Genomic DNA, 57,671 nt, shown 5'->3' with positions numbered 1-57,671 from the left:
TGGCTTGCCGCTCTTTGAGCAAAAAGGCAATACCGATGGCCAGCAAACCAGGCAAAAAAGCAATTAGGAATAACGGGCTAAACTCGCCGGGTCGCGCGGCCAGCCAAACCAGCGCGACGGCAGGACCGAAAACGGCCCCCAGCGTATCCATCGACCGATGAAAACCAAAGACCTTCCCTTTGTTTTCCGGCGTGGTTTCGTCAGACAAGAGAGCGTCGCGAGCCCCGGTCCGCAAGCCTTTACCCAGCCTATCAATAGTGCGGGCGAGCAGCACCCAAACTGGCGTGGCGAGGATAGCCAACATGGGTTTGGAGATGGCGCTGAGTCCGTAGCCCCACTGCACAAATGGCACCCGTCGGCCCAGTCGATCGGACCATTGCCCGAAATAGCCTTTGCTGAGGCCCGCTGTGGCTTCGGCTACGCCTTCCAACAACCCAATGAAGAATACCGAAAACCCGATTGACTGCAAGTAAAGCGGCATAATCGGGTAAAGCATCTCACTAGCCAGATCGGTGAAGAGGCTGATGAGCGAGAGCAACCAGACGGCGCGGGTGATATAAGAGAAGCGGCCCATTAACGCGTATATTTTTTGCGCCAAATGGGCCACAAAATGCCCCCCAAAGGGGCACACCGCTAGCAACCAGAGGCTGAAGCCTTAAATATAAGCCGGATTCAACCTAGCAAACTCTTGACCTACCTCATGTTCCCCAAGGATACAAATCTGGCGGCTCGTTGCCTTTCACGGGTGTTTCCAGCGGGTTTAGGGCTTGGGTTTGGTCGATGAAGAGGAAGGCGTCATAGCGCTGCGGAATAATGGAGGGCACATAGTTGCCGTAGCGCTCCATGCTCGGGTTATAAACTACGCCAATAGCGCGGTGACCAATGGAGCGCTTTAAGCGCTTATTATCGCGCAGCTCTCTGGACAGCAGCAGCTTATCGGTACCACCGTCGGAGTGCAGAATTTGCTCCCAGCTACCATCCTGAGCGGGGGGCACCTTCATCTTTTGAATAGGCGCGCCCCAGCGTGAAGCCGCGATAACGGAGCCTTCATAGGAGCCAAACCCCACGATAAACACGTTTTCTTCGCCGTACGCCTTACGCGCCAGCTGACCCACGTTTACCTCGCCGCGATGCGCCATATCGGTGTAGCGGGCGTCGCCCACGTGGGTGTTGTGCTCCCAGATGATGGCCTTGCTGCCGGAGCCGTGCAGCTGAAGCAGGCGGTCCAAGGTTTGGGCCATGTGCCGGTCGCGGATGTTCCAGGATTCGGAATTGTCGCTTACCATGGCGCGGTAGTACCGCTCGCCGTTTAGTGCCACCAGAGCGTGCTGCTGGGCCACAAAAAGCTCCTCGCTCTGAGGCACGCCCTCATTGGTGAGTTCCTGCATGTGCCGCCAGAGGCGGTTGGTTTCGGTGCGGCAGTTGTCGGAGGCGCGGGCCACGGCCAATGCATAGGCTTGGGCATCGTCGGTGTAGGGCTGGAAGCAGCGGTGGGCACGCTGGGCCGCTTTCAGCACCTCATCGTTGGTGTCCTTCAGATAAGGCATTATGTCCTCCAGCGCTTCCCACAAGCAGTACACATCTAAGCCGTAGAACCCAACTTTTTGCCCCCCAGTGGGCTGTTGGTTGTAACTATTCAGCCACGTTACTAATGAGGCTACTTCGTAGTTGCCCCACATCCATGTGGGCCAGCGGTTGTAGTGGCGCAGCAGCTGCACGGCCGCGGCGTTGTCTTGCTGGGGGCCTTTGATAAAGGTATTTACACGGTACGAGTCGGCCCATTCGCCTTCCACGGCAATAAAGTCGAACCCTTTTTCTTGAATTAAACGCTTGGAAAGGGCGGCCCGCCAGTTGTAGTACTCAGCAGTGCCGTGTGAGGCTTCGCCTAGCAAAACCACGCGCTTATCCCCTATTTCGCGCATCAATATATCCAAGTCGGCTTCGGAGCGAAGCGGGTGGTGAGGGAGTTGCATAGTAACTGGTTTTTGGGGTACGATAAGATTAGTAAGCACCGCCAGCGACCGATCGGCATCATTCGTTGTGGGTGGAGCAGATGCTTTTTTAGAGCTGGCAAGTCGATTTTCGAAGGCCAAGAGAAGCAAGCACATCAGCAACGTTGCGACCACTACCCACCTGTTTGTTTTCAGCCTTCTCATGGCGCTCTATCCTGAAGATTAAGCCAGCAAAATCAAGGGTTTTACTTTTTTATGGGTCTCTATGTTGCTGTAGCGCTTGAAGAAACCCTTCCCTTGTTCTGCTCAAGGGGGCCGGTAGCAGCTCTATTTTGGCCAAAAAAAAGCCGGACTACTTAGTAGTCCGGCTTAGGAATCAGGGAGTTTAAAGCTTAATAATTAGCCTCATTCGCTGGCAAGTCGATCAAGATGAACTGCGCATCTTTTTCGGCTCTAATCTCGACCACGTGCTCATCGGTCAGGCGGGCCTGGTCGCTGGGCCCGATTTCGGAGCCATTGACGTAAATAATGCCCTCCCGCACGTAAATGAAAGTATTTCGAATAGGGAATGTCTTGAAGGTAATCGTCTTTTCAGCTTTAAGATTAGACCAGTAGATGGTAGAATTGGAGTTCATGTATACCACATCTTCCAGCACCTTTTGCCCCGACACCAGCGGAATCAGCTCGTTTTTGGTGTCGAGGAAGTCAATATCTTTCTGCTCGTAACTGGGGCTCAACCCTTTCTGATTCGACAAAAACCACAACTGATAGATTCGCAAATCCTTATCGGTCTCGTTGCGCTCCGCGTGGGCTAAGCCCGTGCCAGCCGTCATGCGCTGCACCTCCCCTTTTTTGATGACGGCCTTATTGCCCATCGTATCCTCGTGGGTTACTTCACCATCGAGTACTAGCGTCACTATCTCCATTTCGGAGTGCGGATGCTGCGGAAAACCCGACTGGGGGGCAATTGTATCATCATTGAACACGCGCAAGGGGCCAAACTGCATGTTATCCTTGTCGTAATAATCGGCGAAGGAGAACAGGAAGTAGCTGCTCAGCCACTGTACAGGTGCGGCGTGGTGGCGTTCGGTGGCAGGAATGTATTTAAGCATAGGGAGCTATGTTGGGTTGTAGACCAATACATCGGCATACGCGAGGCAGCACAGGTAAGTTAACTCTACGGCTGTAGACTGCCGCTGGGGGGCTTTATGCTGATAAAGTCCCCCCCAGCGGCGACCTACGGCCAATAGTTCAGGAAAGACAACTAATGCTTTTATTAGGGCCATGAAAACCATAGCCGATATTGTGCTGCTGGGTGACCCGCGCCTTTATGAGCAGTGCGCGCCCGTGCTCCAGGAAGAGCTGCCGCTGGTAGCTGAGTGGGTTGCCGATCTGCACTCCGTAATGGCCGACATCAGAGCAACTTATCATTTTGGCCGCGGTATTGCTGCCCCGCAGATTGGGGTGATGAAGCGCTTGGTCTACCTGCACCTCGACGGCCAGCCCCACGTCCTACTCAACCCCGAGCTGGTAGACTTAAGTGAGGCCACTTTCGAGCTCTGGGACGACTGCATGAGCTTCCCTAATCTACTGGTGCGCGTGCGCCGCCATCAGCAGGTAACGGTGCGCTACCGCGATGAGCACTGGCAGCCCCAAACCTGGACCGTGCAGGATGGCATCTCGGAGCTGCTGCAACACGAATATGACCACTTAAACGGCATCCTGTGCACCATGCGTGCTATCGATCCGCAGTCATTTCGCTGGCGCCCCACTCCTGCTGCTTAGCTATTTTGAATCAAAAATGAGCGCGGAATTGAGTTGAGCTAATGTCTCTTAGGCATGGGAGCAACGGGAATTCTAATGCAAGAATCAAAATGCATTGGCACTGCCAATTTCATTTAATGAGCCGATCCAAATGATACATTTTGACCACTACACAATTAGGCTGCTCACGCCGGCAGATTTGGGGGCCTTTTTTCAACTGGTACGGAAGAATCGGCCGCGGCTGGAAAACTTCTTTACGGGCACTGTTTCCAGAACAAAAACCCTAGACGACACTCGAGCCTTCGTGGCAGATATCACCCAGCGTGCCGCTGCCCGGATCTACTTCCCCTATCTGATTATCGACACAGCAAACAACCAGATTGCCGGCTTCCTGGACCTCAAAAACATTGATTGGAACATCCCAAAATCGGAGCTGGGCTGCTACATCGACGCAGATTATGAGGGTCAGGGTCTTACCACCAAAGCGTTCTGTCTGTTTTGTGATCACTGCTTTCAAGTATACGGCTTCAAGAAGCTGTTTCTGCGCACTCATCTGAGCAATATGTCAGCGAGGCGAGTGGCGGAGAAGGCTGGCTTCGAATTAGAAGGAACCCTGCGCCGCGACTACAAAACAACCTCCGGCGAGCTTGTAGACCTACTTTACTACGGGAAACTAAGCTAGCGCTACTGTAGCCACGACGCCCTAAAACATTAAAAACAGAATTGCCAGAAGCAATAACCTTGTTTCAACCCGCCTAGGCTAACGCCTACCCGCAAACAGCAAGAGGCACGAACCCAATGGATTCGTGCCTTTTACTGTACTAACGACAATTGAAAGTGTCGCCTTTATGCTTTCTTCAACGTGGTCATCTGCTGCTGCAAATCCAACACAATGCTGGCCAGACGGTTGAGCGAGAGGTCGGCAATGGGGAACGTGCTGCTGATGTAGGCTTTAGCTTCCCAGATTTCGAGCACATCCTCCACGTCAATCTCGTAGGGCGAGTACACGGGGTTGTCGGAGTGCAACGTCAGCATGGCGCCTTGCTTGAGGCGGTTGAACACGCGCTTAAACACGATGCCTTCCTTGGCGCTTACTACCACGCAGGGCGTGCCGTCTTTCAACGTCAGCCAGTCGTCTACGTAGCGACCCACGATGACGGTACCCGAGGCGATAGGCAACATAGAGTCACCTTCAATCTCAAAGGCGCGGTAAGTACCACCAGAGCCCAGCATGGGCAAGCGGAACTTCGGCAATTCCTCAATGAACTCAGCATCAGCGTAGCCATTGAGATAACCGGCACTGGCCTTTAAGGGCACCAGTTCAATGTTTTCGTTCTGTTCTTTGTCAACGGTAAGCGCCAGTACGCGCAGACGATCGGCGGGGCGGGGCGGCTCAGGCGTTTGCAGAGAAGGCTCGAGTTGGCGCAGAGCGGCCTTAGCCACGCTCTTTTTGCTAAAGTCAGTGGTTACCAGCGCGTCCAGCGTGATGCCGAACAGACGAGCCATGTTCACGAGGGTCGTGAGCTTGGGTTCGGCGCGGCCTTCCTCGTAGGCACCTACCAATGAGCGTTTTATGCTTAGCTTCTCGGCCATTTGCGCCTGGGTGAGGCCCAGCTCACGGCGCCAGAATTTTAAGTTCGTGTTGATCATCGCTAAAAAGAGGCGGGAAAGGCTTCGACATCAAAACATTACCGGCTCGTGAAATTAGCAACAAGCAAGCAGCTTTACTAATTCAATTAGCTATTATTTTTTTGAAAGTTTACAGATTGTCAGTGAAGGAATGAAACCCATGTTCCCCCCATTTCTTCTCTAGATGACCCAACTCAGCACCCACAAAAAAGCCCCCCACAATTACTGCGGGGGGCTTTGTATGAATTACGCTTCCCGCAGCCGCTTTTGATAATGTACGGCCAGGCGCAGTTTGAAGTAATCATGTTTTTCGCGCAGGTGGTCGAATAAGTCACGCAGCAACGGCTCGCCGCCGAGCTGATCACGGGCGGTTTGAATTTCGGCAAACTCATCCATCGTCAGAAACTCCTCCAAGCGAATCTGATAGCCTTTGGCATACAGAGTTTCAATGTGAGCACGCACGGTGCCCGTACTCAGACTGCGGCGCTCGGCAATAGCCTCGACGCTCAGGCCTACCCGGTGCAGTTGGAAGGTAGTTTCGTGCGTGTCACCTACTTCGCGCTTGCGTGGAGCAGGCGTAGAGGGCATTTCTAGGACTTCACTCAGGTCAGCATTCGGATAAACGGCACTGCTTGCCTCGGGTGCCCCTCCGCCCCCGTACTCCAGAATTTCCTTGATAAAGGCCTCACCATAAGTCTCAAACTTCTTCATGCCCACGCCCGAAATAGCCAGCATAGCCACCCTTGAAACCGGCTTTTCGGCGGCCATTTCCTCCAGCGTAGCATCTGTGAAGACAACGTAAGGCGGCACGTTCTGCTCATCAGCAATACGCTTGCGCAACTGCCGCAGGCGCTCATACAACTTGGCCGTAGCATCGGCGGGCTTGGTAGCCGCCTGAGCAGCTTTACGACTTGCTTTAGTAGGCTTTTCTGCCTTCTCAGCGGGCTTAAATTGCTTGAGCGGCAACTGACGCTGGCCTTGCAGCACTTCTTTACCTAGCTCTGTGATTTTCAGCGCGTAGCCTTCCTCGTAGGCAATGTAGAGTAAGCCGTCGTTGAGCATTTGGTGCACGTAGCTGTACCAATCCAGGTAAGCCAAATCGGCGCCGGCACCGTAGGTTTTTATCTGGTCGTAGCCGCCAGACAGCACGGCCTGATTGCGCATACCACGCAGCACATCGATGAGCAAGCCAATACTGGCCCGCTCCCGCATCCTGACTACCGCTGACAAAGCTTTTTGAGCGATAAGCGTGCCGTCGAAAGTGGTGGGCGGATTGCGGCAGATGTCGCAGTTGCCGCAATCAGTAGCTAACACCTCACCGAAGTAGTTGAGCAGTATTTTACGGCGGCAGCTGGCAGCTTCAGCAAACTGCTGCATGCGCTCCAGCTTTGTAAGATTGAGTTGGGTAAGATTAGGGTTATCCTTGGTAAGCATCTCCCGCAAACTCATCACGTCGCTGAAGCTGTAGAAAAGCAGAGCCGTGGCATCGGTGCCGTCGCGGCCGGCGCGACCAATTTCCTGGTAGTAGCCTTCGATGTTTTTGGGCAGATTATAGTGAATCACCCAGCGCACATTGCTTTTATCGATGCCCATGCCGAAGGCGATGGTAGCAATAATCACCTGTAAGTCATCCTTCAAAAAGCCTTCCTGCACCGCTGAGCGCTGGTTGGGCGTCATGCCAGCGTGGTAGTGGCCGGCCCGGTACCCTTTAGCTATCAGCTTTTGCGAGAGTGTTTCGCACTGCTTGCGCGATAGGCAATAAATAATGCCCGGCTGGTCAGGGTGGCGGTCCAGAAACTCCAAAATGCCCCCCACGCGGTCTTGGCCGGGGCGCACGATGAGGTTGAGGTTAGGTCGGTCGAAGCTGGCCGTGAATACCTGGGGTTCACTCAGGCGTAATTGTTGCTGAATGTCGCGCTGCGTGAGGCGGTCAGCAGTAGCAGTAAGGGCGATGATGGGCACCTGCGGAAATTGCTCCCGTAGGAGGCGCAGCTGGGTGTATTCCGGCCGGAAATCGTGGCCCCAGGACGAGATACAGTGCGCCTCATCGATGGCAAACATGCTGATTTTGAGGCGCTGCAAAAACTGTAGAAAACCTGGTGAGAGCAGCTTCTCGGGGCTGACGTACAGCAGCTTGAGGTAGCCGCTCATACAAGCCGCCCCGATGTTATTCTGCTCGCTTTGCCCGATGCTGCTATTGATGCCTGCCGCCGCAATACCGTTCGCCTTTAGCGCTTCCACCTGGTCTTTCATCAAAGCAATCAGCGGTGACACGACCACGCACACGCCCTCGCACACCACGGCCGGCACCTGAAAGCAAACTGACTTACCACCCCCGGTCGGCATTAGCACCACCGTATCGCGCCCACTTAGAATAGAAGAGATAATCTCTTCCTGCATAGGGCGAAACGCGTCATAACCGTAGTATTGCTTTAGGACTTGCCGAGCAGATTCTAAGGTCGGCGAATAGGTTTGGGGGGCAAATAACATTCTGTAAAAATACGCTAGCTAAGCGGTAGTTGAAAGGTAAACAGCCGGATAAAACGCTGCCCTTAACGCGCCGTGGCGCTGGCCCTTTCGGGTTAGTAAGTAGGAAACAAGGGTAGTAACAACCACAGGCTAAGGCAAAGTGCCGCTAATCCTTACAAGAACTTCAAAAGGGGCCCGGGGGCTTTTTTACAAGCTAAGGCCAGATTGTGTCTGACTCAAACATCATCTAAAATGGCTGTCATCTTTACGCAAGAAGGACCTTAGCGCACCAGATAAGTCGTTGCTACAACGTGTTGGTACGATAAGGTCCTTTTTGCGGTACGCTAGATCAAGGATGACAGATGGCTGGAATTAACGCATAAGCTCCAGTACCATAGCGGTTTTAGCGGGCACCTGCACGGTGGCAACGCTCGCTAAAGTCTCGTTAGTGAGAACATTACGCGCTTTGGTGAAGCCGCTCATACGCTCCGAGAAGCGCGCCGTGGGCATAGCAATAGGCTTATCGGTAGAGTTCGTAGCGACCATTACCGTGCCCTTGTCGTCGTAGCGGAAGTACACGTAGAGGCCATCCTGGGGCAAGTACTGCATGAGCTTGCCGGAGTGTAGCACGGGGTGGTCGCGGCGGTAGGTGGCCAGGGTGCGGACGAATTGGAAGGCTTCGTTTTCCTTGGCCGTGCGACCGGCAGCCGTGAATTTATCCTGCTTGTCGCCCGGCCAACCGCCGGGGAAGTCTTTGCGGACTTCGGCGTCGGTTGGATTTTTAAGGTTCTTCATCAGAATCTCGGTGCCGTAGTACATCGACGGGATGCCGCGGGTAGTCAGCAGCCAGGTCAGGCCCATCTTGTACTTATCATAATCCTCACCCACTACAGACAGGAACCGGTCGTGGTCATGGTTGTCGAGGAATGTGACAAACTTGGTTGGATCCTGAAACACTGCGTCTTGCGCCAGCGCTTCGTACATACGCTGAGGGCTACCGTCGTGCTTCAAGCCATCAACCATGGCGCCTTCCAGCACGAAGTCGAGTGCGCCAGGCTGGTTCGATTTGAACTTGAAATCGATGTTGTTGCGCACGTAGTAGGCCTGATCCACTACGTTATTCACCGATGACTCCCCGAAGATGTGAATGCGCGGGTATTCGGCGAGCAGAGCCGCGTTGCAGCGGTTCATAAACGGTTGATCGTTATACATGTACGTGTCAATGCGCCACGCATCTACCCCAAAGTTCTCAACCGACCAGATAGCGTGCTGAATCAGGAAGTTAGCTACGTAGGGGTTCTCTTGGTTCAGGTCGGGCAGGAAGGGTACAAACCAGCCATCGAGCGTCACCTTGCGGTCAATCTGGGAAGAGTACGGGTCGGTGATGGGCTGCTGGCGGTAAGAGGTGTTGGTATAGCTCGGCCACTGGTGCAGCCAGCTTTTCATCGGCAGATCCTCAATAAACCAGTGCATATTGCCAATGTGGTTGTAGACAGCATCTTGCACCACCTTCATACCGGCCGCGTGGGCTTTTTCGACGAAGTCTTTGTAAGCTGAATTGCCCCCCAGGCGGCGGTCTACATTGTAATGATCGGTGAAGCCGTAGCCGTGGTAAGAAGCGCGCATAGTGCCGCCCTCATTGGTCAAAGGCTGATTGTTTTCGATGACGGGCGTAAACCACACCGCCGTGACACCTAAGTCTTTGAGATACGGCAGGCGCTGAGTAGCACCGACCAAGTCACCGCCGTGACGCAGGAAGCCGTTGCTCCTGTCATGGTTTGGGTCGCGCATGTCGGCAAACTTGTCGTTGCTCGGGTCGCCGTTGGCGAAGCGGTCGGGCATAGCCAAGTAGATAAAGTCGGCCTGCGTGACGCCTTGGCCTTTCGGCGAGTTGTCACGGGCCTTTAGTTCCCACGCTTGCGTGACGGTCTGGGGGCCTTTTTTGCCGATGATCTGCACCGTGCCGGGCTTGGCGCTACTCGCAATAGTCAGGTCCAGAAACGCGTAGTTTGGGTTCTCAACGGTGTTGGTTTTCAGAAGCTTAACGCCTGGATAATTGACACTGTAAGTCAACGTTCCGGCATTGGGGCCATACACGAGCAGTTGAAGCTTGGGCTCTTTCATGCCTACCCACCAGTTGGTGGGGTTTATGCGTTGGATAGCCGGTGTTTGCGCAGCCACCCATAGCGGCAGAAGCAGTACCAGCAAGAGCAGGTTTGAATAGAGTTTTTTCATGTTGGACGGTGGGATGGTGGGTTGGATCGAAGTGGAACGTACTGACTGACAATGTTAAGCAAAACAGCAGAACGTCAGGCAGAGTATGTGGCGCACCTAGCATACAAATGTTGTAATGCTAGTATATTCAACTAACCCGTCATGCAGAGCGGAAGCGAAGCATCTCGCGTGCTGACGAGAGAGTACTAACCTCACTAAACACGCGAGATACTTCGCTGTGCTCTGCATGACGGGCTTATGTAAGTTACTCTGGCCGCGCTGCTCGGCGTGAGCCTTGGTAGAGTTCGTACTTCAGTAGACGGCAGTCAATGGGTCCGTTGAAGAGCGGAATGCGGCGAGAGGCTTTTAAGCCTACGCGTTTGGCGGCGTCCAGATTGCCCGTGAAAATATAGGCGTCATAGCCCTGAAAGTTGGATTTGAGGGTGTCGCCGATCATCTTGTACAACTCGGCCATCTGCTCCTCTTCGCCGATGCGCTCGCCGTAGGGAGGGTTCATAATGACAAGACCAGAGTCCCCTTTGGGAGCTTTGGCCTCGCGCACGTCGCGCACCGCCAGCCGGATGTAATCTTCGAGGCCCGCGGCTTCCACATTCTGACGAGCCAGCTCCAGGAACTCGGGCGAAATATCAGAGCCACCGATATAGGCTTGGGGCTCCTCAATCTGGGCATTGCGGGCGTCGAGCTGTACCGATTCCCATAAGGCGCGGTCAAAATCGGGCCAGTTCTCGAAGCCAAATTTGCCTTGATGATATAGGCCCGGCGCGATGCGCTGGGCAATAAGCGCCGCTTCCGTCAGGATGGTACCCGAGCCACACATGGGGTCAATGAGCGTCTTCTTACCATCCCAGCCGGTGAGCAGCAAAAGGCCGGCGGCCAGCACCTCATTTAGCGGCGCGGCATTGGTCTGCTGCCTATACCCGCGCCGGTGCAGCGACTCGCCCGAGGCATCAAGCGACAAGGTCACTTCGTTGTCCAGCATGTGCAGATGTAGGCGGATGTCGGGCTTACTTACATCTACGCTGGGTCGCGAGCCGGTGCGGTCGCGAAACTGGTCCACGATGGCATCCTTGGTCAGCTGCGCCACGAAAAGGGAGTGCTCGAACGTGGATTTATTGACCACCGCCGTGATGGCAAAGGTTTGGTCGGGCTGGATGTAGCGGCTCCAGTCTACGCGGCCGACTTCGCGGTATAGGGCTTTTTCGTCGGGGGCGTAAAAGGCAGCGAAGGGCTTTAAAATGCGCATAGCCGTGCGGCACCACAAGTTCGCTTCATAGAGCAACTGCTTATTGCCCATAAACTCGATGGCTCGGCTGTGCACCTGCTCAATTTTGGCCCCCAGCTGCTCTAGTTCTTGAGTCAGCACATCTTCGAGGCCAAACTGCGTGGTAGCCGTCATGAAAAAAGGTTCGTCGCGGCGGTTGTCGGCCATGGGGGCATTTTTTAGGTTGTGAAGGGCAAAGGTCGGGAAAAGCGACGTCAGAATGATAACTCCTCATTAGTAGCCTATAGCTGGTCGCTCTGACGGCGCATTAGTATTCTAACAAGCTTCGCCCACTATTTCTATCTTTAAGGCCCACAACTTTCCCCTTCTCGCCCGCAATGGCTGCTCCTACTACTTCCTCCTCTCCCACCACTACCGACGCTGGCGCCACCAGTCGTAGCTACGTCGTGCCGATGATGGCCATGACGGCTCTGTTTTTCTTATTTGGGGCCGTCACCAATTTCAACGACGTGCTCATGCCTTACCTGAAGGACGTGTGCCAGCTCACGGACTTGCAGTCGTCGTTGGTGCAGTCGGCATTTTTTGGGGCTTATTTTCTGATGTCGCTCCCAGCCGGCTTTGTGCTGAAGCGCCTAGGATATAAGAACGGCATTGTGCTGGGGCTTTTGGTGATGGCCTGTGGCGCGCTGCTATTCGTGCCAGCAGCCAACTCGCGTACTTTCGCTTTGTTTCTCACTGCTTTAGGACTACTTGGTGCCGGCATTACGCTGCTGCAAGTGGCAGCTAACCCTTATGTATCGGTGTTGGGGCCGGCGCGCAATGCGGCGGCGCGGGTGAGCATCGTAGGAGTCGCCAACAACTTTGGCGGCGCCTTGTCGCCCCTAGTTGGCGGCTTGATCTTGTTTGGTGGCTCAGTGGCACTCAAAGCCCAGCTAGCCGCATTGCCGGTAGCACAGCGCCTGGATCAGGAGGCTCAATTAGTAAAAGGTCCTTACCTAGGTCTGGCGGCTTTTCTGATGGTTTTGGCCGGAGTGTTTTTCTTGTTGAAACTACCCGAACTCGAAAGCTTGCCCGCCGAAGAAACGGCCCCTAGTGCGGATGGCCAGGTTACTACCCGTACCAGTGCTCTCAGCTTTCCACACTTGGTGCTGGGCGTCGTGGCTATTTTCGTGTATGTGGGCGTGGAAGTTGGTTTAGGCTCGTTTTTGATTCGCTACGGCGAGTCACAGGGAATTCGGCAGCTTAGCGACTTCACCCAAAGCTTAGTGCAAGGGCTGAATGTAGCTACCAACTACGCCTTGGTTTTCTTTGGGCAAGAGCCGGCGCCCATCGACACCTCGGGGGGCTTTACCAAAGCGGTGGGTGCGGTGCTGGTGTCGTCCTACTGGTTTGGCTCCTTGGTAGGCCGGCTGGTGGGCATTCCACTATTGCTCCGTTTTAACAACCGTGGTATGCTGATAGCAGTGTGCGCGGCTGGCGTAGCACTGGTTGTTGCTTCCATTCTGACCACCGGTGAGGCAGCTCTGTGGCTGATTGTCTTGTGCGGGTTGTGCAACTCCATTATGTGGCCGGTCATTTTCCCTTTGGCTATCAAAGGCTTAGGACAATTTACTAAGCAAGGCTCCTCTTACCTCATCATGGCCATTGTGGGTGGCGCAATCATCCCGCCCCTCATGGGCTGGCTGGCCACCGACGGCGGCGGACTGCGCGTAGCCTTTGTAGTACCAGCACTTTGCTACGCGTATTTGCTGTACTATGCCGTGAGTGGCTATCGGGTGCGCTAAGTAGCCTCAGTGTTTTAGGTGTTGGGGGGCTTTTTTAGCAGCCACGGCACTACTTTTACTGCCGAATCACCTTTTTGCTTTTCGTATGGCTTCGGCTCCCCTTCTCGACCACGACGTTTCTCTGCGCGCCTACAATACCTTCGGCATTGACGTTAAGGCCCGCTTGTTTGCCCGCTTCCGCAGCGTGGAGGAACTACGTGCTTTGCTGGCATTGGCCGAAGTGCAGCAGGCCGAAAAGCTGATTCTGGGCGGCGGCAGCAACCTACTTTTTACCCAAGATTTTGGGGGCGTAGTGCTCAAGAACGAGATTCAAGGCCTCGAAATCATCGCTCAGGACGAAGAATCTGATACCGCCTTGGTGCGTGCCGGCGCCGGCGAATCATGGCATGGCATGGTGCAGTATACCTTGCAGCAAAATCTAAGTGGTATCGAGAACTTGTCGCTGATTCCGGGTACGGTGGGCGCGGCGCCGTTGCAGAATATTGGCGCCTACGGGGCCGAGTTGCAGGATACCTTCGATCATCTGGAAGCACTAGAAATCACCACCGGCCGCCTGCGCACATTTACCCGCGAGGAGTGCGGCTTCGGCTACCGTGAAAGCGTGTTTAAGGGTCCGCTCAAAAACCAGTTTATTGTGACCAGCGTGGTGCTGCGCTTACAGCGTAAGCACCAGCTCAATATCAGCTACGGCGCCTTGCGCACCACCCTCGCCGATATGGGCATCGAGGCCGACCCCACGCCCCAAGACGTGAGCGAGGCCGTCATCCGCATCCGCCGCAGCAAGCTCCCCGACCCTGCTCAAATCGGCAATGCCGGCAGCTTTTTCAAAAACCCCGAGATTTCTCAGCACCGCTTTGACGAGCTAAAGGCCCAATACCCAGATATACCCGGCTATCCCGTGCCCGGTGGCGTAAAAGTGCCCGCCGCCTGGCTTATAGAACAGTGTGGTTGGAAAGGCCGCCGCTTCGGTCCCCACGGCGTGCATGAGCACCAAGCCCTAGTATTAGTAAATCATGGTGGCGCCCAAGGAGCAAATATTCGGGATCTGGCCCACGAGATTATTGCCTCAGTGCGGGAAAAGTTTGGCGTAGAACTGCACCCTGAGGTGAACATTATGTGAGATTAGTTTGAACTACAAAAAAGCCCTCCAGGGATTCCTGGGGAGCTTTTTTGTAAACTATATTTCAATAAGGCGATCATGCAGCGCAAAGCACACGACCAAGTAAGACTAGTAACCCCTCATCAGCACACGAGAGAGACTTTGCGCTACGTGATAACCTAGTGAGAGAGGCTGGCTTTATAAAGGAGCCATAACGCCGCTTATTTCAATACCGCCACCGTCGCTCCGTCGCCGCCGCGTTCGGCGTGCTCATCCGACACGCTGGCTACGGAACGCACGGAGCGCAGGTAGTCACGAGTGATTTGACGGAGTACGCCGTTACCGCGGCCGTGCACGAACTTGATTTCGGGAATGCCGAGCATCACCGCATCGTCGACGAAGGCCATTACTTTCTGCAGGGCGTCTTCGGCACGCTCACCGCGCAGGTCGAGGTTGGGGCTGAAATTGGCCATGCGGCCGGTCATGTCCATGCCTGAACTTTGGGGGGCATTTCGTTCGGCTTTTTTCTCCCGCTCCTTTATTTCGGCGCGACCCAGCTTTTCAAGCTGCGAGATCTTGACAATGGTTTTCATGCCGCCGAAGGACACCTCCGCCGTCTTGCCTTTCACGCTCATGATTTCCCCGTAGCCATCCTGCCCAATAAGTGCCACTTTATCACCCGCCTTGAGGGTAGCGGCATCGGCAGTTTCGCGGGTAGCACGGGCTTTGGGCGGCTCAATTTGCAGCTCTTTTTTTACGTAGTCGTCCAGCTTCTGGCGGGCCTGCTTGGTTTGTTCCTTATCGGCTTGGGCCGAGCGGATTTCCTGGATAGTGGCCTCAATTTGCTGGTTCGTATCCTTGAGCAGCAGCTTGGCTTTGGCCTTCGCGTCGCGCAATACGTCGAGGCGAGTGTCTTCGAGGTGACGCTTGAGGTCTTGATATTCCTGGGCAGCTTTCTTGAGGCGACGCTCCTGCTTTTCGGCTTCAGCGGTGCGCTGCTCCAAGTCAGATTTTTCCTTTTCTAGGCCTTCCAACAAGCGGTCGTAGCGGATTTTGTCCTTACCCACGAGTTGAGTAGCGCGCTCCACGAGTTGAGCGGGCAAGCCAATCTTACGGGCAATTTCAATAGCAAACGAAGAACCTGGCTTGCCGATTTCCAACCGGTACAGCGGCTGCAAACGCTCCGGGTCGTAGCGCATAGCTCCGTTCACGATGCCGGGCGAGCGCTCAGCATAGTTTTTCAAATTGGTGTAGTGGGTCGTAATCACGCCGTAGCTGCGGGCCCGGTTGAGCTCGTCGAGTACAGCCTCGGCGATGGCGCCACCCAACGAGGGCTCGGTGCCGGTACCAAATTCATCAATGAGCACTAAGCTTTTCTTGCCAGCAAAGAGCAAGAACTGCTTCATGTTCAGCAAGTGCGACGAATAGGTACTCAAGTCATTTTCCAGGCTTTGCTCATCGCCAATATCCAGGAAAATGTCTTCAAATACGCCTGCTTCGGAGCCGTCGCCAGCCGGGATGAGCAGGCCACTCTGCAACATGTACTGCACCAGCCCCACGGTCTTCATGGCCACGGATTTGCCCCCCGCATTTGGTCCCGAAATCAGCAGAATGCGCTGGTCGGGGTTCAGATCGATGCTCAACGGCACCACTTCACGGCGTGTTTCCTTGGGCTGTTCCCGAAACGTGAGGTAGAGCAACGGGTGACGCACCTTCTGCCACTTGATCAGCGGGCGGGGATGCAGCGTTGGCAAAGAAGCTTCCAAACGACTCGCCAGCAATGCCTTAGCCCGGATAAAGTCCAACAAGCCCAAGTACTGATACGCTTTGCGCAAATCCGGAATATGGGGCCGCAGCTGATCGGTGAGCTGGGTAAGAATGCGGATGAGCTCGCGCTGGTAGGCGTTTTCGAGGTCTTTGATGTCGTTGTTTAACTCAAATACCGCCTCTGGCTCGATATAAACCGTCTGACCTGAGGCCGACTCGTCGTGAATTAGGCCTTTTACGCGGCGCTTGTGCTCAGCAATAACAGGCAGCACTAACCGCCCCCCACGAATGGTGGGCTCGGCGTCGCCGGGTATCCAGCCTTCGGTTTTGGCGTGGCGCAGGATGCCAGCAATCTGCTTGCGCAGCTGGCCCTGACGGGCAATCAGCTCCTGCTTTAGCTGCATGAGCAGTGGTGAAGCGTTGTCGCGCACTTGGCCTTCGTCGTCCACCACTTTATCCAGCGCCAGCAACAAGTTGCGGTCAACCTGCACGCCAATGCCTAACAGACGCAAGGTTGGGTAGAGGGTTTCCTCGGCGTGAGTAAAGAAAGTCAGGGCTTGCCGAATGGTGCGCAAGCTCATTTTAACGGCGAAAAAAGCCGTCACCTCCAAATAGGAACCAGGGATGCTGGCGCGCACCAAGTGCGGATGCACGTCGTGGTAATGCTGGCTGGGAAAGTCGGCGCCCGACTGAAGCAGGACGCGGAACTCGTCGGTTTGGAGCAACAGCTTCTGGAGTTGGTCGTGCTTGGTCTGAAACTGCATTTTGGCCACAAAATGACGGCCTAACGCACTCAGACACAAGGAGTCCAACATTTCACGCAGCTGCGCGAATCCTATTTTATGTTCGAAATTCTGAGGTAATAGCAAAGAAAAAGCAGCAGTTGCTGTCTATAAAGTAAGAGTAGGATGCGAAGATAAACATCAGCAGACGGCAGAAAGATTCGTGCACTGCATTATAGAGATTAAAATGCGAGCTGATAATCTAGCTACTAACTGATACTGTGTACTTTAAGCAATAAGAAACGGCTCATAAAAAGCCCCCCAGCAATGCGCTGGGGGGCATTTGAAATACAACCAACAGCAGCTGTTTACTTCTTCTGCTCATTCACCGACCAATCGTAGGCCATATAAGTCAGCGGCGCGTCGGGACTGATTTTCTGGGTGGCGTAGCGGTTGATAGTCTTTTGGATGGTGTTATCATCCTTGGCGAAGTCCTTGGGATAGAAGTTGAAGATGCTCGACACCTCGGGCTTGTCGGCGGGGGTGAGCTTGTTCTTCGTGGGGTCGTTGATGAAGTTAGTGGCCTGGTCTTCCAACTGCTCGTTGAGGCGGGCGGCCACGTAGGCCTCGCTGCGCAGCTTGGGGCACGACATGGCGGCGCACACCAGGGCAAAGTGAATGCGCGGCTCGTCGAACTTCTTGCGGACGATGCGCTGCTCAATGTCATTAAGCGTGTGTTTCTCGTCGCCAAGACGAATAAAAGGTTGGTCCCAGACCGTATTCACTAGAGTTTTGTCGCCACCTAAATCTCGAATACTCTTGAGCGGATACGCCCGAATGACGCGCTGAATGGTGAAGGCGTTGTAGGCGTTTAGCCAATACGCTAGACGCTCAGGCTCACTCCACTTGTCGTTAGGCAGGTTGTCGCTGAGTGACGTTAAATATGTGTTGAGCGCGGCACTATCGGCCTGAAAGCCAGCGTAGTCTACCATACCCTGCTCATTTACGTGCTTTTTCAGAAGCGCATCCCAGGACTCGTGGCTCACGGGGCGGCTGTCTTTGGAAGTAGGATTGAGCGGAATTAAATAGCGCACGTAGGCGCAGCCGCTTTGGCAGGCCGAGGTAAACAGCAGAAGGCTAAATACTGCCAAACGAAACAAAACTCTCATAGAAATGAAGGGAGAAAGAAAGCGAGATACAAAGCTTGGCGGACCTACGAAAAACGCCCCCAAGTGGGTTGACTGCCGTAAAGTAAAGGGTTAATTTCAGGTACTTGTTAATGGGTGGGGGCCGCACAGCCGTACGTAAGACAGCTATAACTAAGCTCCTCTTTTGTTGTTTGTTTTCCGCGTAAGTCAGCAACTCTCGGAGTAGATGAGCGAGTATGCGCTACCGTTGAGTAGACGCCTGCAAGCACCTGTTTAATTTCTGTTGCAATCCGCTCGAAGCTTGGTCGCGTAGTTTGTCTCTATCCACGCCCAGTTGGGCTTTTTTCTCCCCCTTATATGCATCTTACTTCTACCCTTTATCAGCGGTTGTTACCGGGCGCGGCCCTTGTGTGCCTCGCTGCTGCACCTTCGTGGGCCCAGGATACTGCGGGCCGCGTGAGTGGTCAGATCCGCGACGCGAGCGGGCAAGCGCTGCCCGGCGCTACTGTGGTACTACAGCCTTTAGGCAAAAGCACCGCCACCGATGCTCAAGGTCAGTTTGAACTGACTGGCGTACCGGCGGGTACGTACACGCTTACGGCCTCGTTTCTGGGCTACCGCACCGCTACCCAAACCGTCAGGCTCGATGGCTCGCAGGCTGCCGTAGTAAACGCGACCCTGGCCGCCGACGCCTTAAACCTCAATGACGTCGTCGTGACGGGCACCTTCAACCCGCAGACCAAGCTGGAAAGCTCAGTGGCCGTCACTACGCTCACCAATCGGCAGATTCAAACGCGCGTGTCGCGAGGAACGGCCGACTTACTCATGGCCGTGCCAGGCTTTCGGGTCAACTCCGACGGTGGCGAGGCCGCCAACAGCGTATCGCCCCGCGGCTTACCGTCCAATGCGGAGGCCGGCTTTGGCTTTTTACAGCTTATGGAAGATGGCTTGCCTATTCTGGAAGCTGGCTCCTTGACGTTTGCCAAAACCGACATTCACTTTCGCGTCGATGAAACCATCGACCGGCTGGAAGTGGTGCGGGGTGGCTCGGCGGGCATCTTCGCTAATAACGCGCCCGGTGGCATTGTCAACTTCCGAAGCAAAACCGGCGGGGGCGAGAAGATAGGCGGTATCATGCGCCTCACCGGTGGCGACCAGGGTTTTTACTCCGACCGTAAAGGCCTGGCCCAACTCGGTGGCTTACAGCGCCTCGATGCCAACGTGGGCGGACCTATTGCTGGCACACCTATACGCTTCAATATCGGTGGTTTTTACCGCTACGATGTAGGCGTGAAGTACGCGGGCTTTCCGGCCAACGTGGGTGGCGGCGTAAAAGCCAACGTGACTTATAATTTGAAAAATGGCTACGTAAGGCTGTACGGTAAGTATTTAAATGATAAAGTAGCCTACTACACCAGCATTCCCTACCAAAACCTAAACGACCCCGAGCGCATTCCGGGCGGGCCCGACCTGCGGCGGGGCACTATGTACTCGGAGTTCCAGCGGCGCACCAGCATTCCGAATCCGTTTAGTAATGGACAAGGCAGCCTGAACCGGGATTTGGCCAACGGTCAGCATACGCGCTACAAGGCCATCAGTTCCGAAGTGTTCTTCGAATTGGGCAACGGTTTCACGCTCACTGACAATGCTCGTCTGCTCGACGCCAACCTGACTACCGATGGCGTATATGATATTCAGCCGCCCGTGCCCGGAACCGCTTTTGCGGCTCAGTACCGCGCCTTGGCTCCTTTTGGAGTCCAAGTAAATTCGCCCCGCTTTTCCTATGCCGACGACCCCACGAATGCAGCCATTGATATTGCCAATCTCAACGGTAACGGCTTAGTAAACATCGCTGGTATCTTTCCTGATGATAAGCCGGCTACCAATGCTATTAACAATTTGCGTTTGCAGAAAACAGCCGGGCAGCACCAGCTCACTGCCGGTTTTTACGCCAGCCGCTATACTATTAAGGAACGCCTGAGCTACAATCTGGTAGTGCAGGAAGTAGCCGACCGGCCCCGCTTGCTCAACTTAAGCTTTCCCACGGCCGGACCTTTGTTTGGCGGACAGCCCATTGAGGTGACCAACAACGGCTTTCTGTTCTACAGCTTTGGCGATGGTATTTTGTTTAACTCAACCAATACCACCCAAGTGCTGAGCTACTATGCTGGCGACGAGTGGAAAATCAGCGACAAACTACGCTTGGATGGTGGCATACGCCTAGAAACCACCCACGCGGAAGGCAGCTCGCCCAAAACGACTATTCTGAATAATCCGGATGCCCGCTTTACACCTTTTCTGGGTGCACCTTCGGCCGCTAACCGCTTCGCTGGCTCCAACGGCGGCCTCGACGGGCAGTACCGGACCTTCTACGACAACCGTTTCCTACAGAATACTAGCGACCTGCGCGAGTGGAGCTTTCGCTTCCACACGGTAAATTATTCGCTGGGGGGCAATTATAAGTTCTCCGACAAGGTGGCTACGTTTGCCCGCTACAGTAACTCCGGCGTAGCGCCTTCCAACGACCAGTTTGCTTACGGCGCTGACCCAAGTGATGCTACGGGCAACACCACCTTGCGCGGCGGTGTGCAGCGCGTGATTCAGGCCGAAGCAGGTGTGAAAGTAGCGGCCGACAAGGTGAGTTTGTCGGTGGTACCGTTTTACAGTGAAAACAACAACATTCCCTTCACCATTCAGCTTTCCAACCCCAACGGAGGCTTCACGCTAACGCAGGAGCGTGGCAAAGTAGACAACCTGGGGGTAGAGTTGGAAGGGACTTACTCGCCCGTAACTGGCCTCACCCTGCGCGGCATCGGTACGGTGCAGCGCCCCCGCTTCGTCAGCTTCAACTTTGTTGACAATAAAGGCACGAGTACTAACCCAACTGACGACGAGGTAATCGACTTTAAAGGCAACCGATTGGAAGATACGCCCGACTTACTGCTAGAGGGCGGCGCCGAGTACAGCTTCAAGGGCTTTGATGTATTTGCCAACTACCGCTGGTTTGGGGATCGATACGCCAACAAGCGTAACACAATTGAGTTGCCTTCTTACGGAATCGTATTTGCCGGCCTTGGCTACAACTTCGGCGGCACGCTTCAGGGCGTACAGGTACGCGTGCAGGCGTCTAACTTGTTCAACACCTTAGGCTTTGGCGATGCAGCGGCCCGCAACGGGGAGAATCTGTCCAAGGAGCTTCTGGAAACCGTAGAAGCCAACGGCCGTACCCGCGCCGAAAACAGCTACAACTTAGTTCGCCCCATCTTGCCCCGCAACATCACAGCCAGCGTCGGATATGTATTTTAATAAATAAGCGAACTCGCTCCAAACAGGCAATCACGCAAAGCACAGCTAAGCATGACAGTTTCTGAATCAAAAAAGCCCCCCAGGAATGTCTGGGGGGCTTTTTTGTGGCTATAGTTATACTATGGCTTACTTAATGATCGGGGCGCGCTTAAACTCCTTTTCCCGATCGAATAAGTACCGGAACGTGGCGTGCGTACGCCAGATTTTTCCGCCAATTTGCTCAGCAACAGCCATCATGCGAGGGTTAAAGTCGCCAATCCAGTTCATGACAAAGTCCTCGTACTGAACTTTGCTGCGGTCCTGAACCACTTTAGAAACGGCCAACACCATGGCAGCTTCCACGCCGCGGCGCTGGTGAGCGGGCGCAATACCGAAGGCAATACCAGTGAGCGTACGCACTGAGCCGCGCCAGCGGTAGTAGGCAAATTTGAGCTTACCCAGCCAATTCAAGTTGCCATTTACGTGCTTAAACAGCTCATTTAGCTCCGGCAACGCAATAAAAAAACCGACCGGCTCGCCCTCATAATACGCAAACCAGCACCCTTTCTCGTCAATCACGGGGCGCAGCTTTTTCATAATGCTGCGCGACTGCTCGGGCCGCATTGCCTTCACGCCATCGTGCTTTACCCAAGCCTGGTTGTACACAATCCGAAAGTCTTCGGCGTACTTCTCCAGGTTCTTTAAGCGCATGTGCTCAAACGTATACTTCGGGTTTTGAAACATACGCTGGGCCTTCTCCTGATACTCGGGCTCCAGCGGATCAGCCACTTTACGGAAGTAGGTGAACTGGTTGAAGTACACCTGAAAACCATAGGTTTCGAGCAACCGACGGTAGTATGGCGGGTTATAATTCTGCCCGTACAGCGGAGCGCTAAAGTTGTCGATGAGCAGGCCCCACCACTGGTCACGGTCGCCGAAGTTGATGGGGCCGTCCATGGCTTCCATGCCGCGCTCGGCCAGCCAAGTGCGGCAAGCATCCAATAGCGTGTTGGCAGCCGCTTGATCGTCGATACACTCAAAAAAACCCATGCCGCCGGTGGGCTGATCGAAGGTCTTAGCTGTGCGCTTATTAATAAAGGCCGCTACCCGCCCAATGGTTTGACCCTGACTGTCCTGCAACAACCAGCGCGTCAGCTCACCGGCCCGGAAATACTTATTTTTCTTGGTATCAAATACCTGTTCAATATCCTTGTCGAGAGGACGAATGTAGTTGGGGTCGGAGCGGTAAAGACGCACCGGAAATTCGCGAAACTCGCGGGCGTGCTCGGGCGTCGTAACTTCAAGTAGGTGGTGCTGAGCAGTCAAGTGGGACGTAAAATGAGGTGAGGGGCCAACAAAGTATCGCACGAAGGTGTCAAATTTAACTTCAATGGGCAACTTCGCTGCCGTTGAGCTTCCCTCCTACGTCAATTTCTATTTTATGGCAGTTGTGGGGGGCAATTTAGTTGGAAATGAGCTACCTGGAAGTAGTTGCCGGGTCGGGCAAAACTGCTTATTCGGGGCAAGGGAACTATCAGTAGATAGGCTATCCAAAATATTTATGGTAGAGGTAAATCCAGTTGCTACAGTTGAGGCGTAAATGCTGTCAACTTCAACATCCCCCTCTTCAATTCTTACTAAAACATGAAAAGAAAATCGTTCACCCTCGCCTTCATTGCCCTACTCGGTGCTGCTACTGTCCAATCGGCTCAGGCCCAAGCGCAGATGGCTCTTACCAGCGTAATGGTTGGTGGCAAAGCCATGCTGCCCAGCAAAGACATCGTATCCAACGCCGTAAATTCAGCTGACCACTCCACCTTGGTAGCCGCTGTAAAAGCCGCTGGCCTCGTTGAGACACTGCAAGGCAAAGGTCCCTTCACGGTATTTGCTCCAGTAAATGATGCGTTTGAGAATTTGCCCGCTGGCACAGTCGAAACGCTGCTTAAGGCTGAAAACAAGGCCCAGTTGACCAAGGTACTTACCTACCACGTGGTAGCTGGCAACATGACCGCCGAAAAAATTATGGGCGCCATCAAGGCTGGTAAGGGAACCGCTTCGCTCAAAACCGTAAGCGGCGGCACCCTAAAAGCCACCATGAACGGTCCCAAAAATGTAGTTCTGATGGATGAGTCGGGTAACACGGCCACCATCTCGACCTACGATGTGATCCAAAGCAATGGTGTCATTCACGTCATCGACAAAGTAATGCTACCCAAATAAGGATAGCGCGGACAACGTATCATAATACTTAAAAAGCCCCCCGCGTAATGCGGGGGGCTTTTTTGGCGTTTATTGCTTATCGAAATCGGCGGTCAGTTGGTGCTAGCGCTTGAAATATACCGAGAATGTAGAGCCAACGTCTACCTGACTTTCCACGGTGATTTTGCCCCCCGCATTTTCCACCATCTTCTTGACCATGTACAGCCCGATACCGCTGCCCTCTACGTGGTCGTGCAGGCGCTGAAACATGCCAAACAAGCGCGGTTCATTAACCAGGTTTATTCCCAGGCCATTATCCTGCACGGTGAGCACATCGTAGTCGTTCTCGTGGTGGCACGATACACGCACCCACGGCTCCCGCTCCGGTGACCGATACTTAAGCGCATTGCTAAGTAGGTTGTAGACGACACTACGTAGGTTTTTCTCAGCGAAGGAAACAGTTGGGCAGGGAGTCAGATCAAGCTCCAATTTGCCCCCCGACTCTTGCAGCAAAGGCTCCAGGTCCAGGCACACATCCTGCACAACGGTACCCAATTCAACCAGTGCTACGGGCTGTATCTGTTCTTTTTGCAGCTTGGTTACTTCCGTCAGATGCTCGATGGTGCGCTTGAAACGCTCTACTGAGTCTTGCATCATGGCCATCAGCGGCTGCACTTGCTCGCTATCTTGGCCGGCGGCGGGCAGTTCCAGCAACAAAGCATGCAGCAGCCCTTCGATGTTGCTAATGGGCGCTTTTAGATCGTGGGAAGCGGTATAGATAAAGTTATCCAGGTCGACGTTGGCACGCGTCAGCTGCTCGTTGTTTTCGTAGAGCTGGCGCTGAGCCTGATCGATGCGCTCCAGGGCCAGCTTGTGCTCATGAATATCAGTGCAGGTACCAATCCACTGTATAATTACCCCCTGATCATTATAGGAAGGCAAGGCGCGGCCCAGCATCCAACGATAATTGCCGGCACCATCAAGGAAGCGGTATTCTACCTCAAACGCCTCCCCAGTGCGCAGGCTGTGCTGCCAGCTTACACTGGCGGGGCCCGCATCTGCGGGATGCAGACGAGTTTGAAACTCGTCATTTAAACCAGGCGTGCTGGGTCGGCCGATATAGTCAAACCACCGACGATTGAGGTAAGTATTTTCGCCCTGTGCATTGGCAGTCCAAGCAATCTGCGGAATGCCCTCCAGCATACGATTTGCTTCGGCAGCGGCCTGCTCCACCACGAGGCGCACAGCCTCCTGACGCTTTAGCTCTTCATTTTTACGGTCGATTACCTCATTTTGCTCCGCTACCAGCGCCCGGATGGCCTTGATTTCTCGTTGAGCCGAAAGATTAGTTACAATCACGGCCAAAGCGGGCGCGTCGTTGAATTCCAGCACATTCATTGACAGCGAGAAAGGCAGCAAGACCCCAGATTTAGTTTGCAGCGGTAGCTCTCCCTTACTTTTACCAGTCCAGCCCGTTTCCAAGAGCGTTTCCCAGTATCCTCGAAAACCGGGTGGTACGAAGTCAACAAACGAATTGCCCATCAGCTCTTCCAGCGCACGGTCGAGCAGATTAGCCAGGCTGGCATTGCAATACAAAATGATAGCGTCCTGACTGAGCAGTAGTGCTCCCTCGCTCATCTGCTCAATCAGCGTTCGATAAACCTGATCGGCCCCCTGCAGGGTAAAAATGCGAGGCCCGTCGGTTCCTTGCACCGCCAGCGCATCCACCGACCCCGACCGTATAGCAGAGATCAGCTCCTCAGCTTCTTGCAGCTGATAGCGCAACTCCTCGTTTTCACGGGTTAGGTCAGTAAGAATACGCGGGGAGCTTTCAGCCATTATCACTGGAACTATCAGGTGGCTGCGGAAGCGGAAGCCCCAAAGCGGTCAGCACCCGTTCCCGATTTGAGAGGTCGCCTACAAGTCGACGCACCAATCCGGGGCGACTTTTCACCAGCGTTGGCACGCCGATCAGTTGCTCCTCCTGAGCAAGGGCCGGCTGCTGATACACATCAATAATATAGAGCTCATAGCGGCCTTGCAGGTACAACTCACAAATCTCCTTGATGTTGCGCACTGCCCGCGTAGAATTTGGCGTAGCTCCGGTAATGTAGAGATGCAGCACGTACTCGGCCTCTGCGGGCTCTTGATCCAACCTTCCTTCTGTCTCCATCCTATCGGTTAGATTTGGCTAGCGCTGGCCGAATGTCAAGGCCTACCAACACCCGCTCCTCATTCGATAGGTCGCCGATAATTTTGCGAATTGGTACCGGAACCTTACGCACCAGCGTAGGAATAGCCAGTATTTGGTCTCCTTCCGCCAGCTGCGGATTCTGAAGCAAATCAACGACTTCAAGTTTGTACCGGCCTTGAAGGTGCTGTTCGCAATACTTTTTTAAATTAGCCAAAGCCGTAACTGATTTTGGAGTTTGGCCCGCTACATACAAGCGCAATTCCCAATAATCCTTATCAGTGCCCTCGGTTTCTATTGCTGGGGTAGTCTCCATTGTAGGTCGGGGGCTTACTATTTGGTGGGCTGATCGTCTTTTTCTGATTTCTTTTGAACCGACATTTCACTATTTGTCACGGTTCGTCCTTTGGTGAATATCTGCTGACGGGTTTCCTCTTCGTTATTAATTCGCCGCAGTTCCTCTTCTACCGACTCAAACTCCGTGCGCAAGTTGGCAATGGTGGCTTCCAATACCCGGCGCCGACGCTCCAGTTCCCGGTCCTTGCGTTCCAGTTCCTGCTGTGCGGCCAAGGCCTGGGCCTGTTCTTGCAGCTGCTGGGTGAGGCGGCTGGCCCCGGTCACGATGCCTTGTGGGCCGATTACTACATCCAGTATCTGTATTCCCTTATCAGTAACAATAAACTCGCGCACTTTATTGGAATGGGACATGCCCCGCGACTTAAGAATGCTCAAGCCCCGATTACGCTCCCCCACTCCCTCCAGGTCCCGCACACTAATCCAGGTATCTACCAGCGACGATACGCCTTCCTCCGTGGCCTCCACCTGATTGCTGCGGCCGCTGATGAGGGCTGTAAACAGGGCCGTGATGTCATTTACTTTCAGAAAATCAATCAACCGCGTAAGCATACTGCTTACCTCGTTCATGTTCCCTACGTTGATCAGGTTACTGATTGGGTCAATTATGACAGCATCGGGCTTAAACTCACGAACCAGCTTATGAATAATAACCAGATGCCTTTCCAGGCCATTCAATGTAGGTCGTGAGGCCTCAATATGCAGCAAACCTTGCTCCACCCAAGGCACCAAATCAACGTTAACAGACCGCATATTGCGAATCAGCTGCTGCGGCGATTCCTCAAATGCAAAATACAGGCAGCGCTTATTCTGCTTGCACACCGCATTCGCGAATGCGGCGGCCAAGGTGGTTTTGGCTGTACCTGCTGTTCCAGTTAATAAGATGCTGCTGCCGTGGTAAAAGCCCTTTCGACCGAACATCTCATCCAGAGCCGGGATACCAGAGGATACAATTACGTTGGATACCTCGTGCTCCAGTTTCAAGGACGTAACCGGCAGCACTGAAATACCCTCTTCGCTAATTAGGTACGGATACTCGTTGGTACCATGAGTGCTACCGCGGTACTTCACTACCCGCAGTCGCCGGGTCGTAATTTGATCGATAACGCGGTTGTCCAGCAGGATTACGCAGTCCGATACGTATTCCTCCAGCCCTTGCCGGGTGAGGGTGCCATCGCCCCGCTCAGCCGTAATAACAGTAGTTACACCTTTATCCTTAAGCCAGCGGAAAAGGCGCCGGATTTCGGAGCGCAGCACTGCTTCATTTGGAAATCCGCCAAACAGCGATTCAATCGTATCCAGCACTACCCGCTTGGCGCCAATAGCGTCGATGGCATAACCAAGTCGGATAAACAATCCTTCCAGATCGTACTCGCCAGTTTCCTCAATCTCGGAGCGGTCAACGTGTACGTGGTCTACCCGCAGTAACTTTTGCTCCTGCAAGGCAGGAAGGTCGAAGCCCAGAGAAGTTACGTTGGCGGCCAGTTCTTCAGCAGTCTCTTCGAAAGCCATCAGCACTCCGGGCTCGCCGAACTCCAGCGCTCCCCGAACCAAAAACTCAATCCCCATCAGGGTTTTTCCACACCCTGCGCTACCACAAATAAGTGTAGGCCGCCCTTTGGGCAAGCCCCCTTCTGTTATCTCATCTAACCCTTCAATTCCCGTTGGGGACTTAGGTAATTTTATCAAATTGATAGAGGAAGAAGTCGTCTTGTCTTGCATGAAATTGACGTTTTATCAGAAGTAGGCAGTCCTATTTAGGGAGTAGCTCCTACCTTCTTCTGATGACTTTAATCACACTATAGCGTGTATAAGCTTCTGGTTTATTGCCAAATACAGGAAGAGACAAACCAGCAGGCCAGCATTATACCGCTGTGCTTCGCAACACTTATCCTCATACTTGATAAGCCAATAATAGTTGATTTTTGTGCCGAAATATGAGCACAGTCCTCATCAACACAGATTATTTATAGAATCAGCTAGCTCCGATTATATCATAACTCAACCCGCCGACAGGTAAACAGCTGCGAATTTCATTATGAGCGCGCAACAACTTGCTAGCAATATTCTGGGGGGCATTTTGCAGGTTTCACAAAGGCAGAACAAGTGCAACTAGGTCACTTCTAGAAGCGAGGAGTTATTTTGGTTAGGGCACTTGGCATGATTTAAACCCGGCAAACTGAGTTGTAACTGCAAAATCTGGCAGTGCATATCAACCGATGGCAGGCTGAAAATGAGTGTTAGACTTACTGCTTGTGTTTTAGCCGCGACAGTGATCTTGTCACAGTGAGCGCCTTGATCTTCGCCTCGGCGTAGACGAGGTGGAATGCTCACTCGTCTTTTATTGGGCTAAATACAGATTACTCTAGTTACTCTAGCCGATGGTAATGTCATCGATTGCTATAGGCAATACGCCCACTTACTCATGGGGTAGAGTAAAGCAGCCTTACGAATAATATGCTTTGCTTACGAGCAGAGCAGCAAGGAGATGCAGGCACTCAAGTTTAGCAATAGCACCAAAGTCATCTCCAAGGCAGAATGAAGCGTCATCTTGTGTTTGCGTTGTGTGTAGTCGTCGTATTGGTTCTTCATTCTGTGAGGGGCCGCCGTGTTAGTTGGCTAGCTCACAGTTTATCAAACACATTGCCAAGTATTAGATAAGCACAATACATAACCTTATAAATAGAACATTGAATGTATAGAAAATCAATAATTGTTAATACCGTGGATGGTTAGCGCGCTACGAGCGTGTAAGAACTTTCATTATCCAAACTTGAACTGGACCAGCACGCCTAGCCGATATTACTATTCCTGAACGATATCGTCAGTTCGTTTTTTCAACTAGTTCCTGCTTTCGCCAATCGGTCCGCTTAGCTGGATAGTCGTAGCCCCTGCTTACTAGAAATGCAACCGCCATTATCACAACCAGACCAATCAATATAAGAAGACTCAGCCGCGCTCGTGCTCCTAGCGCCTTGCGTCGGGTTGCCGGATGATTGGAGCGATTAGATGACATAGCGTGAAGATGAAGGCGTGTACAAGTCATAGCAGCATTATATAAATATATAAAACGATTTCAAAAGGGCTGATTCCGTTCGGAATGTCCGATTCTGGTGCACAGCCGACCGAAAAACTTTGCCCCCCAGAGCAAGAAGTTGGTGAAGTTCGCTGAGGAGACAGCCTGGCTTTGAACTTCGCCCTCTCTAAGCTGAAGCTCGACGTAGAGCAGATCTTCTTAGAGTTGGAGCGCTTTAATCAACTCATTACTCGCACCCTATTCAAAGCCAGGATTAAGATTGACTCAGTGTCACCCGAGTCGTGCTCGTTGTGCTCAAGAAAACAGCATGGGTTACTTAGCGCAGTGGCAGACACGTTACGCTGTGCGCTATCAAACTTCCTACCTGCAGCGCTAACTAATGAATTAGCGACTTATGTAGGAAAGTCAACCTCCACAGTAGTTGATTCCGTACAACGTTCCTGTATTAGCTATTACTTGCTGAGCACCCCACTTATTCTAATTCCCATCACTTGCCTATGACCCATACTTACGACCTTCACACTACGCGCCCTGAACTTGATGCGACTACCCCTGTCACGCTCAACGGCATAACTATCGGCACAATTACCTGCTGCAATGTATCTCGGCCATTAGAGCCGCAACACCTTAAGTACTATGGCAAAGCCGCTGTGGGCGCTGCGACCGGCGGTAGTTGGGACGAACCAACTCAGGCCTTAGCTGACGTGCTGGCCTGGCACCTGCACCGCCCTGCACTCGAGCAGCAAAGCTTTTATGGCACTCAGGCCAGCACTTAGCAGACCAGTTGAGTGTAAATTGTCATGCAGAAAGAAGGGAGAAATATGTCCCACGTAGCCAGTTCCCGGAACAACTATCTACCCATCTCTACTCTATTAGTTCTATTAAACTTTGTATGAGCCGATTATTACGTCCGCGCTTCTATTTCCCCCACCAACAGACGGCTGCAGCCCTCGAAGCTACACTGACCTATGCCAAAGAAAGCTGCTCGTAGTGAAGGTCGTCCGCAACTCACACACTTCCTCCATACAACCTATGAACAACCGGCCTAAACTCGTCTGCATATGCTCTACGTTAAGAATCAGCTTGCAATATCAGCCCGTGTTCTAGCACCTGATCTAGGCTAAAGTATAAAGATGGTTCGTACACTAGTTTCGCGGCCCGCACCATTCTGCTGAAAACGGCGTACTCGCTGTAGCGTTACTTAGCCTGTACCCTTCTCTACCTGATTTCTGCCTTACTGCCTCTATGAAACACACAACCCACAACTTTAAAACCGTTGCCACCAAAGGCGGTAAACAATACGTGGAGGTCAAAGACCGCCTCCTGTACCTAGCCCACCATTTCGAGGGAGAGTACAGCATCGAGACAGACTATCGCTACTTCGCCTCCCGCAAGATGTGGGTAGTGAAGGCTACCCTCACCCTTACCCAAGGCGAGACGTCTAATACTTATACCGGCCTCGCTCAGGAACTGGAAAGCGAGAAATACGGGGCAGTTAACAACACCAGCGCTCTAGAAAACGCCGAAACCAGCGCGGTAGGTCGGGCCTTAGCAATGGCAGGCATCGGTATTGAATCAGGTATTGCCTCCGCAGATGAAGTTCGCAAAGCTGAGAGTCGCGCTGAGAGGAATAAGCCGGGCGAGCCCGAAGTTGAAGTAATCATGCAGGTAACCCCCGAAGCCTCCACTCCGGCCGCTGCAACTGCTGAACAGAAGGCAGAAATAACGCACTTACTGACACATGAGGCTTTTACTGAAAAGCAACGGGTGGCCGCATTAGCTGCCCTGCCAAACATGTCAGAGGCGGCAGCAGGGCAAGCTATCACGACTATGAAGGGCCGCATCGCCGAACACAAAGGCTAGAAGCCGTAACCAACCCTAGTGGGTGCTGATGCGCGAAACAGGCATCACCTGTCAAGGCCAGGTGATGCCTGTTTCGTAGTGTGCCATCTTTCGCACAGTAAGGAGGTGAGCAGTCATGAGCTTCCAACGGCCAATTGACTACAGGAGTAGCCGCGCTTCCCAGAGCAAACAGGCTAAGCAAACGCCATAGACGGCGCAGATAATGACACCGCTCTTTTCTGCCTTATAGATTGTGTATGTCCACGTGAAATCTTTCATGTGCACGCTTACGGAGCTCAACCTTAAAAGAGCATTAAACTCCTGATTTTTCAATTAAGAATTATATCCCTCCTTAGAAAACACATTGGAGCAACAGACACAAGCCGAGAAAGGTACACAACAGTATCATTCGCCACGGCGGTCTTACAAATAGGAACCCCTCATCCTCAAGCTTCATGCTGAAAGGTAAAGGTTTCTTGCTCAACAGTAGCAACACCTTTACCATCTACTGTTTACAGCTCTCCATGAATCTACCACCTAAATGATGCGCCGGTCGGGTATAGCATAGCGCTGGCCAGGTGTCGTAGCGCCCGCTACATCGTGATTCTGTCTGAGCTCAACCCCGAATTTAAAAAGGCCTGGAATCCCTTAAACGAGCGCTTTGATATTTTGCCGAGCTCCACCTAAGACTTTGTCACGGCCGCCGGTGTACCCACCAAATAATACCACTCAAGCCTAAGTAACTGCCCTCTACTCCGACCGTGCCCGTAGTGATGCTGCTCAGCCTGCTGCTCGCTGACGGCTTAATTATGGTTTGGGTGCCTTAACGAAGAGCAGCGTGGACGAGCTATCGCCCCCATCCAAGCGTTGCTGCATGACATAGCCCTCCTGCCCGAGCTTCTTAACGAGGCGATAGTAGGCCTCGTTGATATCCACTGCCCCTTTATCGACGCCAAAGCGGACATTGAATGGCATCACTTCACTTTGACCCTCCCCCCGGGTAAGAATCATGCGCCGCAGCCCTATATCTATTCGCACCACCACAATGTCAGTCTCGGCTTGCGCCCACGCCGGTAAGTTGCCCAGCATTAGCAGGCAGCCTAGTAGAAAGAGTAGCTTTTTCATAGGCCCGGAAGGTACTCGTCCCGGTGTTACCGCACAAACAAACGCCGTCTTTCTGCCCTGCCAGGCACCACGACAATGTTAGCCCCTGCTTAATCTACAAAACTCTGCGTAGACTATAGTCCAAGCCGAATAAGATGCCCTATGATACCGCCGCATAGCCAATGCTGAGACATTTTTTGTACTTTACATTTCTTATGTGACTCTCCCATGCCCTTTCCTCCCCTGTACCTGTTGGCTTTGCTACCCGTGCTCTCTATCATATGGATGATCTGCCAAGCCACCATGCCAGTATCCCCACGAATACAAGCCATTGCGGCCTACACTAGTCGTTCTTCACTGCCACTCTTACACCCCATCGTGTTGGCTCGGACAAATCTGCAAAAACGAACATGGCACTTGTCCCACATAGCACATAAGCAGTACGCAGGCGCATTCACTCATAGTCTTTAGGACATACATAGGTAGAATAGCGCTACGCAATCATACCTACGTGGATATAAGATCGGAGAAATAAACGAATGAAAGCCCACAACTCCGGCCTACAGCTCCGGTTTTCCTTAGGGGAAATAAAAAAACCTAATACTTCTCTACCACACATAGCTTTGTTGCGCTCTTGGCTATCGCTACAACCCACTATGTAAAGGGTAAATCAGCCGTTGACTTATGGTGGCAGGATGAAAGGGCGACAAAGTGTCAATAGAATCAAAATTCTGGTCAAGGTGCAGGGTTGTAACAACTCTGTTTAGCCAGTTGTGAATTGACAAGTAGCTCTTGAATTTCTCTTCTTATTCCTATTAGATGCTAGACCAGCCTTGAAAGATCGTAGTAGCTCAGCTCCGAGGGCTACCCCATCATAACTCTGTTCGTGTTATAGCGGCCTTCTTTAACCCTCTCTTTCCCCTTATCACTCCTATCCTCAGGTACACCTAGATAAATGTAAGTTATAGGTAAGCCGCACTATCCAGATCATACTTACGCTAGGCAGTAGCCCTTTTCTTTTGCCGGCAGATGTATCAAATAATGAGTTTTCTCTGAAAAGAGAAAACTGTCTTAACCTATTCTGTTATAAACTGTCAGCGAAATAAAAAAGCCCCCCATACGAGATGTATGGGGGGCTTTCAGGCATTTGAGCCTCCTGCCGGGATCGAACCAGCGACCTACTGATTACAAGTCAGTTGCTCTACCAGCTGAGCTAAGGAGGCGAAATGGTGGCGCAAAACTAGTGTCTTGCGCCCATTTTGCAAACTATGAGCGCACAATTTTTAATTGTTTTTTCAAAGACTCAATGCGCAACTTAGCTTCATCGATGCGGCCTTGGTACTCTTCTCGTAGCTGATTGGCGTTTTTGGAACGCGCAAAGAACTCAAGGTTAGTCTGTAACGTGGCGATGTCGTTTTCTAGCTCGTTGATATCGCGACGCAAAGCTTGCTCCTTTTTATAAAGTGCTTGTTGAGCATCGGGTCCCGCTTTGAGGCGTTCAACTTGAAGTTGAAACAGCAAATCGTTGCGCTCGGCATAGGGCAGGTTAGGTACCGTGTCGAGGTATTTGCCCATTAGCGTCTGGAATTTCTCCTCAGCTCGTGGCCCGCCGGTGTTACCAGAGGCGCGCCACTCGGCTACATACTCACGGAACCCTTCCATTGTGCCCGGATTATCGACGCTGAGCGCAGCTACGGTATCAGCTATGCGGTCAAGGTGGGCGGCTTGCTCCTGTGAGACTAGCTGGGCTTTCACTTCTCGCTGCTTGGTTTCTTGGTTTTTGCGGTCGAAGAAGGCGTCGCAAGCGGTGCGGAAACGGTTCCACACTTTATCCGATTGCTTCTCGGGCACGCGCCCAATTAGCTTCCACTCCTTCTGCAGGCGAATTACGATTTCGCGGCCTTCTTCCCAGTTCGGGTTTTGCAAAGCGGCCTCGGCTTGCTCACACAGGTCAAGCTTACGCTTTAGGTTCTGCCCTTTCTCTTCGTCGAGAGCTTTGAAGAATTGATTTTTGCGCTGGAAAAAACCCTTATATGCCCCCCAGAACTGCTTATTAAGCTGGTCGGCTTTGTCGCGGGGCACTAGGCCAGCGGCATCCCATTCCTCCTTCAGCTTTTGCAGCTCATCGGTTTTGCTGCGCCACTCATTCACGCGCTCGGTCTGGAATTCGCCGAAGGATTTGATTTGCTCGAGCAAAGCCGTCTTGCGGGTCAAATTTTCATTCTCCTGCGAAGAGCGGGTATCCAAGAAGCTTTTCTTGCGCTCGTGTACTTGCTCGGAGGCTTGCAGGAAACGTTGCCAAATGGGGTCGCGCTGCTCGTTGGGCACGGGGCCAATATGCTTCCACTCCTCGTGCAGTTGGCGCAACTCCTGCAAGGCCTTATTAATGCTCTGCTGCTCGCTCAACGCTTCGGCCCGTCGCACCAGTGCCTCCTTAGCTTCGAGGTTGCGACGACGGTCCAGTTCCTTCATCTCGAAGAACAGACCGCGGTTATTATAATAGATATCAAGCAGGGCGTGGTAGCTGTTCCACAGTTCCTGGGCATCCTTCTGAGGTACCGGACCGGTAGTTTTCCAGTCGTTTTGCAGGGTCTTGATTTTGGCTGAACTGTCCTTGGTTTCAGCCGACTCTACCAATAAACGTAGCTGGGCCAGCAGTTCCTGCTTGTGAGCCAGGTTTTTGGCGCGCTGCTCATCCTCGGCGCGAGCGTCGCGGGCACGGCTTTCACGAAATTCCTGCATGGCCTTTACCAGTTCGGCGTGGTCTGCGGGAGCTTGGTAGGTAGCTTCTGCATCGGGGCCGGCAGCAGCGTCGGGGCGCTGGCGGTCGGCAGACAACGTAGCTTCGTATTGCCGATAAAGATCCGAGATCTGCTTGCGGTTGCGCTGAGCATCGGGGCGGCGGACCATATTTAGCAGAAAGGTCGCTTGCGCCGCCAGATCGAGATTACTGAATTCGGGAGCAAGGGGTTCAGCCACATGATCCTCTTCCTCCTCGCCCTCATGGGCAGCGGCGGCCTCATGCGCTACAGCAGCTGACACCGTGGCAGATGTTGGCAGTGAAGCAACTACATCGGGAGCATTTTCTAAGTCCTCAGCTGAGCGCAGTGCGATGATAGGAGCTGCTTCTTCCGCTGGTTCCTCTGGAGCCGCTGTCTGTCCGGTTAAGGTCTCCGGCTCGGGAGTAATGGCTGCTTGAGGGGCATTTTGGGAGTCCTGGGGGACACTGCTACCAACTTCTTCAGCTCCCGTAGACAGAGCCTCGGGCGTAGAGGTAATGGGAGCATCAGAATGCGTGGCGGATACAACCCCAGGATTCGAGTGGCCATAATGAGCCTCTGCGCGAGCAAGCGGCTCCGATATTACCTCGTCGGCAGTAGGAATTACGGCCACCGGAATAGCAGCCTCAGGAATAGTCGGAGTAGGCGTCACGGCTGCTGCGGGCGCTTCGGCCGTGCCAGCACCGGATTGGGGAGCATTTTCTATGGGTGGCGTGCCCTGGGCAGGACGCTCGGTTATCTCGTTGATGGTAGTTGAGGGCGCAGCGGCAGTCGTTTCGGCGGGCACGTTGGCGGCCGGTGCGGGTGCATCCGTGGGGGGCATTTGCTGGGCCGCTGGGTCTTCTTTGGAGCGAATTTCAGCCAAGCGGCGTTCCAGAATGCTCATCGGCGACTCCGATGCGTCATCGGAGTGTTGGGGGTCGGTGTTGTGGTTATCAGGTAGCATACATACAAAAGAAAAGGCCGGCGGCGACAGTAATGCGGGCGCAGCAGTGGGGGGCTAATTCAGGCGCGGGTCAGAGGGATAATTGGATAGAACCCGATAACGACCACCTTTTTCGCGCAGGATAGACTGCCAGAAGGCATCAGTAGCCAAAGTAAATACTTTCTCGGCAGCATTGGGGTGCACAATCCAAACATTTTCCCGCACCTCCTCCGCCAATTGGTCGGCAGTCCAACCCGAATAGCCCGCGTACAGGCGCACATCCTCCTCCCCTATTTCACCGCTAAGCAGCAACCCGAGCAGTACCTCGAAGTCGCCGCCCCAGTATACATCCTGCCCAAGCGGTATCGCCCCCGGCACATCGGCCCGTCGGTGCAGGTAGTGCAGAGTATCGGGCTGAACGGGGCCACCTAAGCCCAAAGGCAGGTGAGCAGCGGGCAGTGCATCACCGCCGGGCAGCTCCAGCACATCGCCGAGTTGCAGATTGGTGGCGCGGTTTAGCACCAGCCCAAAGGAGCCTTCCTCGTCGGTGTGACGGCATAGCAACACCACGCTGCGCTCAAAATTTGGGTCACCCAGAAAAGGCTGGGAAATAAGCAGGCTGCCGTTTCGAAGCTGGGGCATAATTTTATAATGACAAGTACTATGATATAAGAAGTGCGTGGGCCAATGGAGTATCCTCTAAAAGAGAAAGCTGGGGGGCAAATTTTAACAGTAACACGTTTAAGCTGCTAGCCAACATATCCACCCGCGCTACTTCCTTACCTTACGTCGTGCGGGGTGGTACAGGTTCCCGATCGGCGTAGCTTGTATTACCTTGCAGCCCGATACCCGTCCTAATCTTCTACTTATTTAAGTAAAAAATGACCGACCTGCAACTGGCCGACCTGCGCAAAACCTACGCCCAGCGCACCCTCACCGAAGCCGATGTGCAGCCCGACGCTATGCGCCAGTTCCGTACCTGGCTCGATGAGGCCATAGCGGCCCAAATTGATGAACCCACCGCAGTGACCTTAGCTACCGTAGGCGCCAATGGCCAACCTACTACGCGCGTGGTGCTGCTCAAAGGTCTGCCTGAGGATGCGGGATTTCTGTTTTATACAAACTACGAAAGCCGCAAGGGGCAGGAGCTAGCCGCGCACCCACTGGCCGCGCTCAACTTTTTCTGGCCGGGCCTGGAGCGCCAGGTGCGCGTGGAAGGGCGCGTAGAAAAAGCCCCCCAGACCCTCTCCAACGAGTATTTCCAGAGTCGGCCGCGCGAAAGTCAGGTGGGGGCCTGGGCTTCGCCGCAGAGTCAGGTGATTGAGAGTCGGGAGGTGCTGGAGCAGCGCGAACGGGAAATAGAGGAACGCTTTGTTGGGGCTAATCCCTTGCCGCGTCCGCCGCATTGGGGAGGATTTATTCTACGCCCTGACCGCCTCGAGTTCTGGCAAGGCCGCCCTAGCCGCCTCCACGACCGGATTGTATATGAGCGGGTTGGCAATGAATGGCAGCGGAGCCGATTGGCCCCGTAATACATTTGACAATCAACATTCATTCTTTAACTGCGTGTACTTGTCTGCACAACAGACAGTTCGGGTGGATGAAGAATGTTAATTGTTGATTGTTAACTGCTAATTGATAATTGTTAAATGTTTTTCCGTGGCTGAAATTCAACCCGTGCGCGGCTGGCGCTACAATCCGCAGCTAAGTCAGCATATTGACGAGTATGTGTCGCCCCTGTTTGATGTCGTATCCACGAAGCAACGCGAGGCCCTTTACCGTAACCCTTTAAACAGCATTCATTTATCAGTGCCGTTGGGCGTAGATGCCGTTGGAGAAGCGAAGCTGCGGCTGGCTGAATGGCAGGCAAAAGGTGTGCTGCACCAGGATGCACTACCCGGTATTTATGCCTACTACCAATACTTCCGGCTGCCGGGCAATAGTCAAGAGTACTGCCGGAAAGGCTTTATGTGCCACATCCGGGCCTATGATTGGGCCGAGCAAGTGGTGCTGCGGCACGAAAACACGCTCCCCTCGGCCGTAAACGACCGCGCCGAGTTGCTAGCCCGCACTGAGTTTCAAACCAGCGCCACCCACGGCTTGTACCGCGACGACTCCTTTGAGCTCGAACGTTACCTAGACGAGGCCATGCTTGACCCACTTTACCAAACCGAGGAAGACTACCAGGGCGCCCGCGATGTGCTGGCCGTCATTCAAGATGCTGCTGTTATTCAGCGCTTTCAGGAGGTACTTGCGTCTCGGCAGGTTATTCTGGCCGATGGTCACCACCGCTACGAGGGCTCGCTGGCTTACCGGCAGGCTCGGCTAGTCGCCAACCCACAAGCCACAGGGCTGGAACCGTGGAATTATCACTTGATGTACCTTACCAATTCTGCGGCCAACGACTTACGCATTTTGCCCACGCACCGTCTGTTGCTGGACATGCCCGGTAACCTCAGCGACGCCGAATTTATAGCGCGTCTGGAGCCCTACTTTACCGTGCTGCCCAAAGATGACGCTTACGATTTGCCTGAAATAATTGCTGGCAAGCCCTGGGCATTTGGATTGTATCTGGGGGGCAATTCCTATAAAATTCGACTGCGGCCAGAGGTTCACGCTCAGCTTGCTTGGGACACCACGCCCGAAGTGAAGGCTCTGGATCTAACTGTGTTACACTACTTTGTACTGGAGCGTGTGCTGGGTATTGTGGGGCCAGATGCGCAGCGGTCGTGGGCGGGCATAGCCTACGTGCGCAACTTCACCGAATGCCTAACCCGCGTAGACCGCGGCGAAGCTCGTGCCGCCTTCATTACGAATGAAGTAACTATGGCCGAAGTAGAAAGGGTTTGCCACAGCGGGGCCGTAATGCCTCCCAAATCAACTTTCTTCTATCCCAAAACCATCGGCGGCTTCCTATTTTCTTCGATTCACGAGGCCGAGGCTACGCACCCATTCACGCTTTGCTTAATGAAGAGTTAAGATTGAGGAGTAAAGAATTATCCTTCTGTTCATTCCTCATTCTTTATCGTTTTGAATAGTATGCAACTCATTTTGGCCTCCAACTCGCCTCGCCGGCGTCAACTTCTCACTGATTTAGGTTTAAACTACGAAATCCGGCTGCGTGAAGTGGATGAAAGCTACCCCGACCACCTGCGCCGCGCCGAGGTAGCCGAGTACTTGGCAGCCCACAAAGCCGCCGCCTATGCCCCCGATTTAGCCCCCCACGAAGTGGTGCTCACCGCCGACACCATCGTGTGCCTAGAGAACGACGTGCTCAATAAGCCCGCCGACGAAGCTGAAGCCGTACACATGCTCACCCGTCTGCAAGGCCGCGCCCATGATGTGTTTACGGGCGTTTGCCTACTCACCGGAAACGGTCAGCGCATTGTCTTCTCCGATCAAACTCAAGTTCACTTTCGCGCCCTCTCCCCCGCCGAAATTGAGTTTTACGTGCGAAACTTTCACCCCCTAGACAAAGCCGGTGCTTACGGCGCGCAGGATTGGGTTGGTATGGTGGGCGTCACGCGGCTGGAAGGCTCCTACTTCAACGTGATGGGCCTGCCAGTGCACCGGGTTTGGGAAGAACTGGCCAAACTGGGCTTAGTGTCCGTGTAAAGCGGGCCTAATACTTCATTTTGGCTGCGGCCCCTCGCCTACCCGGGCGTACGCATACGCGCCAATTTCCTGTGCGGTGTGGTAGGTATCGAGGCCGGAAAGGCACACGCTGTCCGCTCCGTTCAGGTTAAGAGAGCCATCGGCAGCGAGTAGCTCAGCGGGCAGGTATATTTCCTCCACTTTGCCCACCAGCAGCGTAGTACCAGTAGCTTTTACTGGAATTTCCTCCACCAGCCGCAGCCCAATTTTTATTTTGCTTTCGCGGACGAATGGAGCGGGGAAATCATTGAGAAACTCAGCCTCTAATCCGCACGCTTCAAACTCCGATTCGTCCTCTGGGAAAGGAGCTGATGTATAGTGCGCGGCCGCTGTAAAGTCGGCGTGCACGTGATTGATGGTGTAGCAGCCGCTGGCCTTTATGTTGTCGTAAGTATGACGTGCCACGCTGGTGGGACGCGTGAAAATACCTATGTAGGGCGGATTGGAGCCCAAATGCACCACGGAGCTATAAATAGCCAGATTAGTGTGGCCATCAGCATTGGCAGTACCGACTAAGTTAGCGGGCTTGTAGCCAGTGATTGAGTTGATCAGATTGAGACGGAAAATCTTTTCCATCGCCTCAATATCTTGGGCTTGAATACGCTTCATGGGGGCAAATTGGGCGGGTATGTTCTGGTTAATTTCCTCTCGTATCAGTAAGGCAAGAGCCTCAAAACAGATGCGTGGCACTATAACCGCAGAAGGCGGCGATTGGCCGTCTGCTGTGTTCAAATTGTTAAATAAAGAACGTCATGCAGAGGCGGAGCCGAAGCATTTCGCGTGCTGATGTCTAGTTACTACTCCAGCTAAACACGCGAGATGCTTCGGCGCCGCCTCTGCATGACGTTCTTTTGGCTTAGCTGAATCGTTAATATGTAGAATGTTAATGCCCGCGGGCTAACAGAGCTACGCCGACTACAATGAGTCCTACGCCCATCACTTGGCCTAGCGAAAGCTGCTCGCGTAGCATTAGCCACCCTAGCAAGGCCGCTACGACCACCGAGCCGCCGATAATCACGGGCGTTCCGACAGAAGCGGGCGCGCCTTTCGTGAACACATAAAACGTCAGGATTTCGGCTAATCCTACACTCAAACCGGCCAAGCAGGAATACAGCACGCCCGTTTGGGTAATGCCCACCACTTGCTTGGTCGACGTCTTGATATAAAGCAGCAAAATGCCCCCTACCGCCGCCGCCACAAGTTGCAGAAGCACAGCGCCGGCCATCTGGTGAATACTACCTGAGGCGAGTTTGATGAAGAAGTTGTACAAGCCAAAACAGAAGGCCGTAATGACGGCAAGCAACAGCCAATTCATGCGCTACCCTAGGTTAGACGCTGCAGCAGATCCTGCTGTACCTGCTGCCAATCGGCGGCAGCCTCATTCTTGGACCACATCTGTTGTAGTTCAGAGTTGGCGGTAATAGCCTGCACTGCCTGCTGCGCCAGATCGCGCAAATCGGCACTTTCGCTGGCGTCCAGCTTTACAATAATGGGAATCAGGTCGGCGGGGAAGTCGCGGGAGGGCTTACCCAAAATGGCCGCTACAATTTCGGCGGCGGCTAAAGCTTCACAGGCTGCATCGCCCTCAATCGTTTCCTCTTCTTCAGCCACGGCCACCAAAGCTTCTAGTAAGGTTACTTCACTGTGATTGTCGCGAAAATCAGCGGCGAAGTCGGCCGCTGCGTCGTTGTCGAAGTTGTAGTAGCCCCAGGTTCCCATATTGTATGTTGGTTTAATTCATCGGTAAGATAACTTTACCCTATGCCTTTCATTTTTGTTGTCATTACTACACTCAGCCGTAAATCCGCCACCAGCTTCATCTTATTTAAATTTCTCCTTCAGAATCTCCAGCTCCACGGCTGGCGAAATCTTCTCGTAGAGCACGTGATAAGCGGCGTTGGTGATGGGCATGCTCACCTTTAGCTTCTTGTTCAACTCATAAATGCTCTTGACAGCATAGTAGCCCTCGGCCACCATATTCATTTCCATCTGCGCCGACTTTACGCTGTAGCCGCGGCCTACCATGTTGCCGAAGGTGCGGTTGCGGGAGAACTGAGAGTAAGCTGTGACTAGCAGGTCGCCGAGGTAGGCGCTGGCGCTGAGGTCGCGCTGGTTGGGGCTGAGGGCGTAGAGAAAGCGGCGAATTTCCTGCACAGCATTGCTCACCAGCACCGCCTGAAAGTTGTCGCCGTAGCCCAAGCCGTGGGCAATGCCGCAGGTTAGCGCAATGATGTTTTTCATGACGGCACAGTACTCAATGCCGTCGAGGTCGATAGCGGGGTGCGCTTTCACATAGCGGTTGCGCAGCATCTGGCAGAAGTCCTCAGCTAGTTCCAGGTCGGGGCCACCGATGGTGAGGTAGCTTTGTTTTTCGAGGGCCACTTCCTCGGCGTGGCAAGGGCCAGCCACTACGCCAAGCTGCTCCACATCAAGCCGAAAGCGCTCGGCTACGTAGTCCGTTACCAGCACGTTTTTGCCCGGAATCATGCCTTTGATGGCCGAAATGACGCGTTTATCGCGCAGAGCGTCGCGGTCAAGTTTGTCGAGCGCTCCCTGCACAAAGGCCGCAGGCACGGCCAGCACCAGCCAGTCGGCTTCTTCCACCACTTCCTTCAAGTCGGTGGAGGGAAAAACGCGGCTCAAGTCGAAAGCCACCGAGGAGAGGTAGCGCGGATTATGCCGCGTGCGCAGCAAGTGTTGCACATCGTCTTTCGAGCGAAGCCACCAGCCCACCTGCGCCCCGTTTTCCGACAGTATTTTCGTTAGTGCGGTAGCCCAAGAGCCGCCGCCAATCATCGCTATTTTTTCCACCAAATAAACTTGTAGGAAGACGGTATTGCGCCCTCACTCTTTTGAACAACCCAAGCCGGACCACCGCCTGAAAGCAATGGTCTGGGGGCAAAATCCTCTCGCAAGGCCGAGTTTAGCCAAAAAAAATGAGAGGCCGGTGCAAAAAATGCCCCCCAGCCTCTCATTCGTTCGCCGAATGGCTTGTTAACGTCCCTTAGTTAGCATCAGCTACCTCTTCTTTCAGAGCTGCTTTATTGATGGTCTTGGCGTCCTTTACCACTACTATGGCGCCGTCCTTCAGCTTCTTATGCACCGTAGCGTACGGGCCGCTGGCCACTACATCGCCCGCTTTCAGGCCACTCACAATTTCGATGTTGGTTATATCGCTAATACCTGTCTTAACGGGCACCATCACAGCCTTGCCATCACGAATTACGAACACAACCTCCTGCACATCGGTGGGCGCAGTTTTGGCCGTTTCCTCGGGCGCACTTCTGGAACCGCGGCCTACGCGCACCGTAGGACCTTTAGATTTCTCAGCCCCAGCAGCGGTGCTATCTGTTTTGGTGGTTACGGCGTTGAGCGGCACGCTTAGAACGTCGTTTTTACGGTCGGTAACGATGTCGACGGAGGCCGTCATGCCAGGGCGGAAAGGCACGATGGTGCGGCCGCCTACCTTGCGTACTAGGTGCTGGTACGACTCGGGCAACATCCGGATACGCACCTCAAACTCCGTAACGGCTTCGGCCGTCAGCGCGTCTTTGGCCGTATTGGCCACACTAGTTACGATACCCCGAAATTTCTCATCCTTGTTTGCGTAAGAATCCACGTCCACGTTTACCGAGTCGCCCAGGTTCACGTCGATAATCTGGTTTTCGTTTACGTTTACGCGCACCTCCATCGAGTTTAGGTCGGCGATGCGCATGATTTCCGTACCCGCCATTTGCGAGGTACCCACTACCCGCTCGCCGCGCTCTACATTGAGCTTGCTTACAGTGCCGCTTACCGGCGCGTAAATGGTGGTCTTCTCTAGGTTGCGACGGGCTTCATCCAGCGAAGCTTGGGCACTTGCCACGCCCGACTGGGCTCCCCGGATGCTCTGACGAGCACTGTTTACTTCCTCCTGGCTGGCGTCGTAGGCGGCTTTACTTGCCTCGTAATCAGCTTGAGAAATCACTTTTTGCTTGTACAGCGATGCGTTGCGGCGAAAAGCCAGTTCGGTTTGCTTAGCGTTGGCGAGTAACTGCTGCAACCGGGCTTGGGTCTGGCCCACATTAGCACGCTGAGTATTTACCGAAGCCGACTGCATATTCACCATAGCCAGATAGTTATCAGGCCGGATACGCAGCAATAGCTGGCCTTTTTTTACTGAATCACCTTCGGCTACATATAGCTCCGTGATTTCGCCGGATACGTCGGGTGAAATTTTTACTTCTGTCTCGGGCTGCAGCTTCCCAGAGGCGCTCACCTTCTCCACGATATCGGCTGGTCCGGCCTTAGCTGTAATCACCTCGACTCCCGCCGGCTGGCCTATCCAACCCTGCTTTTTGGCCACTACAAAACCGGTTATCATTATGACCAGTACGCCCAGCAGAATGTACAGTAAGCGGTTATTTTTCATGTTTGAAAAAAGAATTCCAGCAAGGGAAAGAGAGAAAGCGAAAGCAAAGAAATCGAATTATAAGCAAAGAAGCAGCCGTAGGGCGCGATGGTATAGTGCAATCTGAATTAGTGCTTGGTTCTAAATACCGCTGGGGGGCATTTTTCACCGGTTGCACCACTCGCCTCAGGGTTTACAGGGTAAGTGGGTTGCCCTGGTAGAAGTCTAACACTTTGCGGCGGAAGATAAATTCGTACTTCGCCTGAATCATGCTCGACTCGGCCCCGTTGAGGTTATTCTTAGCAATATTGAACTCCGTACCGTTAAGCAAACCATTATTGAAGCGGATCTCGGCGTTTTTGTACGCGGTATTCAGCGCTTCTACCTGCCGCTTGGCTGATCCAAAACGGCGCTGAGCCGCCACGGCGTCGGCGTAAGCCTGCTGAATGGTTTGTTGGAGTTGCAAACGGGTTTGGGCTGCCCGCAACTCGGCTTGCTTCACTGCAATCTGGGAGCGCTGCACATTGGTGCGAACCTGCAGTCCGTTTAGAATGGGGATTTGCAGCGTAAACTGCAGCGCCCGGCCCAGGTTGTCTTTCAGCTGGTTGCTAAAGTTGGGTTCTAAAACATTGAATCTAGGCTGTCTGGGTGTGAGCACAGCAAAGTTTGTAAGCTGCGGCTGCCCAGTCAGGGGGTCAAACTGAAACACGGGCAGACGGCCGGCGTCGGTAGAGTCGCCGGTAAGCACGCGTGACTGCCGCGCCGAGGAGAAACCGGAGAAGACGCTGGCGCCGAAAAACAGGCGCGGATAATAAGCCCCCCGGGCTATGTCGACGCCCCGAATGGAGCTTTGCACGCGTAGGTCAGCGGCCTTCACTTGAGGTAGAAACCCTTGGGCCGTCTGATACACGCCGATTGGGTCGAGGGAAAGCTGTTCTTGCTCATCCGGATCGGGCAGCTCAGGCGTTTGAATCTGCAAATTGGCTGCGCTGTTGGGGTCCAGATTGAGCAGGATAGCCAACTGCAGGCGCGAAATATCGCGCTGATTTTGAGCCGTCACCAGGTTCAACTCGTCGGAAGCCAGCTGGGCTTGCGTATCGAGCAGATTGCTTTCGGCTACGCTACCTGCGGCGAGCAGTTTCTTGGTACGATCTACCTGCTGCTGGGTGGTGTTCATGCGCAGCTCATTGGTGCGTACCAGCTCCTGATTTAGCACCAACTGCAGAAACGCCGCCGCTACATCCAACGACAAGTCGTTGCGAGCCTGCTCGATGTCGGCTAGGCTGGCCTGATAATCGAGCACGTTGCGCTTAATGGTATTCCGAATCTGAAAACCCGAAAACACGGTAAGCTGCGAGTTGGCCGAGAAGTTATTGGCCCGCGTCGTCTGGTTTTGGAATTCGAATGTCAGCGGGTTAACACTCGTACCGTAGTTCCAAACCTGGGTGCCACTGGCATTGGCCGTCGGTAGCATGGCCGCCCGACTCTGGCGCAGGTCAGCATCTGTAAGCTGCGACGACAAGATGCTCTGACGCACCGTCAGGTTGTTTTGGACGGCGTAGTCCACGGCGCGCTGTAGCGTCCAGGGGCCGCTGGGCACTGGGGCAGCCATGGTGCCAGCAGGCGGCTGGGCGGGCGTAGTGGTTTGGGCCAAGGCTGGCGCAGCCAACAGTAACCAGGTTCCCACGCCTACGGCAGCCACGCGGCAGAAAAGCGGAGTACGAGTTGGTTTCATGGTTTTTAGTCTTTTAAAACTGAAGATTTCAGAACAACGGGAACTGGGAACGTCAGCCAAAACGCGGTTTGCAGACAAACACCGGTCAAATATAACAAAAGGTACTATGCAACACAAGGTACCGATCTACCTTAATTTGAGAATCGTACTAAGTGACGATAAAGAAGATCGAGCATCACCCAACTTCAGGGTCATAGCGCTATTAATCGATAGTGGGGATGTAGGTAACTTGGTGCACCCAGCTAAGCTGGCGCAGATACTCAAGCGTAATTGGCTTGATACCGGAATCCATTTCTATGAACTGCCGAGCCACATCGTTGCGACCTTTGCGCGAAACGAACATGGTAGCGATGTTGCAGTCATCGTGGGCAATGACGGAGGCAATGAAGGCAATAGAGCCTTGCCGGTCGTCGGCGTCCACGATGAGGGTGTGCAGAGAGGCAGAGAAGTCGGCCGGGAAGCCATCAACCTCTACAATACGAATGACGCCCCCACCCCGACTCTGGCCTATAACCTCCGTGGCATGGCCCGTGCGCTCATCACGCAACTGCAGCTTTATCGTGTTGGGGTGCATGGTGGAAGCGTTGCCAACACTCTGAAACGTGTATTGGAGGCCGGATTCTTTGGCGTGGTCGAAGGCGTCTCGGATGCGCTTATCATCAGTGGCGTAGCCCAGCAAACCGGCCACAATGGCGCGGTCGGAGCCGTGGCCTTCGTAGGTCCGGGCGAAGGAATTGTAGAACGTAATGGTGGCGTGGGTGGGCAACGACCCCAGAATGCGAATTGCGGCGCTTGCAATGCGTACCACTCCGGCCGTGTGTGAGCTGCTAGGCCCAATCATTACCGGCCCAATCATATCAAAAATGCTGCTTTTCTCGGCCATAATAGCGGTAAAAGTAGATGTTTCAGCCGGGAAAGCAACGTTTGAATTACCCAGTGCAAACCGAGCCAGCTGGGGGGCATTTTAGGCCTTGTGCGTATAGATACCGCTAGGGCCGCTGGGGTTGCTTGACTAGGCAGCTTTCGGAGGGTTTTTCGTTCTTTGCGTCTTCTTCGCTGCTATCTCTTCTATGGAAACGCCCCCCATACAATCCGAATTCTCCCCCCAAGTGCTTGAGCAGTTGCGACGTCTGCAAGCCAAGTATACCGCTGACGGTCAAGATTTAGCCTCCTACCTCGAAGGCCTGTTTTACGCCGACTACGTCAACTATTGGGACTACATCGAGCTCGACACCCTGCTGAGCCTACAGCGCCCGCTCACCCAGATTCCGGACGAGCGCATTTTCATCATGTACCACCAGATCACGGAGTTGTATTTCAAGCTTTGCCTTTGCGAGTACGAGCAGATGGGCGAGCTGAAGCAGCCCACCGTGGGCGAGTTGGTGCTGCGCATCAACCGCATCAACCGCTACTTCGAGAACCTGATCGACTCGTTCGACGTGATGGTGGACGGCATGGACAAGCAGCAGTTTCTGCAGTTCCGCATGGCCCTGATGCCGGCTTCGGGTTTTCAATCGGTGCAGTACCGCATGATTGAACTGGCTTCTACTTCCCTCGATAACCTGGTAGATAAGGAGAAGCGCCGCCTGCTGGGCGAAGCCGCCGCCCACGACGAGCTGATGGGCTGCATCTACTGGAAAGCCGGCGCTACCATTGAAGAATCGGGCGCGAAAGCCCTGACACTGATTCAGTTTGAAGAAAAGTACACCCAAACTCTCCACAACCACGCCGCCCACTACCGCACCCGCAACGTGTGGACGGTATTGGAGCGCCTGCCCGCCGAAGATCAGCGCCACCCGCGCCTAGTGCGCGCCCTGCGCCAGCTCGACGCCAACGTGAACGTGAACTGGCCCCTGATGCATTACAAATCGGCCGTGCGCTACCTGGAGCGCGACCCCACCGCTATTGCCGCGACGGGCGGCACCAATTGGAAGAAATATTTGCCCCCCAAGTTCCAGCGCCGCATCTTTTATCCGCAGCTCTGGACGGAGCAGGAGTTGGAAGAATGGGGTAAGGGCTGGGTCGAGGAAGTGTTGGGGGAAGCGCAGGCGTAGGCTTTACTATTGATAATAGCTTGAGATACTTCATATGAATTCTTCTTATAGAGCTATTACTTATCTACTTGTTGCGAGCTGTTTAATTAGTTGTGATAAGCTTATCGATAAAGAGAAAAAAGAAATCGTATTTTTTTACACAAGCCCAACTATTTCTAAAGCGGACACTGAGTACATAAAAGTTGAACAGATTAAGCGTCATAATCCTAAAGACACATTAATTGCTTACTTTAATTTTGCCCTGGGCGAAAGGAGGCATTTTATTGATGTGTACACTAGCGATTTCTATGCACCTGAAGACGGTGGCACCCTACTCTATGAGTTAGATAGCCTAGGTGTCATTTATGGAAGAAGTACTACTTGGTTTAAATACAGTCGTTTACAGAGTAATAATGACAGCATCAATGAAATAATAGATGTAGCATTAGAACATATTATTTTACGTCCTGAGTTACACTGTTATCTATGTCAACGATAAAATAAAGCACGTTAACAAAACCTATTTATAATTATTCAAAAAATTGCACAAAGGGCCAAAAACAGATTCTCAAACTTTCATACTAATAAACACATCGGCCGCCGCTCCTGCTTCCTGAGCAAGAACGGCAGCCGATTCGTTTTTAAGCAAAGACTACAGCTGAGCCTTTGCGCCGCTGCCTACTTTGAAGGCGGCTTGGGTGTTTTCCCAGGCCATAGTTACGGTACCGGCTTTATCGGCCGTCATGGTGAATTGCTCTACGGGTTGAGCGGTTTTGGTGGGCTTCACTTTTACGCGCAGGGCATCCTGCTTTTCGTCGTACTTGTAGGCGCCCCACTGATCGGCGGTTTTGTTGAAGATGATGGTCCACTCCTGCTCTGTGGGGATGGTGAACAGGGCATACTTGCCGGCGGGCAGCGCCTGCCCATTGATGGTGACGGCTTTGGAGGTTTCAAACGTGGTGGCTTCGTTAGCACCGGTGCGCCACACCTTGCCGTAGGGCTCCAGCTCACCGAAAATCTTGCGTCCCTTCATGGAAGGGCGGCTGTAGTTGATGGTGATTTTGGCGTCGCCGACCGTTGTTGATACGGTTGCGGGCGGACTGGGGCGCTTGCTTTTGTCTTCCGGCGCTTTGGTCGTCTGGGCGACAGCGCTGCCGGTAAACAGCAGCATAATCCAGACAAAGAGGAGCAGGAATTTGGGAGAGGAGGTCTGCATACGGTTTTAGATAGTTAGGTGAGTAATGTGCCTACACAACCAAGTTAGCTGGCTTTGTTTTAAACGCAGCGCAGATTTCTAAGGGTTGGGTAAGCCGGGGAAGGACGCGTTATTCGCCGGGTGGTTGTAAACGACGGCACCAAAATTATCAATCACCCGAGCCATCAGTGTCGTGCAAAGGCCGCCCATTGCGTATTGTCACTTGCTGGGGGGCTTTTTGGAGGCACTTGACCGGGTTTCTTCGAACCCGCAAACCAGCTACCTTCCCGCACCGGAGCTGATTTTATTCACTTTCACTTTTGCTGTATGACCTACGTGGCCAAACCTGAGCGCTATACGTCCACCATGCAATACCGGCGCTGTGGCCGTAGCGGCCTTAAGCTGCCGGCCGTGTCGCTGGGGCTGTGGCAGAACTTTGGCGACGTGGATGTGCTCGACAACTTCCGCGCTACCCTACGCCTAGCCTTCGACCACGGCGTGACGCACTTCGATTTGGCTAACAACTACGGTCCGCCGCCCGGCACGGCCGAAACCAACTTTGGCCGCATTATAAAAGAGGATTTTCGGACCTACCGCGACGAGCTGATCATCTCCACCAAAGCCGGCTACACCATGTGGGACGGCCCCTACGGCGACTGGGGCTCCAAGAAATACCTGGTTTCCAGCCTCGACCAGAGCCTACGGCGCATGAAGCTGGACTACGTGGACATCTTCTACCACCACCGCCCCGACCCCGAAACGCCCCTGGAGGAAACCATGGCCGCCCTCGACCTTATCGTGCGCCAGGGCAAAGCCCTGTACGTGGGCATCTCCAATTACCGCACCGCCGAGGCCGAACAAGCCATCAAGATGCTGCGTGACTTGGGTACGCCCTGCCTGATTCATCAGCCCAAATACTCCATGTTTGAGCGCTGGGTGGAAGATGGCTTACTCGACTTGCTGGAAACGGAAGGCGTAGGCTGCATCCCGTTCTCGCCCCTGGCCCAAGGCCTGCTGACCGATAAGTACCTGCACGTTATTCCAGCCGACTCGCGTGCTGGGCGGGGCAGCCCATCGCTCAAGGAAGACCAGCTGACGCCCGAGCGCCTCGATCGGATAAGTCGCTTGCACCAGCTGGCCAAGGAGCGCAACCAAAGTCTGGCTCAAATGGCTCTGGCCTGGGTGCTGAAAGATCCGCGCGTGACGTCAGTGCTCATCGGCGCCAGCCGCCCCGCGCAGCTCCAAGATTCGTTGCAGTGTCTGCGAAGCCCTGAGTTTAGCGCGGAGCAGCTGAGCACAATTGAGGAAATTTTAGGATAAAAAAGCCCCCAGATGTACAGGCTGCACAAAAGACGGCTATAACTAATGACGGTCATGCAAAGCAAAGCGAAGCATCTCGCGTGCTGACGACTGCATTACTTATCCCACGACCGCGAGCGAGATGCTTCGCTTTGCTCTGCATGACCGCTAAAAGGCTTTTTTAGTCTAGTGGCAACCGTCTCAATCTGATTTCTCCGCAAACAAAAACGCCTGGAGAGGTCTTATTCGGACTTCTTTTCACAAACTCAATCAACATACTGTCTTTCTACTTATCCTGGGGGACTTTTTTATGCATCTCTACAAGAGTTAACTATGTCTGCTACACTATTTAGTCCGCTTCGTTTGCGGGAAATTGAGCTAAAAAACCGCATTGTGGTTTCGCCTATGTGTCAGTACTCGTCGGAGGACGGGTTTGCTAATGATTGGCACTTGGTGCATTTGGGCAGCCGGGCCGTGGGTGGGGCCGGTTTGATCATATTTGAAGCTACGGCCGTGTCGCCCGAGGGCCGGATTACGCCCGATGATCTGGGTATTTGGAAGGACGAGCATATCGCTGGCTTGCAGCGCATTACTTCCTTTATCAGCGCTCAGGGCGCAGTCCCTGGCATTCAGCTCGCCCACGCGGGCCGCAAAGCCAGCGTCAGTAGCCCGTGGAAAGGCAACCAGCCGGTAGCGCCCGCCGATGGGGGCTGGCAGACCGTAGCGCCCAGCGCTCTGCCCTTCCGCCCTACCGACCCGTCGCCGCTGGCGCTGGATGACGCTGGGTTGCAAAAAGTAAAGGATGATTTTCGGGCGGCAACCAAGCGAGCCCTTCAGGCTGGCTTCAAGGTTATCGAGATTCATGGGGCCCACGGCTACTTGCTGCACGAGTTCTTCTCGCCTCTAAGCAACCAGCGAACCGATGCCTACGGCGGCTCCTTTGAAAACCGCATCCGGCTATTGCTAGAAGTAACGGACACCGTCCGCGAGAACTGGCCCGACGAGTACCCAATCTTTGTGCGAATTTCGGCCACCGATTGGGTGGAGGGCGGCTGGACCATCGAGGATTCAGTGGCGTTGGCTCGGGAGCTAAAAAACCACGGCGTGGACCTAGTGGATGCTTCTACGGGGGGCAATGTTCCGGATGCTAAGATTCCGGCCGGGCCTGGTTATCAGGTGGAATTTGCTGAGCGCATTCGGCAGGAAACGGGAATGCTTACTGGGTCCGTCGGCATTATCACCACGGCTGAGCAGGCCGAGGAAATTCTGGCCAGCGGACAAGCTGATCTGGTGCTGCTGGCCCGTGAGTTTCTGCGCGACCCTTATTTCCCGCTGCATGCGGCCCAAAAACTCGACGTGAACTTGGCCTGGCCCGTGCAGTATGAGCGAGCAAAGCGCTAATAGCACAGCTGTTGTACAGCGTAGAGACGCAATATTTCGCGTCTCGTCGTTAGTTTCGCTGACCTTCGGGTGCTGAAGTTGTGATATCTAAAATTTCTCCATTAGTTGTTAACTGCGCTGCTCCAGTCGTTCAATGACAAGAGGCAAAATGTTGCGCCTATACAGCTTACTTTCAATTCTCACAAGACAAAAAAAGCCCCCCACGATCAGTTGTGGGGGGCTTTTTTGTCTTGTGAGAATTGGCTTTACTCCCGCCATTTATAAGCAGTGAGGCTTACTCTTCCTCCGCTGAAATAGCGGCCGGGCCTTCAGGTAAATTAAGCAGAGGCCCCAGCAGCAGGGCGTTGGTGAACAAGCGGGCCGTACCGTGCCAGTAGTGACGGAAGTTGGGGTCGTCGGCGAAGAGCACGACGCGGCCGGCTCCTACCCGGCTCACCACAATGGCCGCCGAGTTGCTGATCTGCTTAAGGTTAGCTTTCGATACGTAGCCGCTCACTAGCGGCGTGGCTGTGTACTGAGCCACCGTGGCGTACGGGTTGCGGCTGGGCCGCAGGAAGGTAGTGCCGTTGCGAAACACATACAGGCGCCGATCGGTGAGGCCGAAGGCGATGGGGTTGGTCAGGTCTACATCGGTGCGGTAGATGGAGCCGGCAATGGCGCGGGTGCCTTCGTGCTCCTGGTTTACAAAATCGGTTCGACGCGAACCTGGAGTGGATGTACTGGCGGTTTCCTTCGTCTTCTTGCCCGCGTTAGCCGGGGCCGTGCTGGCTGTGCGGGCAGCGGTAGTATCGGCCCAGCCACCATTGGCCGGAATCAGCAGCTTCTCCTTGACGATGCCTTGCTTAATTGCCCATTCGGAAGCGTTTTTCAGCGTGATAAGCGTGCCTCCTTCCTGCACCCAACGCCGGATTTTGTCCACGGTCACTTTGTCCAGCACTCCATAATTGCCCCCCACAAGCACTAGACTGGTATAGCGGCCCAGCGGCGCCCGGCTTACGTTGCTTAGCTCCAGCTTACTTAGCGGTAGCCCAAGTTGCTGGCTGGCCACAAACCACGCTTCTCCCACCTCCGAAGCAGTCGTGCCCGCGCCCACGAGCAGCGCGGCTTTGGTTTCTGGCACCGTGCGCACATTATTAGAACCCAGATCGATACCGCCCAAATTAAACCCGGTAGTCACGCTCGTAAACGTAACCTGAGCCTGCTTACTCACTCTATCTAGAATTTGAAACACCGAATCGGCCGGCAGCTTCTGACCCGCCACGGGCACAACTACGGTACCGTAGCCAAAGTCGGTGGGTTGAGAAGCTGAACCAGCACGGAAGGGCTTGAAAGCAACTTTAGCGGTGACGCCTGCCCGTTGCAAGGCTACCAAGGCTTTTGGGGCATTGTAATCGGTCCAGGGCAAGAGATAGGCGTAGCTACTTTTACCCCCCAGCACGTTGCCGGCCAGCACTTTAGAAGCTGCAATGGGCGCACCCTGCACCAACGACGTATTTTTCTGCTTGCTCACGGGCAGGCCATAGGCATGGGCTTGACTCCAGCCTGTTACGTCGTAGAATACACTATCGTGAAACGTAGTTACCTCCTCAAACAGGGAGTTAACAATGCGATATTGGGGCTGAGCGGTGGGCACCACATAGGTCTTGCCTTTTTCGAAAGTCTGCTTGTCTAGCGTGACGGTTTTGCCCAGCTCATGCACCTGAATTTTATGCTGCAAGAGTAGGTCAAGGAAGCGGTTAGTCAACGTCTCGTCCTGGGCGCTCCCGAACACGTAAGCTTTGGTCGGAAACTTCTTGGCAGAAGTCAGCGCCGAGGCGAAAAAATCGCGCTGATGGCGCAAATACAGCTCTTTTTCCTCCACGGCCCCGCGCACGGTAGCCAATCCAGTAGCCACGTGGCTGCGGATCGTAAAGGGAAACGTTACGACGCCATTGGTGCCTTCCTGGGCCAGTCCATTGGATTTCCCTACTTCAAACGTGACGCCCACCCCGCCCTGAAAATCGGGATAGGTAGAGCCGTAGATAGGCGACAGGTTGTCGAACTGCTCTTTGGTCCAGTACAAAGCGCCGAGCTTATCCAAGGCTTGAGCGTGATACTTGGCCAGATGCACGTTCAGCACCTCGTAGGTAGCGCGCGGAATCAGGTCGTTTTCGGTGCTTAAGGGCTTGGTGGGCTCGAAATAGTACGTGCTGTTGGTGCCCATTTCGTGAAAGTCGATCATCACATTGGGGTACCACTCGTGCAGAAACGCCATGCGGGCTCGACTCTCAGGCTGGGTCAGCGGCAGCCAATCTCGGTTTAGATCGGTATAGAAATGGTTGGTGCGGCCACCCGGCCAAGCTTCGGTGTGCTCCCGGTCGAGCGGATCGGTCACGGGCGGCCACGATTTATTCTGGTCATACCAGTGCGAGGCCCGGTCGCGGCCGTCAGGGTTTTCCAGTGGGTCGATCGTGATAACTGACTGCTCCAGCCACTGCTGAGTTTCGGGGCTAGTAGAAGCTGTGAGGTAATAAGCTGTAAGCAAGGCGGCTTCGGAGCTAGAGCTTTCGTTGCCGTGCACGCCGTAGTTGAGACTGATAATCACTGGCAGGCGCTTGTAGTCGGGCGCGGGCTGGCTGGGGTCTACGAGGGCGCGGCGCTGTTTCTGCAGCTGATCCAGGTTCTGCTGGTTAGCCACCGTGGTAATGGTAGCTACCACTTGAGGCCGCTCCTCAAACGTGTTGCCCAGAACCCGCAGGCTCACCTTGTCCGACACCCGGTCCAGCTCCCGCAGGTAGGCCACAATCTGGTCGGTGCGGGTGTAGTGAGAACCGATAGGATAACCCAGAAACTTCTCAGGCGTGGGGATGGCGGGGTCGAAGGAGCCCGCTGGGGCCGCAGGGAAAAAGTAGGAGTTTTGGGCCGCGGCTGGCGTTGCCAGGGTTAAGCCTAACGTGAGCAGCGCCGCCGAAAAATATGTTTTGATCATGGATGTGGAGATTGGAAGAAAAGATGCAGGCGCGGATGAATAGCTAATTATGCTATTTATCTATGTGGTCATGCAGAGCGACAGCGCAGCATCTCGCTCTGCCGTTAGAGTTACTTTGGCAACCTCAGCACGCGAAATGCTTCGCTTCGCTTTGCTCTGCATGACCGCCCTTTTGCTTCTGCTTGACTGCCATTTTTAACACTGTAATCACTTAGTACCCTGGATTCTGCTCTAAATCAGGATCAGCTACCAGATCATTAAAGGGCAATGGGAATAGCCAGCGGCGCTGGTCCGAGACGCCGAGCACTACGCCAGCGCGGCCGGTGCGCACGAGATCAAACCACCGGTCAGCCTCAAAGGCAAACTCTACACGGCGCTCATTTTCGATGGCTAGTAGCAATTGCTCAGCAGTAGCGGCGGTGCTGGCGGGCACGCCGGCACGGGCTCGCACGGCGTTTAGATCAGCTAAGGCCTGCGTTAGCTTACCTTGGCGGGCGCGGGCTTCGGAGCGAATGAGGTATTGCTCAGCCAGACGGAGCACGTAGCTAGGGTCGTCGCGCTGGGCGGAGCGGCTGTACAGATTGCCATAGGTGACGGGGCTGCCCGCAATAGTGGTCGTGGCCAGCAGCGCCGAACGATTGCCCCCCACAGTTGGGTCGTTAAGCAAAGCAATTGCCGCGGGCACCGGTTGGAAATTAAATTGCCCCCCAAGCGCACTCGGAAACCAGTTATTCCACATGGTGTTCGGATCGGAATTGCTGAAGGTGAGTTCCAACACCGATTCCCGACTCAGAAACGGCGCTGTAGAAATGGCCCGGTAAGGCGTCACCAAGCTGTAATTAGCGCTGCCAATAACCTGGGTGGCATAGGTTTCAGCCTCAGCATACTGCTGACGGTAGAGGTGCAGGCGGGCGCGCAGGGCGCGGGCAGTAGCTTTCACGGCGCGGTTGCGCGTGGTGCCATCAGGCAGTAATGTCTCGGCTTGGGTAAGATCAGCCAGCACCTGGTCGTACGTTTGAGCGAGGGTGCTGCGGCCGATGCCTTTGCCGTTTTCCTTGGTGCGGGTTGGCGTCAGGACTAAAGGCACGCCGCCCCAGCCCCGACCCAGATCAAAATACACCAGCGCCCGCAGGAAATGGGCTTCGCCCAACAGCTGGTTTTTCTCGGCAGCGGGCAGCAGCGGGTCGTTCACATTGGGCACCGCCGCCAGTAAGTTATTGGCAACGTTCACCGCCTGATACATCTGCGTCCAGGCTTCTGTAATCAGCACATTGTCGGCGCTAAGCTGGTTTTGATCGATCTGCAAAAACTGGTTGAGCGTTCCGTTAAAGCGCACATTCTCGCCGGGCAAAAAGCCCAGCACCGGCCAGTTGAGTTGGTAGTACGCTTGCACCCGATCGTAGGCGCCTATGGTGGCGGCACGGGCGCTGCCGGCGTCGGTGATGGCTTGGTCGGCGGGCAGTTGCTGTACCGGCTGGGGCTCCAGCAGGTCGTTGCACGACGAGAGGCTAAGGCTAACAGCCGCAACCTGTGTCGCAAATAAGAGGCGATATAGAGTATGTTTCATGGCAAGTAAAAGCTTAGAGTCCGACGGTGAGACCCACCTGGAAGGTGCGGGGCTGGGGCACGGTGGCCCAGTCGAAGTTTTTGGTATTGGCTACGCCGCCCTGGGAATTTACTTCCGGGTCGAGGCCGGAGTAAGGCGTGATAGTGAACAGGTTAGCGGCTTGCACGTAGAGGCGCAACGAGTTCAGACGAGTTTTGGCAACGACCTCCTTCGGCACAGTGTAGCCCAGCGACAAGGTGCGCAGGCGTAGGAAAGAGCCGTCTTCGAGGTAGCGGTCACTTAGGTTTTGGACTACGCCGCCATAATTGTTGCTAGCCGGGTTGGTGGTTAGGCGCGGAATATCGGTTTGGTCGCCGGGCTGCTGCCAGCGGTCGAGTTGGTTGGCGAGGTAACCAATGTTGCTCTGGGTGCCGCCGTGCACGAGGAAGAAGCGGTTCATGTTCATGATTTTTGCCCCCCGCTCGAAGTTCAGCGTGAAGCCCAAATCAAAGCCTTTGTAATTCACGGAGTTGGTGAGGCCACCGAAGAAGTCGGGCCAGGCGGTGCCCACCAGCTGGCGGTCGGCCACGGTGATGGCGCCGTCGCCGTTCACGTCTTCGTACTCGGCGTCGCCGTTTTCGGGATTCACGCGGGTTTGCTTATAGAGCCAGAAGGAGTACAGTGATTGACCTTCTTCTAGCCGGAAAATATCGCGCGAACCGGCCGTAATCGGGGCAGCCAGCTTCTCGACCTTATTCACGTTGCGGGCGATATTGAAGGTAGTGCTCCATTGCACCGCCGCCTTGGGCAGCCAGTTGGCCGTTACTTGCAGTTCCACACCCTTATTGCTGACGGCGCCGTAGTTTTCGACTACCGACGAGAAGCCAGTTTTGCGCGGCACCGGCACATTCAGCAGCAGGCCCGAAGTGTACTTATCGTAGTAATTCAGCTCTAGTATCAAGCGGTTTTGCAGCACCGCTGCATCCAAGCCCACGTTCCACTGCTCGGTGCTTTCCCAGCTCAGGTTGGGGTTGGCGAGCTGCAAAGGCGTAGTGCCGGGCAAATCGAGGTAGTTGGCGCCGCCTTGCACGAGGCCCAACGACGCGAAGTCGCTAATGCCGGCTTGGTTGCCAGTGCGGCCTACACTAGCACGCAGCTTCAACTCCTCAAACACATTCAGGTTCTGAATAAAGCTTTCCTCCCCTAAGCGCCAGCCCAGCCCAACGGCGGGAAAATAGCCCCAGCGGTTGTCGGCGCCGAAGCGCGATGAAGCGTCGGCCCGCAAGCTTACGTCGACTGTGTAGCGCTCTTTAAAGGAATAAGTTGCTTTACCAAAAAAGGACACTAAACCAGCCTGGGAGCGAGCCGATGAGCCCGTTTGGGTGGCCGAAGAGGCAATCGTGGGCAGGTCGTTGCCGGGGAACTGCTGGCCCGCGAGGGTCGTGCGCTGAAAGGTGTTGCGCTGAAGCGTATTGCCCACCAAGGCCTGCAGGAAGTGATTTTCGCCGATGTTGACTGAGTAGTTCAGCGTCTGCTCATTCAGCAGCGTAATGTCACGGGACAGGAAAGACGAGGCCGTACCGCGGGGCTGACCAGCCAAGATGAGTGTGTTGTTGAAGTTGTTCTCATACATGTCGTTGAAGTCGATGCTCCAACTGCTTCGTAGCGTAAGATTCGGCTGAATGCGGTACTCGCCGTACACGTTCGAGATGACGCGGGTGCCCACGGCGTCGTTGTCTAGGTTGTCGATTAGGGCCTGATGGTTGTCGAAGGAGCCGTATTTGGCGTAGCTGCCATCGGGATTATACACTGGTAAATTGGTGCGCGGAAACAAAGCCGAGTTGATGACTCCGACGGGGTTGTTATCGTTGCTGCTCACGTTGCGCTGGGTGCGCGTCAGGGCCGTGCTCGTGCCGATGCGCACCTTGTCAGTCACGGAGTT

General features: G+C 54.1%; 43 protein-coding genes and 1 tRNA gene (2 of these 44 cut by a window edge). 15 read left to right on the top strand and 29 right to left on the bottom strand.

Annotated elements, in window-relative coordinates; genetic code table 11:
• From ACW9KT_RS10050 to ACW9KT_RS10040, 3 genes are all read right to left on the bottom strand, one after another.
• Positions 1-574, bottom strand: partial view of an MFS transporter gene (locus ACW9KT_RS10050; protein ID WP_457079893.1) — the 5' end (the start) only. The gene continues 599 nt to the left of window position 1, outside the view; the window shows 574 of its 1,173 coding nt (coding positions 1-574); the start codon lies at positions 572-574; its stop codon lies off the left edge, out of view.
• Between the two features lie 124 nt (positions 575-698).
• On the bottom strand, positions 699-1,973 hold the full coding sequence (locus ACW9KT_RS10045; RefSeq protein WP_457079891.1) for an erythromycin esterase family protein: 1,275 nt from the start codon (positions 1,971-1,973) through the stop codon (positions 699-701).
• Positions 1,974-2,344: 371 nt separating this feature from the next.
• The gene (locus tag ACW9KT_RS10040; RefSeq protein WP_457079889.1) at positions 2,345-3,064 is read right to left on the bottom strand and encodes a pirin family protein; all 720 of its coding nucleotides are present in this window, start codon (positions 3,062-3,064) and stop codon (positions 2,345-2,347) included.
• A gap of 172 nt (positions 3,065-3,236) precedes the next feature.
• Here ACW9KT_RS10040 and ACW9KT_RS10035 point away from each other — a divergent pair, with 172 nt between their 5' ends.
• The gene (locus tag ACW9KT_RS10035) at positions 3,237-3,737 is read left to right on the top strand and encodes a peptide deformylase (RefSeq protein WP_457079887.1); all 501 of its coding nucleotides are present in this window, start codon (positions 3,237-3,239) and stop codon (positions 3,735-3,737) included.
• A 130-nt stretch (positions 3,738-3,867) separates the two neighbouring features.
• On the top strand, positions 3,868-4,398 hold the full coding sequence (locus ACW9KT_RS10030) for a GNAT family N-acetyltransferase (protein ID WP_457079885.1): 531 nt from the start codon (positions 3,868-3,870) through the stop codon (positions 4,396-4,398).
• Between the two features lie 164 nt (positions 4,399-4,562).
• On the opposite strand, the gene ACW9KT_RS10025 is transcribed toward ACW9KT_RS10030, so the two are convergent.
• From ACW9KT_RS10025 to ACW9KT_RS10010, 4 genes are all read right to left on the bottom strand, one after another.
• Positions 4,563-5,366 (bottom strand): helix-turn-helix domain-containing protein, encoded by an 804-nt coding sequence (locus ACW9KT_RS10025; RefSeq protein WP_457079883.1) that lies wholly within the window; start codon positions 5,364-5,366, stop codon positions 4,563-4,565.
• Between the two features lie 225 nt (positions 5,367-5,591).
• Complete coding sequence (gene recQ, locus ACW9KT_RS10020; RefSeq protein WP_457079881.1) at positions 5,592-7,835, bottom strand: DNA helicase RecQ; 2,244 nt, start codon at positions 7,833-7,835, stop codon at positions 5,592-5,594.
• 351 nt (positions 7,836-8,186) lie between these two features.
• The gene (locus tag ACW9KT_RS10015) at positions 8,187-10,049 is read right to left on the bottom strand and encodes an alpha-amylase family glycosyl hydrolase (protein WP_457079879.1); all 1,863 of its coding nucleotides are present in this window, start codon (positions 10,047-10,049) and stop codon (positions 8,187-8,189) included.
• A gap of 244 nt (positions 10,050-10,293) precedes the next feature.
• A complete protein-coding gene (locus tag ACW9KT_RS10010) occupies positions 10,294-11,478 on the bottom strand; it encodes a THUMP domain-containing class I SAM-dependent RNA methyltransferase (RefSeq protein ID WP_457079877.1) in 1,185 nt (394 codons plus the stop codon).
• 170 nt (positions 11,479-11,648) lie between these two features.
• Between ACW9KT_RS10010 and ACW9KT_RS10005 the strand changes: the two genes are divergently transcribed.
• Together ACW9KT_RS10005 and murB are read left to right on the top strand one after the other, a co-directional pair.
• On the top strand, positions 11,649-13,055 hold the full coding sequence (locus ACW9KT_RS10005) for a sugar MFS transporter (protein WP_457079875.1): 1,407 nt from the start codon (positions 11,649-11,651) through the stop codon (positions 13,053-13,055).
• Positions 13,056-13,140: 85 nt separating this feature from the next.
• Complete coding sequence (murB, locus tag ACW9KT_RS10000; RefSeq protein WP_457079873.1) at positions 13,141-14,175, top strand: UDP-N-acetylmuramate dehydrogenase; 1,035 nt, start codon at positions 13,141-13,143, stop codon at positions 14,173-14,175.
• Between the two features lie 200 nt (positions 14,176-14,375).
• Here the strand turns inward: murB and ACW9KT_RS09995 are convergent, their stop codons facing one another.
• Positions 14,376-16,790, bottom strand: a complete 2,415-nt coding sequence (locus ACW9KT_RS09995) for an endonuclease MutS2 (protein ID WP_457079871.1) — start codon at positions 16,788-16,790, stop codon at positions 14,376-14,378.
• Between the two features lie 221 nt (positions 16,791-17,011).
• On the bottom strand, positions 17,012-17,812 hold the full coding sequence (locus ACW9KT_RS09990; protein WP_457079869.1) for a DUF547 domain-containing protein: 801 nt from the start codon (positions 17,810-17,812) through the stop codon (positions 17,012-17,014).
• A gap of 336 nt (positions 17,813-18,148) precedes the next feature.
• Between ACW9KT_RS09990 and ACW9KT_RS09985 the strand changes: the two genes are divergently transcribed.
• The gene (locus tag ACW9KT_RS09985) at positions 18,149-21,097 is read left to right on the top strand and encodes a TonB-dependent receptor (RefSeq protein ID WP_457079867.1); all 2,949 of its coding nucleotides are present in this window, start codon (positions 18,149-18,151) and stop codon (positions 21,095-21,097) included.
• A 126-nt stretch (positions 21,098-21,223) separates the two neighbouring features.
• Here the strand turns inward: ACW9KT_RS09985 and ACW9KT_RS09980 are convergent, their stop codons facing one another.
• A complete protein-coding gene (locus tag ACW9KT_RS09980; protein ID WP_457079865.1) occupies positions 21,224-22,402 on the bottom strand; it encodes a hypothetical protein in 1,179 nt (392 codons plus the stop codon).
• Between the two features lie 318 nt (positions 22,403-22,720).
• Between ACW9KT_RS09980 and ACW9KT_RS09975 the strand changes: the two genes are divergently transcribed.
• Complete coding sequence (locus ACW9KT_RS09975) at positions 22,721-23,296, top strand: fasciclin domain-containing protein (protein WP_457079863.1); 576 nt, start codon at positions 22,721-22,723, stop codon at positions 23,294-23,296.
• A gap of 102 nt (positions 23,297-23,398) precedes the next feature.
• Here ACW9KT_RS09975 and ACW9KT_RS09970 read toward each other — a convergent pair whose 3' ends face one another.
• The 4 genes from ACW9KT_RS09970 to kaiC are packed head-to-tail and all read right to left on the bottom strand — an operon-like array spanning position 23,399 to position 27,542.
• Positions 23,399-25,114, bottom strand: a complete 1,716-nt coding sequence (locus ACW9KT_RS09970) for a sensor histidine kinase (protein ID WP_457079861.1) — start codon at positions 25,112-25,114, stop codon at positions 23,399-23,401.
• A complete protein-coding gene (locus ACW9KT_RS09965) occupies positions 25,107-25,448 on the bottom strand; it encodes a circadian clock KaiB family protein (RefSeq protein WP_457079859.1) in 342 nt (113 codons plus the stop codon). Before ACW9KT_RS09965 ends, ACW9KT_RS09970 begins: the two co-directional genes overlap by 8 nt.
• Position 25,449: 1 nt before the next feature.
• Positions 25,450-25,782 (bottom strand): circadian clock protein KaiB, encoded by a 333-nt coding sequence (gene kaiB / locus ACW9KT_RS09960; protein ID WP_457079857.1) that lies wholly within the window; start codon positions 25,780-25,782, stop codon positions 25,450-25,452.
• Between the two features lie 17 nt (positions 25,783-25,799).
• Complete coding sequence (gene kaiC / locus ACW9KT_RS09955; RefSeq protein WP_457079855.1) at positions 25,800-27,542, bottom strand: circadian clock protein KaiC; 1,743 nt, start codon at positions 27,540-27,542, stop codon at positions 25,800-25,802.
• A gap of 1,812 nt (positions 27,543-29,354) precedes the next feature.
• On the opposite strand from kaiC, the gene ACW9KT_RS09950 reads away from it, so the two are divergent.
• Positions 29,355-29,633 (top strand): hypothetical protein, encoded by a 279-nt coding sequence (locus ACW9KT_RS09950; protein ID WP_457079853.1) that lies wholly within the window; start codon positions 29,355-29,357, stop codon positions 29,631-29,633.
• A gap of 469 nt (positions 29,634-30,102) precedes the next feature.
• Positions 30,103-30,720: a hypothetical protein gene (locus tag ACW9KT_RS09945; RefSeq protein WP_457079851.1), complete on the top strand. Its 618-nt coding sequence runs from the start codon at positions 30,103-30,105 to the stop codon at positions 30,718-30,720.
• Positions 30,721-31,506: 786 nt separating this feature from the next.
• On the opposite strand, the gene ACW9KT_RS09940 is transcribed toward ACW9KT_RS09945, so the two are convergent.
• The 4 genes from ACW9KT_RS09940 to ACW9KT_RS09925 all read right to left on the bottom strand — a co-directional run bounded on the left by ACW9KT_RS09940 (position 31,507) and on the right by ACW9KT_RS09925 (position 36,150).
• The gene (locus ACW9KT_RS09940; RefSeq protein WP_457079849.1) at positions 31,507-31,824 is read right to left on the bottom strand and encodes a hypothetical protein; all 318 of its coding nucleotides are present in this window, start codon (positions 31,822-31,824) and stop codon (positions 31,507-31,509) included.
• A 1,129-nt stretch (positions 31,825-32,953) separates the two neighbouring features.
• Positions 32,954-33,026, bottom strand: a tRNA-Thr gene (locus ACW9KT_RS09935).
• A 43-nt stretch (positions 33,027-33,069) separates the two neighbouring features.
• Positions 33,070-35,529, bottom strand: a complete 2,460-nt coding sequence (locus tag ACW9KT_RS09930; protein WP_457079847.1) for a DUF349 domain-containing protein — start codon at positions 35,527-35,529, stop codon at positions 33,070-33,072.
• 54 nt (positions 35,530-35,583) lie between these two features.
• Positions 35,584-36,150 carry a YqgE/AlgH family protein gene (locus tag ACW9KT_RS09925; RefSeq protein WP_457079845.1) on the bottom strand — a complete coding sequence of 189 codons (567 nt, stop codon included), beginning with the start codon at positions 36,148-36,150 and terminating at the stop codon, positions 35,584-35,586.
• Between the two features lie 239 nt (positions 36,151-36,389).
• Between ACW9KT_RS09925 and pdxH the strand changes: the two genes are divergently transcribed.
• The 3 genes from pdxH to ACW9KT_RS09910 all read left to right on the top strand — a co-directional run bounded on the left by pdxH (position 36,390) and on the right by ACW9KT_RS09910 (position 39,123).
• Positions 36,390-37,040: a pyridoxamine 5'-phosphate oxidase gene (pdxH, locus tag ACW9KT_RS09920; protein WP_457079843.1), complete on the top strand. Its 651-nt coding sequence runs from the start codon at positions 36,390-36,392 to the stop codon at positions 37,038-37,040.
• 127 nt (positions 37,041-37,167) lie between these two features.
• Entirely contained in the window at positions 37,168-38,487 is a 1,320-nt protein-coding gene (locus ACW9KT_RS09915) for a DUF1015 domain-containing protein (protein ID WP_457079841.1), read from the top strand.
• A gap of 60 nt (positions 38,488-38,547) precedes the next feature.
• Positions 38,548-39,123, top strand: coding sequence for a Maf family nucleotide pyrophosphatase (locus tag ACW9KT_RS09910; RefSeq protein WP_457079840.1), 576 nt, complete (start codon positions 38,548-38,550; stop codon positions 39,121-39,123).
• A 15-nt stretch (positions 39,124-39,138) separates the two neighbouring features.
• Here the strand turns inward: ACW9KT_RS09910 and ACW9KT_RS09905 are convergent, their stop codons facing one another.
• From ACW9KT_RS09905 to sdaAB, 7 genes are all read right to left on the bottom strand, one after another.
• Positions 39,139-39,771: a flavin reductase family protein gene (locus tag ACW9KT_RS09905; RefSeq protein ID WP_457079838.1), complete on the bottom strand. Its 633-nt coding sequence runs from the start codon at positions 39,769-39,771 to the stop codon at positions 39,139-39,141.
• Between the two features lie 274 nt (positions 39,772-40,045).
• The gene (locus tag ACW9KT_RS09900) at positions 40,046-40,477 is read right to left on the bottom strand and encodes an EamA family transporter (protein WP_457079836.1); all 432 of its coding nucleotides are present in this window, start codon (positions 40,475-40,477) and stop codon (positions 40,046-40,048) included.
• 8 nt (positions 40,478-40,485) lie between these two features.
• On the bottom strand, positions 40,486-40,881 hold the full coding sequence (locus ACW9KT_RS09895) for a DUF4259 domain-containing protein (RefSeq protein WP_457079834.1): 396 nt from the start codon (positions 40,879-40,881) through the stop codon (positions 40,486-40,488).
• Between the two features lie 102 nt (positions 40,882-40,983).
• A complete protein-coding gene (locus ACW9KT_RS09890) occupies positions 40,984-41,973 on the bottom strand; it encodes an NAD(P)H-dependent glycerol-3-phosphate dehydrogenase (RefSeq protein ID WP_457079832.1) in 990 nt (329 codons plus the stop codon).
• Positions 41,974-42,166: 193 nt separating this feature from the next.
• The gene (locus ACW9KT_RS09885) at positions 42,167-43,573 is read right to left on the bottom strand and encodes an efflux RND transporter periplasmic adaptor subunit (RefSeq protein ID WP_457079830.1); all 1,407 of its coding nucleotides are present in this window, start codon (positions 43,571-43,573) and stop codon (positions 42,167-42,169) included.
• A 172-nt stretch (positions 43,574-43,745) separates the two neighbouring features.
• Positions 43,746-45,287, bottom strand: coding sequence for a TolC family protein (locus ACW9KT_RS09880; protein ID WP_457079828.1), 1,542 nt, complete (start codon positions 45,285-45,287; stop codon positions 43,746-43,748).
• Positions 45,288-45,489: 202 nt separating this feature from the next.
• Positions 45,490-46,170, bottom strand: a complete 681-nt coding sequence (gene sdaAB / locus ACW9KT_RS09875) for an L-serine ammonia-lyase, iron-sulfur-dependent subunit beta (RefSeq protein ID WP_457079826.1) — start codon at positions 46,168-46,170, stop codon at positions 45,490-45,492.
• Positions 46,171-46,357: 187 nt separating this feature from the next.
• Here sdaAB and ACW9KT_RS09870 point away from each other — a divergent pair, with 187 nt between their 5' ends.
• Together ACW9KT_RS09870 and ACW9KT_RS09865 are read left to right on the top strand one after the other, a co-directional pair.
• Positions 46,358-47,341, top strand: a complete 984-nt coding sequence (locus tag ACW9KT_RS09870; protein ID WP_457079824.1) for a tryptophan 2,3-dioxygenase family protein — start codon at positions 46,358-46,360, stop codon at positions 47,339-47,341.
• A gap of 34 nt (positions 47,342-47,375) precedes the next feature.
• Entirely contained in the window at positions 47,376-47,819 is a 444-nt protein-coding gene (locus ACW9KT_RS09865; RefSeq protein ID WP_457079822.1) for a hypothetical protein, read from the top strand.
• A gap of 153 nt (positions 47,820-47,972) precedes the next feature.
• Here ACW9KT_RS09865 and ACW9KT_RS09860 read toward each other — a convergent pair whose 3' ends face one another.
• Positions 47,973-48,536 (bottom strand): DUF2911 domain-containing protein, encoded by a 564-nt coding sequence (locus tag ACW9KT_RS09860; protein ID WP_457079820.1) that lies wholly within the window; start codon positions 48,534-48,536, stop codon positions 47,973-47,975.
• A gap of 306 nt (positions 48,537-48,842) precedes the next feature.
• Between ACW9KT_RS09860 and mgrA the strand changes: the two genes are divergently transcribed.
• A complete protein-coding gene (gene mgrA, locus ACW9KT_RS09855; RefSeq protein WP_457079818.1) occupies positions 48,843-49,835 on the top strand; it encodes an L-glyceraldehyde 3-phosphate reductase in 993 nt (330 codons plus the stop codon).
• 312 nt (positions 49,836-50,147) lie between these two features.
• Positions 50,148-51,215: an NADH:flavin oxidoreductase/NADH oxidase gene (locus ACW9KT_RS09850; RefSeq protein WP_457079816.1), complete on the top strand. Its 1,068-nt coding sequence runs from the start codon at positions 50,148-50,150 to the stop codon at positions 51,213-51,215.
• Between the two features lie 274 nt (positions 51,216-51,489).
• On the opposite strand, the gene ACW9KT_RS09845 is transcribed toward ACW9KT_RS09850, so the two are convergent.
• The 3 genes from ACW9KT_RS09845 to ACW9KT_RS09835 form a co-directional block, all read right to left on the bottom strand.
• On the bottom strand, positions 51,490-54,183 hold the full coding sequence (locus ACW9KT_RS09845) for a M14 family zinc carboxypeptidase (RefSeq protein ID WP_457079814.1): 2,694 nt from the start codon (positions 54,181-54,183) through the stop codon (positions 51,490-51,492).
• 211 nt (positions 54,184-54,394) lie between these two features.
• Positions 54,395-55,750 (bottom strand): RagB/SusD family nutrient uptake outer membrane protein, encoded by a 1,356-nt coding sequence (locus ACW9KT_RS09840; protein WP_457079812.1) that lies wholly within the window; start codon positions 55,748-55,750, stop codon positions 54,395-54,397.
• A 13-nt stretch (positions 55,751-55,763) separates the two neighbouring features.
• Positions 55,764-57,671 carry the 3' portion of a SusC/RagA family TonB-linked outer membrane protein gene (locus tag ACW9KT_RS09835; protein WP_457079810.1) on the bottom strand. It continues 1,131 nt past the right edge of the window, so the window shows 1,908 of its 3,039 coding nt (coding positions 1,132-3,039); the start codon falls outside the window, past its right edge; the stop codon is at positions 55,764-55,766.

The organism is Hymenobacter sp. HD11105 (genome assembly GCF_054051685.1).
Note: the sequence above shows the minus strand (reverse complement) of the source record. Positions and strands in the feature narration are given on the sequence as shown.

Bases quoted from the DNA above. Each gene is read 5' to 3' on its own strand.
- ACW9KT_RS10045 (WP_457079891.1), bottom strand. From the start codon at position 1,973: ATGCAACTCCCTCACCACCCGCTTCGCTCCGAAGCCGACTTGGATATA.
- ACW9KT_RS10040 (WP_457079889.1), bottom strand. From the start codon at position 3,064: ATGCTTAAATACATTCCTGCCACCGAACGCCACCACGCCGCACCTGTA.
- ACW9KT_RS10035 (WP_457079887.1), top strand. From the start codon at position 3,237: ATGAAAACCATAGCCGATATTGTGCTGCTGGGTGACCCGCGCCTTTAT.
- ACW9KT_RS10030 (WP_457079885.1), top strand. From the start codon at position 3,868: ATGATACATTTTGACCACTACACAATTAGGCTGCTCACGCCGGCAGAT.
- ACW9KT_RS10025 (WP_457079883.1), bottom strand. From the start codon at position 5,366: ATGATCAACACGAACTTAAAATTCTGGCGCCGTGAGCTGGGCCTCACC.
- recQ (WP_457079881.1), bottom strand. From the start codon at position 7,835: ATGTTATTTGCCCCCCAAACCTATTCGCCGACCTTAGAATCTGCTCGG.
- ACW9KT_RS10015 (WP_457079879.1), bottom strand. From the start codon at position 10,049: ATGAAAAAACTCTATTCAAACCTGCTCTTGCTGGTACTGCTTCTGCCG.
- ACW9KT_RS10010 (WP_457079877.1), bottom strand. From the start codon at position 11,478: ATGGCCGACAACCGCCGCGACGAACCTTTTTTCATGACGGCTACCACG.
- ACW9KT_RS10005 (WP_457079875.1), top strand. From the start codon at position 11,649: ATGGCTGCTCCTACTACTTCCTCCTCTCCCACCACTACCGACGCTGGC.
- murB (WP_457079873.1), top strand. From the start codon at position 13,141: ATGGCTTCGGCTCCCCTTCTCGACCACGACGTTTCTCTGCGCGCCTAC.
- ACW9KT_RS09990 (WP_457079869.1), bottom strand. From the start codon at position 17,812: ATGAGAGTTTTGTTTCGTTTGGCAGTATTTAGCCTTCTGCTGTTTACC.
- ACW9KT_RS09985 (WP_457079867.1), top strand. From the start codon at position 18,149: ATGCATCTTACTTCTACCCTTTATCAGCGGTTGTTACCGGGCGCGGCC.
- ACW9KT_RS09975 (WP_457079863.1), top strand. From the start codon at position 22,721: ATGAAAAGAAAATCGTTCACCCTCGCCTTCATTGCCCTACTCGGTGCT.
- ACW9KT_RS09970 (WP_457079861.1), bottom strand. From the start codon at position 25,114: ATGGCTGAAAGCTCCCCGCGTATTCTTACTGACCTAACCCGTGAAAAC.
- ACW9KT_RS09965 (WP_457079859.1), bottom strand. From the start codon at position 25,448: ATGGAGACAGAAGGAAGGTTGGATCAAGAGCCCGCAGAGGCCGAGTAC.
- kaiB (WP_457079857.1), bottom strand. From the start codon at position 25,782: ATGGAGACTACCCCAGCAATAGAAACCGAGGGCACTGATAAGGATTAT.
- kaiC (WP_457079855.1), bottom strand. From the start codon at position 27,542: ATGCAAGACAAGACGACTTCTTCCTCTATCAATTTGATAAAATTACCT.
- ACW9KT_RS09950 (WP_457079853.1), top strand. From the start codon at position 29,355: ATGACCCATACTTACGACCTTCACACTACGCGCCCTGAACTTGATGCG.
- ACW9KT_RS09945 (WP_457079851.1), top strand. From the start codon at position 30,103: ATGAAACACACAACCCACAACTTTAAAACCGTTGCCACCAAAGGCGGT.
- ACW9KT_RS09940 (WP_457079849.1), bottom strand. From the start codon at position 31,824: ATGAAAAAGCTACTCTTTCTACTAGGCTGCCTGCTAATGCTGGGCAAC.
- ACW9KT_RS09930 (WP_457079847.1), bottom strand. From the start codon at position 35,529: ATGCTACCTGATAACCACAACACCGACCCCCAACACTCCGATGACGCA.
- ACW9KT_RS09925 (WP_457079845.1), bottom strand. From the start codon at position 36,150: ATGCCCCAGCTTCGAAACGGCAGCCTGCTTATTTCCCAGCCTTTTCTG.
- pdxH (WP_457079843.1), top strand. From the start codon at position 36,390: ATGACCGACCTGCAACTGGCCGACCTGCGCAAAACCTACGCCCAGCGC.
- ACW9KT_RS09910 (WP_457079840.1), top strand. From the start codon at position 38,548: ATGCAACTCATTTTGGCCTCCAACTCGCCTCGCCGGCGTCAACTTCTC.
- ACW9KT_RS09905 (WP_457079838.1), bottom strand. From the start codon at position 39,771: ATGAAGCGTATTCAAGCCCAAGATATTGAGGCGATGGAAAAGATTTTC.
- ACW9KT_RS09900 (WP_457079836.1), bottom strand. From the start codon at position 40,477: ATGAATTGGCTGTTGCTTGCCGTCATTACGGCCTTCTGTTTTGGCTTG.
- ACW9KT_RS09895 (WP_457079834.1), bottom strand. From the start codon at position 40,881: ATGGGAACCTGGGGCTACTACAACTTCGACAACGACGCAGCGGCCGAC.
- ACW9KT_RS09885 (WP_457079830.1), bottom strand. From the start codon at position 43,573: ATGAAAAATAACCGCTTACTGTACATTCTGCTGGGCGTACTGGTCATA.
- ACW9KT_RS09880 (WP_457079828.1), bottom strand. From the start codon at position 45,287: ATGAAACCAACTCGTACTCCGCTTTTCTGCCGCGTGGCTGCCGTAGGC.
- sdaAB (WP_457079826.1), bottom strand. From the start codon at position 46,170: ATGGCCGAGAAAAGCAGCATTTTTGATATGATTGGGCCGGTAATGATT.
- ACW9KT_RS09870 (WP_457079824.1), top strand. From the start codon at position 46,358: ATGGAAACGCCCCCCATACAATCCGAATTCTCCCCCCAAGTGCTTGAG.
- ACW9KT_RS09865 (WP_457079822.1), top strand. From the start codon at position 47,376: ATGAATTCTTCTTATAGAGCTATTACTTATCTACTTGTTGCGAGCTGT.
- ACW9KT_RS09860 (WP_457079820.1), bottom strand. From the start codon at position 48,536: ATGCAGACCTCCTCTCCCAAATTCCTGCTCCTCTTTGTCTGGATTATG.
- mgrA (WP_457079818.1), top strand. From the start codon at position 48,843: ATGACCTACGTGGCCAAACCTGAGCGCTATACGTCCACCATGCAATAC.
- ACW9KT_RS09850 (WP_457079816.1), top strand. From the start codon at position 50,148: ATGTCTGCTACACTATTTAGTCCGCTTCGTTTGCGGGAAATTGAGCTA.
- ACW9KT_RS09845 (WP_457079814.1), bottom strand. From the start codon at position 54,183: ATGATCAAAACATATTTTTCGGCGGCGCTGCTCACGTTAGGCTTAACC.
- ACW9KT_RS09840 (WP_457079812.1), bottom strand. From the start codon at position 55,750: ATGAAACATACTCTATATCGCCTCTTATTTGCGACACAGGTTGCGGCT.